Raw genomic sequence first — 41270 nt, forward strand, 5'->3', positions numbered from 1 at the left:
CTTCGTTCGGCGCTCTGGCACAAGGCCAAGGCGCAGTTGAAATCGAAGGCTTCGCAAAGAAAGAGCAATTCGACAGCGCTCGTGACTACAAGAACAACGGCAACCTGTTCGGCGGTTCCGTTGGCTACTTCCTGACCGACGACGTTGAACTGCGTCTGGCCTACGACGAAGTGCACAACGTGCGTTCCGACGACGGTCGTAACATCAAGGGCGCAAACACCGCCCTGGACGCTCTGTACCACTTCAACAACCCGGGCGACATGCTGCGTCCGTACGTATCGGCTGGCTTCTCCGACCAGAGCATCGGTCAGAACGGCACCGGCGGTCGTGACCGCTCCACCTTCGCCAACGTTGGCGGCGGCGCCAAGCTGTACTTCACTGACAACTTCTACGCCCGTGCCGGCGTTGAAGCTCAGTACAACATCGACAAAGGCGACACCGAGTGGGCTCCAAGCATCGGTATCGGTGTGAACTTCGGTGGCGGCTCCAAGCCAGCAGCCGCTCCGGTTCCAGCTCCTGCTGAAGTCTGCTCCGACAGCGACAACGACGGCGTTTGCGACAACGTCGACAAGTGCCCTGACACCCCAGCCAACGTAACCGTTGACGCTGATGGCTGCCCAGCTGTTGCTGAAGTGGTTCGTGTTGAGCTGGACGTGAAGTTCGACTTCGACAAGTCGGTCGTCAAGCCAAACAGCTACGGCGACATCAAGAACCTGGCTGACTTCATGAAGCAGTACCCTTCGACCACCACCACCGTTGAAGGTCACACTGACTCCGTAGGTCCTGACGCTTACAACCAGAAACTGTCCGAGCGTCGTGCAAACGCCGTTAAGCAAGTTCTGGTTAACCAGTACGGCGTTGGCGCTAACCGCGTTCAGTCCGTTGGCTACGGCGAATCCCGCCCAGTGGCTGACAACAAAACCGAAGCTGGCCGCGCCGTTAACCGTCGCGTAGAAGCTCAGGTTGAAGCTCAAGCTAAGTAATTAGCTCGCCGCTTTGAGAAAAGCCCGGCTTAGGCCGGGCTTTTCTTTGCCTGCGATTTGGTGAGGTCGGGCGCCTCAGGCGGACTGTTGCGCCGTCGCGGCCGGCGAACCGCGTTCCCACGCGAGTTGGGCCGAATGGCCGGCCACCGCGCCGATCACCAGGATCGCAGGGCTTTTCAGCCCAAACGCGCAGGCCTCATCCTCCATGGCCGCCAGATCGCTGCGGCATTCCCGTTGCTGGGGTAGGGAGGCGTTCTCGATCATGGCCACCGGCGTATCCGCCGCCATGCCGCCTGCCAGCAACTGCTCGCGGATTTCACCGAGCTTGGCCACCCCCATGTAAATCACCAATGTCGTCCCGCCCTGCGCCAGGGCCTGCCAGTTCAGTTGGCTGTCGTCCTGGGTGTGCGCTGTGACCAGCGTCACGCCCCGCGCCACGCCGCGCAAGGTCAGGGGTATGTCGCAGCGCGTCGCCCCGGCCAACCCGGCGGTGATGCCATTGACCAGTTCCACCTCGATGCCTCGCTCGCGCAGCCACTGCGCCTCTTCGCCGCCACGCCCGAATATGCACGGATCGCCGCCCTTGAGACGCACCGTGCATTTGCCTTGGCGGGCGTAGCGCAGCATCAGGCGGTGAATGAAGGCCTGGGGCGTGGAGCGGCAACCGCCGCGCTTGCCCACGGCGATGACCCGCGCAGCGGGGCAATGTTCCAGCACCGCCGGGTTGACCAGGTCGTCGATCAGCACCACCTGCGCCTCACGCAGGGCGCGGACGGCCTTGAGGGTCAACAGTTCCGGGTCACCGGGGCCGGCGCCCACCAGCCAGACTTTTGCGTTCATGGTGTTTTCCTCATCAGATGACCGCGACCGGCTGGCCGCGGGAGGCCAGCAGGCGCTTGATTTCAGGGACGCAGGAACCGCATTGCGTGCCGCAGCCCAGCTTGTCTTTCAACCCCGGCAGATCCAGCCCTTGATCGATGCCGGCGCACACCGCGCTGTGGCTGACGTTCCTGCAGTTGCACAGGGTCTTGTCTTGCCCGGCGAGGCCCGCAGCGCTGCCCGGCGGCGCGCTCATCGGCGCCAGCAGCCAACGGCGTAGCTGTTCGTCTGTCCGGCCTTCCAGCCAAAGGCCTTGCAGCCAATGCTGCGCGAGCGTCTCGCCGGCCAGTCGGATCGCGGTGATCCGCCCGTGTTCGATGCGCACCCGTTTGCCGATGGCGCGGCGCGGGTCGTCGTAGGCCAGCACGGGGCCATCGATCAGGGCCAGGCACTGGTCGATCTCACGCAGCAAAAGCGGATCCGGGGCGCAGGAGCTGGCGGCGCGGATCAGCAATGCCGGACGTTCACGTCCGATTAGGCTGAAACTTGCGTAGGAAAATGCCTCGCAGAGGGGGCGCAACGCCTCGAAATGCCGCTGCACATCGCCTTCGATCAGGGCAAACAGTTGCCATGGCAGTTCCACCGGCTCCAGGCGCACACCGCTGTGCTTGAGTTCCGGCTGCTTGGACAAGGGATCGAAGGCGGGCAGGGTCAGGCTGTTCACGCCGCCCTTGAGGAACCGGTCCCCCCAGTGCATCGGCAGAAAGGCCTGGCCGGGGCGCACGCTGTCGTCGCTCTCGACCGCGACGATCACCGCGCCCCGACGGCTTTTCAGGTTGACCAGGCTCCCCGGTTGCAGGCGATGCCGCCGCAGTTCATCCGGGTGCAGGCTCAGGACGGCCTCGCCGACATGCCCGAACAGCTGCGCGGCGGTGCCGGTGCGGCTCATGCCGTGCCATTGGTCACGCAGGCGCCCGGTGATCAGGGTCAGGGGGAAGCGTGCGTCGCGCTGTTCCTTGGCGGCGCGGTAGGGGTCGGCCACGAACTGCGCTCGACCGCTGGCGGTAGGAAAAATGCCGTCTTCGTACAGCCGGGGTGTGCCCTGGAGGGCGTTGGAAGGGAACGGCCATTGCTGCGGGCCGATCCGGTCGATCAGCGCGTGACTGATGCCGGACAGATCCAGGTCGCGGCCACGGGTCAGTTGCTTGTACTCGTCGAACAGCTGGGCCGGTTGCTCGAAGGCGAACAGGCTCGGTTGCCCCGGGCGCAGACGTTTCTCCAGGCGTTGTGCGAAATCCACGGTGATCGCCCAATCCGGGCGCGCTTCGCCGGGGGCGGAAATGGCTTTGCGCACGTGGGAAATACGCCGTTCGGAGTTGGTCACCGAACCTTCCTTTTCGCCCCAACTGGCCGCCGGCAGCAGCAGGTCGGCGAAGGCGGCGGTTTCCGTGGTGCGAAACGCTTCCTGCAACACCACGAACGGACAGGCCTCCAGTGCCGCCCTCACTGCTGTCTGGTCGGGCATCGATTGCGCCGGGTTGGTGCAGGCGATCCACAACGCCTTGATCTTGCCGCTGCGCACCTGCTCGAAGAGTTCGACGGCGCTGAGTCCGGGGGCGTCCGGCAGACGATCCACCCCCCAGTATTCGGCGACCTGGGCGCGGTGTTCCGCATTGGCCGCGTCCCGGTGGCCGGGCAGCAGGTTGGACAGGCTGCCGGTTTCCCGCCCGCCCATGGCATTCGGCTGACCGGTCAGGGAGAAAGGGCCTGCACCCGGACGGCCGATCTGCCCGGTGGCCAGGTGCAGGTTGATCAGTGCGCTGTTCTTGGCGCTGCCGGCGGTGGACTGGTTCAGGCCCATGCACCATAGCGACAGGAAGCTGGGCGACGTGCCGACCCATTCGGCGCATTGCTGCAGTTGCTCGACGCTGATGCCGCACAGTTGCGACACCATCGCCGGGGTGTAGTCGCGCACCAGGCTTTTCAGTTCGGCGAGGCCGTCGGTGTGGGCCTGGATGAATGCCCGGTCGATCCAGTCTTCCCACACCAGCAGGTGCAAAATCCCATGGAACAAGGCGACGTCGGTGCCCGGCAGGATCGCAAGATGCAAGTCGGCCAGGTCGCAGGTGTCGGTGCGCCGGGGGTCGATGACGATGACTTTCATCTGCGGACGGCGGGATTTGGCGTCTTCCAGGCGACGAAACAGCACTGGGTGGGCGTAGGCCATGTTACTGCCGACAATCATCACGCAGTCGCTCAGTTCCAGGTCCTCATAGCTGCATGGCGGGGCGTCTGCGCCGAGGCTGCGCTTGTAGCCCACCACCGCCGACGACATGCACAGGCGCGAGTTGCTGTCGATGTTGTTGGTGCCGACCAGCGCCCGCGCCAGTTTGTTGAACGCGTAGTAGTCCTCGGTGAGCAATTGCCCAGAGATGTAGAACGCCACGCTGTCCGGGCCGTGTTCGGCGATGGTGTCGGCGAACACGTTGGCGGCGTGTTCCAGCGCGGTGTCCCAGTCGCAGCGGCTGCGCGCCAGGCCTTTGCCCAGGCGCAGTTCCGGGTGCAGCGCCCGTGCCGCGAGGTCGCCGGTCAGGTGCAGGGTCGAGCCCTTGCTGCACAGCTTGCCGAAGTTGGCCGGATGCGCCGGATCGCCGCTGACGCCGAGGATCCGCTCGCCGTCATGCTCGATCAGCACGCCGCAGCCGACCCCGCAGTAGCAGCAGGTCGAGGCGGTCGTCTGGCGGTCCATCAGACGGCGTCCCGCAGGGCCAGCAGCACCCGGCCGTTCTCCACCCGGGCCGGATGGTGGTGGGCGCAGCCGATATCGGGGGCCAGGGCCTCGCCGGACTCCAGGTCGATCTGCCAGTTGTGCAGCGGGCAGGCCACGCGCTTGCCGTAGATCAGACCCTGGGACAGCGGCCCGCCCTTGTGCGGGCAGCGGTCGTCGAGGGCGAACACTTCGTCGTCGCTGGTGCGGAAGATCGCGATGTCGCCTTTGGGCCCGGCAATGATCCGCGATCCGAGGGCATTGATTTCTTCCAGGGCACAGATATCGAGCCAATTCATGCCGGCACCTCCAGGTTTTTCACGGGGATCACGTCGAATTCTTTCTTCAGCTGAGGCTGCGCCAGGCGTTCTTTCCACGGGTCCTGTTCGAACGACAGGGAGAATTGCAGGCGCTCGTTCAGCGCCTTGCGGCGCTCCGGATCCTCCAGCACGGCTTTCTTGATGTGCTCCATGCCGACCCGTTGCAGGTAATGCACGGTGCGTTCGAGGTAGAAGGCCTCTTCGCGGTACAGCTGCAGGAACGCGCCGTTGTATTCGCGCACTTCCTCGGCGGTCTTGAGCTTGACGAAGAACTCGGCGACTTCGGTCTTGATCCCGCCGTTGCCGCCGATGTACATCTCCCAGCCGGAATCGACGCCGATGATGCCTACGTCCTTGATCCCCGCTTCCGAACAGTTGCGCGGGCAGCCGGAGACCGCCAGCTTCACCTTGTGCGGCGACCACATGTTGAACAGGTCGTGTTCGAGGTCGATGCCCAGTTGCGTCGAATTCTGGGTGCCGAAGCGGCAGAACTCGCTGCCGACGCAGGTCTTCACGGTGCGGATGGACTTGCCGTAGGCGTGGCCGGACGGCATGTCGAGGTCTTTCCAGACGCCCGGCAGATCCTGTTTCCTGATCCCCAGCAGGTCGATGCGCTGGCCGCCGGTGACCTTGACCATCGGCACCTGGTACTTGTCGGCCACGTCGGCGATCCGGCGCAGCTCGGAGGGGTTGGTCACGCCGCCCCACATCCGCGGCACCACCGAGTAGGTGCCGTCCTTCTGGATGTTGGCGTGGGCCCGCTCGTTGATCAGGCGCGACTGCGGATCGTCCTTGGCTTCGCCGGGCCAGGTGGAGATCAGGTAATAGTTGAGGGCCGGGCGGCAGGTGGCGCAGCCGTTGGGGGTGCGCCAGTTGAGGTAGCTCATGGTGCCGGCGATGGTCAGCAGGTGCTCTTGGCGGATGGCCTGACGGATCTGGCCATGGTTGAGGTCGCTGCAGCCGCAGATGGCCTTTTCGCTTTTCGGCTTGACGTCCGCCGCGCCACCGACGGTGTTGATCAGGATCTGCTCGACCAGGCCGGCGCACGAGCCGCAGGAGCTGGCGGCCTTGGTGTGCTTCTTCACCTCGTCGACGCTGAACAGCCCGTGTTCCTGGATCGCCTTGACGATGGTGCCTTTGCACACGCCGTTGCAGCCGCAGACTTCGGCGTTGTCGGCCATGCTCATGGCCTTGTCCTGTCCTTGGTGTCCTACATCGCCGAGGGCGTTTTCGCCGAACATCAGGTGGTCGCGGATCTCGCCGATGGCATGGTTCTCACGAATCTGCCGGAAATACCAACCACCATCTGCCGTATCGCCGTACAGACAGGCCCCGACCAACACGTCATCCTTGATCACCAGTTTCTTGTACACCCCGCCGATCGGGTCGGAGAGGGTGATGGTCTCGGTGCCTTCGCCGCCCATGAAGTCGCCGGCGGAAAACAGGTCGATGCCGGTGACCTTCAGTTTGGTGGACGTGACCGAGCCCTGATAGCGGGCAAAACCCAGTTGCGCCAGGTGGTTGGCGCACACCTTGGCCTGTTCGAACAGCGGCGCGACCAGGCCGTAGGCGATGCCGCGGTGGCTGGCGCATTCGCCGATGGCGTAGATGCGCGGGTCGTAGGTCTGCAGGGTGTCGTTGACCAGGATGCCGCGGTTGCAGGGGATGCCGGCCTTTTCCGCCAGCTCGGTGTTGGGGCGGATACCGGCGGCCATCACCACCAGGTCGGCGGGGATGATGTCGCCGTTCTTGAACTGCACCGAGCCGACCCGGCCGTTGCCGGCGTCGTGCAGGGCCTGGGTCTGCTCGCACAGGCGAAAGTGCAGGCCGCGAGCCTCGAGGGCGGTTTGCAGGAGCTGGCCGCTGGTCTTGTCCAGTTGCCGTTCCAGCAGCCATTCGCCCAGGTGCACCACGGTGACGTGCATGCCGCGCAGCATCAGGCCGTTGGCGGCCTCCAGCCCCAGCAGGCCGCCGCCGATGACCACGGCGTGCTTGTGGGTCTTGGCGGTGTCGATCATCGCTTGGGTGTCGGCGATGTCGCGGTAGCCGATCACGCCCTGCAAGGTGTTGCCGGGGATCGGCAGGATGAACGGCGTCGAACCGGTGGCGATCAGCAGGCGGTCGTATTCGGCTTCGGTGCCGTCTTCGGCGATCACCCGGCGCTTGACCCGGTCGATCTCCACCACCTTGCGGTTGAGGAGCAGCTGGATTCCGTTTTCCAGGTACCAGTCCAGGTCGTTGAGCACGATCTCTTCGAAGGTCTGTTCGCCGGCCAGCACCGGCGACAGCAGGATGCGGTTGTAGTTGGTGTGCGGTTCGGCGCCGAAGACCGTGATGTCGTAGAGCTCGTCGCTCAGCTTGAGCAGTTCCTCCAGGGTGCGGACCCCGGCCATGCCATTGCCGATCATCACCAGTTTGAGTTTTTTCATCAGGTTCTCCGGGAGCGTGGGGCTTGCCTCTTGTGGGCAGTCAGGCCGTGCTCGACAAATGTTGCGCAAACAAAAAAGGCGTCCCGTCAGTGGCCTGACGAGGACGCCTTTGTCCTGATCCCGTTCGCTCGGGAAGCGCGGCCTTCGTCGTTGAAGGCTGCGCTTTATGTGTGTTGGAAGCGTTAATGCAGCGGTTGTGCCAAGTGGCCGCAAACGTTGGTTTTCAAGGGCTGAGCCGTGATCGGAGTGGCGGGAGGGCCGTGGTTTCGCACTGAATCGAAGCGGGTTGCCCGCAAATGGGGCGCCCCCCCCCCGCGAAAGGCGCGCCCCGGTGTCAGCCATGGAACAACAGAAACAGCAGCGCCAGGTTCCCCAGCAACCCCAAAAGCGCCAACGTCCGCCAGACCTTCAGCGGCTCCCGCTCCAGCAACGGCCGGGGCCGGACGCTCAGGCTGCGGCGTTCGCCGTGCTCCAGCACCAGCAACCATTCTTCGGCGGTCTCGTAGCGTTGCGCGGGATCGGCCTCCACCCCGCGCGCAAGGCACTGCGCCAGCCATTCCGGCACGTCCGGCCGGTAGCGGGCGGCGCTGACCGGCACGCCGAAGCGCGGGCGCTGGAACGCTTCGACCTCGCCAAAGGGGTAATGCCCGGTGAGCAGAAAGTACAGGGTCACGCCCACCGCATAGAGATCCTGCGCCGGTGCGGGCGCTTCCCCGCGAAAGGCCTCGGGGGCGATGTAGCTGGGCGTGCCCGGCAGGGTGGCGGCGTTGTCCTGGGACAGCCCCGGACAGTAGGCCAGGCCGAAATCCAGCAGGCGCAGCTCGCCGTCGTCACCCAGCAGCAGGTTCTCCGGCTTGATGTCGCGGTGCAGGATCTGCCGCCGGTGCAGCAGGCCCACCGCACGCAGCAGGCGCTCGGCCAGTTCGCGCCATTGCGCCAGCGGCAACGGGCCGCTCTGTTCGAACAACCGGGCGAGGGTCGTCCCGGCGTATTCGCGCATCGCGTAGTACAGATGCTGACGTTGCGTCGCCGCATGGACTTCAGGAAAGTGCCGCCCGGCGACCCGTTTCAGGAACCATTCCTCGGATAACAGGGCTTGGCCGGCGTGGGGATCGTCCTTCAGGTGCGCAGGCAACGTCTTCAGCAACCAGGCCTGACCCTGTGCGTCGAGCACGCGATACAGCATCGATTGCTGGCTGTGGCCGATGAGGCCTTGCACCTGCCAGCCTTCGAACGACTGTCCGGGTTTCAGCGGGGGCGGCAGCGGCCACTGCTGCAGATGGATCAGCGCATCGCCGATGTTCGCTTCGCCGGGCGCATCCACCCGCACCAGCAAGGCGCTGGCGTTGTCCTGGCTGCCGGCCAGGTGGGCGGCGTTGACCAGCGTGCGGGCGGCCACGGCCAGGTCCGGCTGGTCGCGCAGCACCGCCGCAATCGCCGTGTCGCCCAGCGTGGACCACACGCCGTCGCTGAGCAGCACGAAACACTCGCCGGCCCGCAGTTCGCCGTCGAGAAAGTCCAGCACCAGATGCTGATCCAGGCCCAGGGCGCGCTTGAGCACATGCTGCATGCCCGGCTGTTCCCAGACGTGGTCTTCGGTGATCCGTTGCAGGGTGTCGGCGTGCCAGCGGTACACCCGGCAATCGCCGACGTGGGCCAGGGTGAAGCGCTGGCCGCGCATGACCAGGGCGCTGACGGTTGTGAGCAGCGGCTGGCCGCCGCCGTTGGCCTGCAGCCAGCGGTTCTGCGCCAGCAGCAGGCGGTCCAGGGCCTGGGCCGCGCTCCAGGTCTCCGGGGTGGCGTAGTAGTCCAGCGCCAGCGCCTGCAAGGTCGAACGGGCGGCCAGGCCGCCGTCGGCGCACTGGCTGACGCCGTCGGCGATGGCGAACAGAAAGCCTTTGCTCGCCGCCAGCGCCGGGGCCGGAGTGACCAGGCGCAAGGCGTCCTGGTTCTCCGGGCGCGGGCCGGTGGCACTGGCTTCGGCGAAACTCAGTTGCAGCGCCATGGCCGGTTCAGACCCGCGCGGCGGTCACGGCGGCCGAGCCCCAGGTGGTTCTCCAGCGGCGCTTGACGCCGTGCAGGCCGAACCAGGCCAGCACGCCGAGGCTCGCGAACAGCCACAGCGCCAGTTGATAACTGCCGGTGCTCTGCTTGATGGCGCCCATGCCCGCCGCCAGGGCAAAACCGCCGATGCCGCCGGCCATGCCGATCAGGCCGGTCATCACGCCGATCTCCCGGCGAAAGCGCTGCGGCACCAGTTGGAACACCGCGCCGTTGCCCGCGCCCAGACCCAGCATGGTGCAGACGAACAGCGCCAGCGCTGCGTAGGAACTCGGCAGGTTGAAACCGACCACCGCGATGCAGATCGCCGCCACGGTGTACATCGCCAGCAAGGTGCGGATGCCGCCGAAGCGGTCGGCCAGCGCACCGCCCAACGGCCGCATCAGGCTGCCGCCGAACACGCAGGCGGCGGTGTAGTAGCCGGCGGTCACCGGGTTCAGGCCGTACTGATCGTTGAAGTAGCCGGGCAGGGCGCTGGCCAGGCCGATGAAGCCGCCGAACGTGACGCTGTAGAAAAACATGAACCACCAGCTGTCGCGGTCGCCCAGCGCCTTGAAGTAGTCGGCCATGGCCTTGGGCTTCGGCCGCTCAGGCGCGTTCTTCGCCAGCCAGGCGAACACCGCGACCGTCAGCAGCAGCGGGATCAGGGCGAAGCCGAACACGTTGCTCCAGCCGAACGAAGCGGCCAGCACCGGGGCGATCAGCGCCGCGAACACCGTGCCGGAGTTGCCGGCCCCGGCGATGCCCATCGCCTTGCCCTGGTGCTGCGGCGGATACCACTGCGAGGCCAGCGGCAGGGCCACGGCGAACGACGCGCCGGCCATGCCGAGGAACAGGCCCAGCAGCAGCGCCTGTTCATAGCTGTGGATGCCCAGTTTCCAGGCACCGAACAGCGCGCCGATCACGATTGCCTGGCCGATCAGCCCGGCGGTCTTGGGCGACAGCCGGTCGGCGAGCATGCCCATCAGAAAGCGCAGCACCGCGCCGGCCAGGATCGGCGTCGCCACCATGAGGCCGCGCTGCTGGGTGGTCAGGTGCAGGTCGGCGGCGATCTGCACCGCCAGCGGGCCGAGCAGGTACCAGACCATGAAGCTCAGGTCGAAATAGAGGAAGGCCGCGAACAGGGTCGGGGTATGGCCGGATTTCCAGAAGCTTGAATTCATCGCGCACCTCAGCTGTGAATGGCTCGGGAGCCGTCGTCCCGAGAAGGGGTCATGCCAGCCGGTGGCGCGCCGCCACGGCCGCACCACCGGCCCCGGTCTGTGGGGCCAAAACGCAAAGACGCCGCTATCCGGCACGCCGCAGGGGCGAGGCAGATGAGCGACGTCTTTGTCGTAGGGTGGGGCAACCGCCGTTGGTTACCTGTGCGGAGTGCTAGCGAGATCTGTGCCAACCACGCTGTGGCGAGGGAGCTTGCTCCCGCTCGGGTGCGCAGCGCCCGCCAGGTTGAAGGGGCCGCTGCGCAGTCCAGCGGGAGCAAGCTCCCTCGCCACAGGAGATAGCAAGGATGGGGTCAGCCCAGCAGCTCGCTCATGGCAATGATCTGCTCCGCCACCTGGATCAGTTTCTGCTGGCGGCTCATGGCCTGGCGGCGCATCAGGGTGTAGGCCTCTTCCTCGTTGCAGTCCTTCATTTTCATCAGCAGCCCCTTGGCCAGCTCGATGCGCTTGCGCTCGGCCAGTTGCTGGTCGCGGGCCTGTAGCTGGGCGCGCAGGGCCTGGTCGCTTTCGAAGCGGGCCATGGCCACATCGAGGATCGGCTGCAGCCGCTGTGCGTGAATGCCTTCGACGATGTAGGCGCTGACCCCGGACCGGATCGCCTGGCGCATCACGCCGGGGTCGTGCTCGTCGGTGAACATCACGATCGGCCGGGGCCGGTCGCGGGTGACCAGCACCACTTGTTCCATCACATCGCGGCCCGGTGACTCGGTATCGATCAGGATCACGTCGGGGCGCACCGTTTCGACGCGCGCAGGCAGGTCGATGGTCAGGCCGGACTCGTCGATGACATCGAAGCCGGCCTCGGTCAGCGCGGCCTTCAGGCGTCCGACTTTTTTTGCGGTGTCGTCGATCAGCAGAATGCGCAGCATGTTCGCGGTCTCCTGTCAGCGGCGGGCGAGCGACGGCGCGCTGTCGTTCAGGGCGTGCAGCCGGAAGCTGCGGGCATAGGCGGCCGGGTCGCTGCCGTCCCAGACCTTGCCGTCGATCAGTTGGCTGCTGCGCATGTCGGCGAAGCCTGCCGGCATGTCCACGGCAGCGGCGGCGTCGCGGTACAGCGCCAGTTGCTGCACCTGGCGGGCGACGCCGAGGTAGTCCGGGTCGTCGCGCAGCAGGCCCCAGCGGCGGAACTGGGTCATGAACCACATGCCGTCCGAGAGGTACGGCAGGTTGACGGCGCCGTCGCGGCAGAAGCTCAGGGCGTGCGGATCCTGCCAGCGGTGGCCGAGGCCGTCGGCGTAGTCGCCGAGAAAGCGCGGCTCGATGCACGACGCCGGGGCGTCCAGGTACTGCGGCGCGCTCAGCAGGTGCGCGGTGCTGCGCCGGTTTTCCGGGCTGGCCTCGATGAAGCGGCTGGCCTCCAGCACCGCCATCACCAGCGCCCGGGCGGTGTTGGGGTATTGCTCGACGAAGGCGCGGGTGCAGCCCAGCACTTTTTCCGGGTGGTCGGGCCACAGCGCTTGGGTGGTCGCCATCGTGAAGCCGAGGTCCTGCTGCACGGCGGCGGCGGCCCAGGGCTCGCCGGCACAGAAACCGTCGATGCGCCCGGCCTGCAGGTGGGCGACCATCTGCGGCGGTGGCACCACCACGCTGTCGACGTCCTGCAGCGGATGGATGCCCTGGCTCGCCAGCCAGTAATAGAGCCACAGGGCGTGGGTGCCGGTGGGGAAGGTCTGGGCGAAGGTGAGTTTTGCGCGTGATTGGTGCACATGGGCCGCCAGCGCTTCAGGACCGGTCACGCCCAGGCGTTGCAGGCCGTGGGACAGGTTCAGGCTCTGGCCGTTCTGGTTCAGCCCCATCAGCACCGCCATGTCGGTGGGCGCCACGCCGCCGATGCCCAGGTGCACGGCGTAGATCAGGCCGTACAGGCTGTGGGCGGCGTCCAGCTCACCGCTGACCAGCCTGTCGCGCAGGTTGGCCCAGGAACTCTGGCGCTTGAGGTTCAGGGTCAGGCCATAGGGCTGGGCGAAGCCCTGGGTGGCGGCGACCACCACCGAGGCGCAGTCGCTCAGGGCCATGAAACCGAGGTCGATCACGTTCTTTTCCGGAGCGTCGCTGCCGTTGACCCAGGCCAAGGGCCCGGCGGAGGGTTCATTCATCGCAAGCACCTGCCAAAGCGGCCTCAAAAAAAACGTCGTCCCCGGCCTTGACCGCGCAATGCCGGGTGACGACGCCCTTGTCCTTGCCCGGTGGCCACCATTGGCCGGCGGGCTGATGGGGAGAGGTGCAAGGCATATGCCAGCGCGGGCCGATTTGCGCGTGCGCCTCGCGCGCCAGGGTGATGCCCGGCTATAATCGCGGCCTCTTTTCGCCGCCCGAGTCATCGCCGACCATGTACACCCTGGCCCGTCAGCTGTTGTTCAAACTTTCCCCGGAAACCTCCCACGATCTGTCGCTGGACCTGATCGGTGCGGGCGGGCGTTTGGGCCTCAACGGCTTGCTGTGCAAGGCCCCGGCGCAGGTGCCGGTGACGGTCATGGGCCTGGATTTCCCGAACCCCGTGGGCCTGGCGGCCGGCCTGGACAAGAACGGCGCGGCCATCGACGGCTTCTCGCAGCTGGGCTTCGGCTTCGTCGAGATCGGCACCGTCACCCCGCGCGCGCAGCCGGGCAACCCCAAGCCGCGGCTGTTCCGCCTGCCGGAGGCCGAGGCGATCATCAACCGCATGGGCTTCAACAACCTCGGCGTGGACAACCTGCTGGCGCGGGTTGCGGCGGCCAAGTACAAGGGCGTGCTGGGCATCAACATCGGCAAGAACTTCGACACCCCGGTCGAGCGCGCGGTGGACGATTACCTGATTTGCCTGGACAAGGTCTACGCTCACGCCAGTTACGTCACGGTCAACGTCAGCTCGCCGAACACCCCGGGCCTGCGCAGCCTGCAGTTCGGCGATTCGCTCAAGCAACTGCTGGCGGACCTGGCGGCGCGCCGCGCCGAACTGGCCTTGCAACATGGCAAGCATGTGCCGCTGGCGATCAAGATCGCGCCGGACATGACCGACGAAGAGACCGCCCAGGTGGCGCAGGCGCTGATCGAGACCGGGATGGACGCGGTGATCGCCACCAACACCACCCTGGGCCGCCAGGGCGTCGAAGGCATGGAGCACGGCGACGAGGCGGGCGGCCTGTCCGGCGCGCCGGTCCGTGACAAGAGCACCCACACCGTGAAGGTGCTGGCCTCCGAGCTGGGCGGCCGTCTGCCGATCATCGCGGCCGGCGGCATCACCGAAGGCAAGCACGCGGCCGAGAAGATCACCGCGGGCGCGAGCCTGGTGCAGATCTATTCCGGCTTCATCTACAAGGGCCCGGCGCTGATCCGCGAGTCCGTGGACGCGATCGCCGCCCTGCGCTGAGACCTCAGGCGCCATCGCCGGCAGGGCTCTCTGGCAATGCCCTGTGGCGAGGGAGCTTGCTCCCGCTCGGCGGCGCAGCCGACGCCGGATTCCTAAGGGAAGGCGGGGCCGCTTCGCAGCCCGGCGGGAGCAAGCTCCCTCGCCACAGGCTGGATCGGCAGGCATAAAAAAGGGCTCCTCGAAGGAGCCCCTGGGCCGTAGCCCGCCGTCCGGGAAGGACGTGCGTGGTTAAATCGTTGCGAATTCAGATTGTCGTGTCGGAATAGGTGCCCTGTGTCAGCCGACGGCGTGAAGTTCGTTGAGTCTGTGGATTCCCGCAGTGCCGGTCATACCGTCCCAGTTGTCGCCGCGTCCTTCCCGCCAGCCGTTGATCCAGGCTTGGCGTACCGACGGTAGAGTAAATGGGCAAAGCTCACGGGATTTGCCACCAACGCCATATTGATATCCGCGCAAAAATGCTCTTTCCAACGGATCACGCTTAAGTCTTCTCATAGGGTGTTTCCCTCACTTGTTGACTGTTTTTGTCGCGTCGACCCCCAACGGGGTCAGGCAGAAAAACTCTGCCGTTGGCGGCTCGCTGCCGGCGTGGCGAGCCAAGGTGTTGACGCCGTTGCGACGTCAACCTGGAGTCAGTTCTAACCAATGAGTCACATCGAGGGAATGACCGTTTTGTCATAAGGACGTAACGAAAAGCGTGCTATGGCGATAAGTAACAGCGTATTTTTCCAATGTTTATTGGCCAAACCCCGGTATGATCGGCGCTGCGCTGAATGATGGGGTTAATCCTTTAGTGAGAATGACCCACGCTTGCAGTCGGGTACTATTCGACGAAGGGTTGCTTTGAGTCATTTTGTTGCATCAACTTTTTTATCTGTCCCGGCATCTAAGCTCTTTTGACCCGAGCAGCGGGGATGGAACGGCACACCTTCGTGCCACGCGGGCGCTCTTGCAGAAAAGCGCCTGATTGAAAACCGGGTCGGCAATGCGTTGCCGGCCCACACAGCCAAAGGCTCTGGAAATACCATGTCCGATCGTTTCGAACTCTTCCTCACCTGCCCCAAAGGCCTAGAAGGCCTGCTCATCGAGGAAGCCGTCGGGCTTGGCCTTGAAGAGGCCCGCGAACACACCTCCGCCGTGCGTGGCATGGCCAGCATGGAAACCGCCTACCGTCTGTGCCTCTGGTCGCGCCTGGCCAACCGGGTGCTGCTGGTGATCAAGCGCTTTTCGATGAAAAACGCCGATGACCTGTACGACGGCGTGCACGACATCGACTGGCAGGACCACATGCTCAGCGACGGCACCCTGGCCGTCGAGTTCAGCGGCCACGGTTCGGGCATCGACAACACCCATTTCGGCGCGCTGAAAGTCAAGGACGCCATCGTCGACAAGCTGCGCACGCCGCAGGGCGACCGTCCTTCCATCGACAAGCTGAACCCGGACCTGCGCATCCACCTGCGCCTGGACCGCGGCGAAGCGATCCTGTCCCTCGACCTCTCCGGCCACAGCCTGCACCAGCGCGGCTACCGTCTGCAGCAGGGCGCGGCGCCGCTCAAGGAAAACCTGGCGGCTGCGGTGCTGATCCGCGCCGGCTGGCCGCGCATCGCCGCCGAGGGCGGCGCGCTGGCCGACCCGATGTGCGGCGTCGGCACGTTCCTGGTCGAGGCGGGGATGATCGCCGCCGACATGGCGCCTAACCTGCGCCGCGAGCATTGGGGCTTCACCCATTGGCTGGGCCACGTGCCGGCGCTGTGGCGAAAGCTCCATGACGAAGCCCAGGAGCGCGCTGCGGCCGGCCTGGCCAAGCCGCCGCTGTGGATCCGCGGTTACGAGGCCGATCCGCGGCTGATCCAGCCGGGCCGCAACAACGTGGAGCGCGCCGGCCTGAGCGAGTGGATCAAGATCTACCAGGGCGAAGTGGCGACGTTCGAACCGCGTCCGGACCAGAACCAGAAGGGCCTGGTGATCTGCAACCCGCCCTACGGCGAGCGTCTGGGCGACGAAGCCAGCCTGCTGTACCTCTACCAGAACCTCGGCGAGCGCCTGCGCCAGGCCTGCCTGAACTGGGAGGCGGCGGTGTTCACCGGCGCGCCGGACCTGGGCAAGCGCATGGGCATCCGCAGCCACAAGCAGTATTCCTTCTGGAACGGCGCGCTGCCGTGCAAGCTGCTGCTGATCAAGGTGCTGCCGGATCAGTTCGTCACCGGCGAGCGCCGTACCCCGGAGCAGCGCCAGGCCGAGCGTGAGCAGGCGGCCTACGACCAGCTGCCGGACGCGCCGCAGGAACGCAAGTTCAACAAGAACGGCAACCCGATCAAGCCGGCGCCGGCCCCGGCGGTCGAGCAGCCGCGCCTGAGCGAAGGTGGGCAGATGTTCGCCAACCGCCTGCAGAAGAACCTCAAGGCGCTGGGCAAGTGGGTCAAGCGCGAGGGCATCGACTGCTACCGGGTCTACGATGCGGACATGCCGGAATACGCCATGGCCATCGACCTGTACCAGGACTGGGTGCACGTGCAGGAATACGCCGCGCCGAAGTCCGTCGATCCGGAAAAGGCCTCGGTGCGCATGTTCGACGCCCTGGCGGCCATTCCCCAGGCGCTGAACATCGACAAGAGCCGCGTGGTGGTCAAGCGCCGCGAGCGCCAGAGCGGCACCAAGCAGTACGAACGCCAGAGCGCCCAGGGCAAGTTCAACGAGGTCACCGAAGGCGGCGTGAAGCTGCTGGTCAACCTCACCGACTACCTCGACACCGGGCTGTTCCTCGACCACCGTCCGATCCGCATGCGCATTCAGAAGGAGGCCGCCGGCAAGCGGTTCCTCAACCTGTTCTGCTACACCGCGACCGCCAGCGTGCACGCAGCCAAGGGCGGGGCGCGCAGCACCACCAGCGTCGACCTGTCCAAGACCTACCTCGACTGGGCGCGGCGCAACCTGTCGCTCAACGGCTTCTCCGACAAGAACCGCCTGGAGCAGGGTGACGTGATGGCGTGGCTGGAGAACAGCCGGGACGAGTACGACCTGATCTTCATCGACCCGCCGACCTTCTCCAACTCCAAGCGCATGGAAGGGGTGTTCGACGTGCAGCGCGACCAGGTGCAACTGATCGACCTGGCCATGGCCCGCCTGGCCGCCGGCGGGGTGCTGTACTTCTCCAACAACTTCCGCAAGTTCCAGTTGGAGGACAACCTGGCCGAGCGTTATGCGGTCGAGGAGATCACCGCCAGCACCATCGATCCGGATTTCGCCCGCAACGGCAAAATCCACCGCGCCTGGAAAATCACGGCCCGTTGACGCCTGACCTGATTGGATCCACAGAGCCTTGATTTTTAAAGGCTCCTGGATCCGATCAGTGCTAGCCAAATTAGTGGCTAATAGCTATAACTCAACTCACGGCCAATGAGGGTTTCCAAGGAAACACTGGCGTAGTGAGTGGCCTCTATGTCGTTGCACCCCGTGCGCCCAAAGATCCTGGGTTTCATCAGCGAAGAAGTCTCGGCCTGGCTGGTCGCGCTGCTGGTTCTGCTCGCCGGTGCCATTCTCACGGGGCTGCTGGCCTGGGCCACCGTCAATCAGTTCCACAACCAGTTGCGCCAGCGTTTTCAGCTGCTGGCCAGCGAACGCTACAGCCGGATCGAAGAACGCTTTCAGGACCAGGAACAGCGCCTGGACGGCCTGCGCCGGTTCTTCACCAACTCCGATTCCGTGTCCCGCGCCGAATTCGACGGCTACGCCAAGCCGCTTCTGCTGCGCACCCAAGCCTATTCCTACGCGCCACGGGTGAGCCGTGCGCAACGTCCGGCGCTGGAGCAGGCGGTGCGCAACGAGGGCCTGTCCACGTTCACGTTCCGTGAGCTGAACGCCGACGGTCAGTTGCAGGTGGCCGGGGACCGCGACGTCTACGTGCCGGTGCTCTACACCCAGACCCAAAGCCGTCTGCCCACGCCGCTGGGCTACGACCTGCTGGCCCAGCCGCTGCGCCGCGCCACCCTGGAGCGCGCCGACCGCAGCGGGCGCATGGCGGTGTCGCAGCCGCTGCACCTGGTGGGCATCGAACCGGCCTATGCCCGGGGCGTGCTGCTGCTGGCGCCGGTCATCCGCGCGGGGGCGGCGGACCGCCAGCCGCAGGGGTACGTGATGGCGGTGATCAGCATGCGCCAGTTGCTGGCGGACGGCTTGCCCGCCGAAGACCATGACTTCCTGACGGTGCGCATCCTCGACCTGTCCACCGACGACCAGCATGAGGTGCTTTACGAGTCGTCCAACAAACCGGGGGACAGCGGACTGTCGTCCACCCGGTTGCTGCGTCTGGCCGACCACGACTATCAGGTGGACATCCAGCCCAGCGCAGCCTTCGTGCAGGCCAACCATTCCTCGGTGAGCAGCCAGATCGTCCTTGGGATCCTGCTGAGCGTGCTGTTGAGCGCCTTGCTGTACGTGCTGGTCAGCCAGCGCCAGCGCGCCCTGCGCATGGTCGAGCAGCGCACCCAGGAACTGCACGCCAGCGAACGGGAACTGCGCGGCACCCACGGTCAGTTGCGCGGCGTGCTCAACGCGGCGACCCAGGTGGCGATCATCGCCACCGACCTGCGCGGGGTGATCAACACCTTCAACCCCGGCGCCGAACAGATGCTCGGCTACCGCAGCAGCGAAGTCATCGGCCACATGACCCTGGAGAACCTGCACTTTCCCAGGGAGCTGAGCGCACGGGCGGCGGAACTGAGCGCCCGCTACGGCAAGACCATCCCGGCCTGCCAGGCGATGCTGGTGGAGGGCGGCGAGGTCGGCGGCCACGAGGCCCGGGAGTGGACGCTGGTGCGCAAGGACGGCAGCCATATCCCGGTGAACATGCTGGCCACACCGGTGCTCGACGAGCAGGGGCTGTGGGTCGGGCATCTGGCGATCTGCATCGACATCACCGAACGCAAGCGCGTGCACGAAGCCCTGGCCGCGCGGGACGTGCTGCTCAAGAAGCTCAGCGCCCACGTTCCCGGCGGCATCTATCAGTTCAAGATGGAGTTCGACGGCCGCTTCAGCGTGATCTACGCCAGCGACGGGATCCGCGAGATCTACGAGCTGGAGCCGGACGTGCTGCTGCTCAACGCCGAAGCGATCTTCACCCGCATCCACCCCCAGGACACCACGCGGGTGCGCTCATCGATCCGCGCCTCGGCCGACAACCTCAGCCCGTGGCGCGAGGAATACCGCGTGCAATTGCCCGAGCGCGGCCTGCGCTGGGTGCGCGGCGAAGCGACCCCTGAAGAGCTGCCGGGCGGCGGGGTGCTGTGGCATGGCTACATTTCCGACATTTCCGACCTCAAGCGGGTGGAAGAGGAACTGCGCGCCCTGTCGGTGACCGACGCCCTGACCGGTATCCACAACCGGCGCTACTTCCAGGAGCGGCTGACCACCGAGATGGCCCGGGTCGAGCGGGGCGGCGGGGAACTGTCGGTGATCATGCTCGACATCGACCATTTCAAGCGGATCAACGACCAGTACGGGCATGCGGTGGGCGATAGGGTCCTGCAGGCCGTGTGCGAGCGCATCGGCCATCGCCTGCGGCGCACCGACGTGTTTTGCCGACTGGGCGGCGAAGAGTTCATGGTGCTGTGCCCGGACATCGACGGCGACCACGCCTACATGCTGGCGGTGGAACTGTGGCAGGGCCTGCGCAGCGCGCCGGTGGACGTGGTGGGCACGGTGACCGCCAGTTTCGGCATCGCCAGCTGGCGGCCGGGAGAGGGCGCCGACGCCTTGCTGCTGCGGGCGGACTCCGGGGTGTATGCGGCGAAGCAGGGCGGCCGCGACCGGGTCGAGCGGCAGATGAACTGACGGCCCTGTGGCGCTCCCGCTCGGGTGCGCAGCGCCCGTCAGGCCGAAGGGGCCGCTGCGCAGCCCAGCGGGAGCAAGCTCCCTCGCCACAAGGTTTTTGCAGGGTTACAGGACTGACGCGGTCTGCGGCGCCTTCGGTTGGCGGTACAGGTCCAGCAGCACCTGGTCCAGCACCGACGAAGCGCCGAACGGGGCCTTGTCGTTGAGGATCGCCACCACCGCCCAGGTGTTGCCGTTGTTGTCGCGGCTGAAGCCGGCGATCGCCCGCACGGTGTTCAGGGTGCCGGTCTTGATGTGGGCCTCGCCGCGCATCGCGGTGTTCTTCAGGCGTTTGCGCATGGTGCCGTCGGTGCCGACGATCGGCATCGAGCTGATGTACTCGGCGGCATACGGGCTGTGCCATGCGGCCTGCAGCATGCTGGCCATCTCGCGGGCGCTGACGCGCTCGGCGCGGGACAGGCCGGAGCCGTTCTCCATCACCAGGTGCGGCGCGGTGATGCCTTTCTTCGCCAGCCACTGGCGCACCACCCGCTGGGCCGCCTTGGCGTCGTCGCCGTCGGCCTCGTTGCGAAAGCGCTGGCCCAGGCTCAGGAACAGCTGCTGGGCCATGGTGTTGTTGCTGTACTTGTTGATGTCGCGGATGACTTCCGCCAGGTCCGGCGAGAAGGCACGGGCCAGCACCTTGGCGTTGCCCGGCGTCGCGCCCTGGCGGTCCTTGCCCTGGATGCTGCCGCCCAGTTCCTTCCAGATCGCGCGCACGGCGCCGGCGGTGTAGGTGGCGTGGTCGAGCAGGGACAGGTAGGTCTGCGAGCTGCAGCCTTCGCCCAACTGGCCGCCGACGGTCACGGTCACGCTGCCGTCGGCCTGGGGCACCGGGTTGTAGCGCACGCCGCCGGTGCATTGCTTGGAATTGAGCGCCTTGACCTGGTTGTCGATGCGGATGGTCGCGATCGGCGGCTCCACGGACACCAGCACCCGGCCGTCGTCATTGCGGGCCACGAAGCGCAGGGCCTTGAGGTTGACCAGCAGCGAGTCCGGCTTGACCAGGAACGGTTTGTTCTCGTCGTTGCCGTCGTCGTTGAATTCCGGCAGCTGCGGCTGGACGAAGAAGTTGCGGTCCAGCACCAGGTCGCCGGTGACCTGGGTCACGCCGTTGGCGCGCAGGTCGCGCATCAGCAGCCAGAGCTTCTCCATGTTCAGCTTCGGATCGCCGCCGCCCTTGAGGTAGAGGTTGCCGTTGAGGATGCCGCCGCTCAGGTCGCCGTCGGTGTAGAACTCGGTTTTCCACTGGTGGTTGGGGCCGAGCATTTCCAGGGCCGCGTAGGTGGTCACCAGTTTCATGGTCGAGGCCGGGTTGACCGACACGTCGGCGTTGTACACGGTCGGGGTGCCGGGGCCTTCCAGCGGCACCATCACCAGCGACAGCGCGCTGGGCTGCAGCTTGCTGGCCTTGAGGGCCTTTTCGACGTTGGGGGTCAGGGTGGTGTTGATGGCGGCGGCGGAAACGGGCAGGGCCAGGGGCAGGAGAAGGCTGGCCAACAGCAGGGGGCGCAACGATTTGATCATGTGAAATAAAACCCTACAGCCGAGGGGAGAAAAGAAGAGGGCATGGATGAAAAGGCCCCCGATGGTCATGAAAGTGTCGGCATTATGCCCCAAGGTGTAACAGCTTGTGCCTTTCGCAGGCGGGCCATTTCATGATTTTTTTTACAGGTGGCCGCCTGCTCGCGCCAGAGAGTCGGGCAATCGGCGCCTTAAACTGCTAAAGTGCCGCCGGTATTTACTCAAGAGGATTGTTCCAATGGCGACTAACCGTTCCCGGCGTCTGCGCAAAAAACTGTGCGTCGATGAATTTCAAGAGCTGGGATGCGAGCTGAACCTGGAGTTCAAAGAAGACCTGTCCGAAGAGGCCATTGATGCGTTCCTCGACGCTTTCCTCAAGGAAGGCATGGAAGCCAACGGTCTGGGCTATGTCGGCGGCGACGACTACGGTCTGATCTGCTCGATCAAGCGCGGTTCGGTCAGCGAAGAGCAGCGCGCCAAGGTTGAAGCCTGGCTGAAGGCCCGCTCGGAACTGACCAGCGTCGAAGTCAGCCCGCTGCTGGACGTGTGGTACCCGGAAAAGCCGATCAATCAGGCTTGATTCCAAGAAAAACGGCGACCTGAGGGTCGCCGTTTTTTTATGCCTGGGTTTTTGTGCTCACGCCTTGCGCCCGTTGAGGATCAGCAGGGTCAGCACGCCGGCGACGATCCCCCAGAAGGCCGAACCGATGGAAAACAGCGTCAGCCCCGACGCGGTGACCATGAAGGTGATCAGCGCCGCTTCCCGTTCTTTGACCTCGCTCATGGCGATGCTCAGGCCGTTGATGATCGAGCCGAACAGCGCCAGCGCGGCGATCGACAGCACCAGTTCCTTGGGCAACGCAGCGAACAGCGCCGCGAGCGTGGCGCCGAACACCCCGGCGATGCCGTAGAACACCCCGCACCACACGGCGGCGGTGTAGCGCTTGTTGCGGTCTTCGTGGGCGTGCGGGCCGGTGCAGATCGCCGCGCTGATGGCCGCCAGGTTGATGCCGTGGGAGCCGAACGGCGCCAGCAGCAGCGATGCCACGCCGGTGGCGGTGATCAGCGGCGAGGCCGGCACGCTGTAGCCGTCGGCGCGCAGCACGGCGACGCCGGGCATGTTCTGCGAGGTCATGGCCACCACGAACAGCGGAATGCCGATGCTGATGGTCGCCGCGAGGGAGAAGTGCGGCGTGGTCCAGACCGGCGTCGCCACTTCCAGGCTGAAGCCGCTGAAGTCGAGCAGGCCCAGGATCCCCGACAGCGCGGTGCCGACCAGCAGCGCGGCCAGCACCGCATAGCGCGGCGACAGGCGCTTGACCGCCAGATAGGTGAAGAACATCCCCAGCACCAGCCCGGTGCGGTGCTGCGCGGCGACGAAGATTTCGCTGCCGATCTTGAACAGGATTCCGGCCAGCAGCGCCGCCGCCAGCGACGCCGGGATCTTTTTCACCAGCCGCTCGAAGCTGCCGGTCAGGCCGCAGACCGTCACCAGCACGGCGCAGGTGATGTACGCGCCGATGGCCTCGCCGTAGCTGACGCCGCCCAGGCTTGTGATCAGCAGCGCCGCGCCCGGCGTGGACCAGGCGATGGTGATCGGTGTGCGGTAGCGCAGGGACAGGCCGATGGAGCACACCGCCATGCCGATGGAAATCGCCCAGATCCACGAGGAGATCTGCCCGCTGGTCAGGCCCGCCGCTTGCCCGGCCTGGAACATCAGCACCAGCGAACTGGTGTAGCCGGTCATCATCGCGATGAAGCCGGCGACGATGGCCGAAGGGGAGGTGTCGGCCAGCGGGCGCAGCCGGGCGTGGGTGACGTCGTTCATGACGGCGGTGTTCCTTGTACTGATGAAGAGGCCCGCCATCGCCAGCAGGCTGGCTTGCCCAGGGGCGGGGACAGGGGCGGGCGGCGGATTCTGCGAACAAGCCTAAACTCAAACGTAACGATGCGTTGCAATACAGCCGAAGCCGCAAACAGCCGTACAGTCGTGTTGCCACCTTCCATTGTGTACAATCGCGCTGTTTTTTACGCGATACTTGCCAGCGACCCACTGCGCCGTATTACAGTTTCCGCTAATCCGCCGCCGTTCTCCCGACCCGAGTGCCCATGAACGATCAGTTGCAACCCCTCAAGAAACAACCGCGAGCAGGCAAAGCCGGCCGCAGCGGAACCCAGGACGACATCGTCTATGCGCATATCTTCGAGGCCATCCTCGAACAGCGCCTGGCGCCCGGCACCAAGTTGAGCGAAGAAGCGCTGGGGGAGATCTTCGGGGTCAGCCGCACCATCATCCGCCGCGCGCTGTCGCGCCTGGCCCATGAAGGCGTTGTGCTGTTGCGGCCGAACCGTGGCGCGGTGGTGGCGAGCCCGAGCGTCGAAGAGGCGCGGCAGGTGTTCCTGGCCCGCCGTCTGGTGGAGCGGGCGATCACCGAGCTCGCCGTGCAGCACGCGACCGCCGAACAGCTCGCCGAACTGCGCCAGATGGTCAACGACGAACGCGACAGTTTCTCCCGCGGCGACCGCGGCGCCGGCATCCGGCTGTCGGGCGAGTTCCACCTGAAACTGGCCGAAGCGGCGAAGAACGCGCCGTTGATCAGCTTCCAGCGCAGCCTGGTCTCGCAGACCTCGCTGATCATCGCCCAGTACGAAAGCGGCAACCGTTCCCACTGCTCCTACGACGAGCACACCCAGCTGATCGACGCCATCGAAAAGCGCGACGGCGAGCTGGCGGTGAACCTGATGATGCACCACATGGATCATATCGACAGCAAGCTCAACCTCGATGAGGAAAGCGCGTCGGACGACCTGCATGCGGTGTTCTCGCACCTGTTGCAGACCAAGAAGCCGGGGCGCCCTGCGGCCAAGCTCTGAGCCGGGAGCATCCTCAGCCCCTGCGGTGTCCTGACGGACGCCATCGCCGGCAGGCTGGCTCCCACGGTGTCTTGCGGCGGCAACAGATTCTGCATTCACCCCAGACCCTGTGGGAGCCAGCCTGCTGGCGATGGCGGCATGCACATACCCTGTGGGAGTTGGCTTGCCAACGATGAGGCCTGACAGGCAACAAAAATCCCCCGGACCGAAACGGCCCGGGGGATTTTTTATGCCCGAAAGAATCAGCGCTGATGCACCAGCGCGCCGGCGGCGTAGGTCTGCGCCACGGTGCGGTCATCCCCCAGGGTCATCAGCACGAACAGCGTCTCGGCGATGTTGTTCGCCTGCTTCAGGCGATAGCCCAGCAGCGGCGTGGCGTTGTAGTCCAGCACCAGGAAGTCGGCGTCGGAGCCCGGCTGCAGGTTGCCGATCTTGTCATCCAGGCGCAGCGCCCGGGCGCCGCCGAGGGTGGCCAGGTACAGCGACTTGAACGGGCTCAGGCGGGCGCCCTGCAGCTGCATCACCTTGTAGGCTTCGTTCAGGGTCTGCAGCAGCGAGAAACTGGTGCCGCCGCCCACGTCCGTGCCCAGGCCGACGTTGAGCTTGTGCTTCTCGGCCATCGGCAGGTTGAACAGGCCGCTGCCGAGGAAGAAGTTCGAGGTCGGGCAGAACGAGATCGCCGAACCGGTTTCCGCCAGCCGCGCGCATTCCTCGTCGCACAGGTGCACGCCGTGGGCGAACACCGAGCGTTCGCCGAGCAGCCGGTAGTGGTCGTAGACGTCCAGGTAGCCCTTGCGCTCCGGGAACAGTGCCTTGACCCACTCGATTTCCTTGAGGTTCTCGCTGATGTGGGTCTGCATGTACAGATCCGGGTACTCGGTGAGCAACTGGCCGGCGAGGGTGAGCTGCTCCGGGGTGCTGGTGGGGGCGAAGCGCGGGGTGACCGCGTAGTGCAGGCGGCCCTTGCCGTGCCAGCGCTCGATCAGCGCCTTGCTGTCCAGGTAGCTGGATTCGGCGGTGTCGGTCAGGTAGTCCGGCGCGTTGCGGTCCATCATCACCTTGCCGGCGATCATGCGCAGGTCGAGCTTCTCGGCGGCCTCGAAGAATGAGTTCACCGACTGCGGGTGCACGCTGCCGAACACCAGCGCGGTGGTGGTGCCGTTGCGCAGCAGTTCCTTGATGAAGATGTCGGCCACCTCGTCGGCGTGGGCCTTGTCGCCGAACTGGCTTTCGCACGGGAAGGTGTAGGTGTTCAGCCAGTCCAGCAACTGCTCGCCGTAGGCGCCGACCATGCCGGTCTGCGGCAGGTGGATGTGGGTGTCGATGAAGCCCGGGGTGATCAGCGCGTCCTGGTAGTGGGTGATCTCGATGTCCGCCGCCAGGGTCGGCAGCAGTTCGCTGGCGTGGCCCAGGGCGCTGATCTTGCCGTCGTCGACCACCAGCAGGCCGTCCTCGAAGTATTCGTAGGAGGCTTCGATGCCGACCTCGGCGGGGTCGGCGATGCTGTGCAGGATGGCGGCGCGGTAGGCTTTGCGGGTCGAAGGCATGACGGTTCTCAGTTTGAGGCTTTAAGGTGGGCGGCCTGGCTGCGGCGGGAAACCGGCAGCAGCTTGGCGATCGGTTCAGCGCCGGCGGTGTGCTGGCCGAAGTTGGCGTTGTAGGTGGCGATGATCTCGCCGGCGATGGAGATGGCGATTTCCGCAGGCAGCTTGCCTTTGACTTCGCCGATGCCCATCGGGCAGCGCATGCGTTGCACGACGCCGGCGTCGAAGCCGCGGTCACGCAGGCGGTGTTCGAACTTGGCGCGTTTGGTCTTCGAGCCGATCAGGCCGAAGTAGGCGAAATCGTTGCGCTTGAGGATCGCGGCGGTGAGCTCCAGGTCCAGCTGATGGTTGTGGGTCATGACGATGCAGTAGCTGCCGGCGGGCAGGTCGTCGATTTCGTCCACAGGCTCTTCGGCGACGATCTTGCGCACGCCGTGGGGGATCTGTGCGGGGAATTCCTCTTCCCGCGAATCGATCCAGCGCACCCGGCACGGCAGGCCGGCGAGCAGCGGCACCAGCGCCCGGCCGACATGGCCGGCGCCGAACACGGCGACCTGCGCCTGCACCTGGCCCATCGGCTCGAACAGCAGCACCGTGGCGCCGCCGCAGCACTGGCCGAGGCTGGCGCCGAGGCTGAAGCGCTCCAGGTGGGTGTCCTGCCGGCCGCTGGCGAGCATCTCGCGGGCGATCTGCATGGCCTTGTATTCCAGGTGTCCGCCGCCGATGGTGTCGAACGCCTGGCGGGCGCTGACGACCATTTTCGAGCCGGCGTTGCGCGGCGTCGAGCCGAGCTCTTCGATGATGGTCACCAGCACGCAGGGCTCGCCCTGGTTCTGCAGGTCGGCGAGGGCGTCGATCCAGTTGTACATGTTCACCTCGACATCGTCGTTGTCTGTTCGGGCCTTATCGCCAGCAGGCTGGCTCCCACACGGTGATCCGTGTCATGGCGACCCTGTGCGGTCACCGCAGATCCCTTGTGGGAGCCAGCCCTGCTGGCGATCGGGCTCACCCGGGGCTCAGAGCGGAGCCAGCTCGGTTTCGGCCTCGACCGCTTTCGCGACCTTCAGCCGGCGCATCTGCTCGCAGCCCCACAGCACCCGCTCCGGCGTCGCCGGGGCGTCGATCTTGGGCTGGTGCCTGTAGTCGCCGAGGCTCGCCACGGCGTCCTTGATCGCGCACCAGGCGGCGATGCCGAGCATGAACGGCGGCTCGCCCACGGCCTTGGAGTGGAACACGGTGTCTTCCGGGTTCTTGCGGTTCTCCACCAGCTTCACCCGCAGGTCCACCGGCATGTCCGCCACGGCCGGGATCTTGTAGCTGGCCGGGCCGTTGGTCATCAGCTTGCCCTTGTTGTTCCACACCAGCTCTTCGGTGGTCAGCCAGCCCATGCCCTGGACGAAGCCGCCCTCGACCTGGCCGATGTCGATGGCCGGGTTCAGCGAGGCGCCCACGTCGTGGAGGATGTCGGTGCGCAGCATCTTGTACTCGCCGGTCAGGGTGTCGACGATCACCTCGCAGCACGCCGCACCGAAGGCGAAGTAGTAGAACGGCCGGCCGCGGGCCTGGCTGCGGTCGTAGTAGATCTTCGGGGTCTTGTAGAACCCGGTGCTCGACAGCGACACCTGATTGAAATAAGCCTGCTGGATCAGCGCCTCGAAGGTCAGGATGTGGTCGCGGATGCGCACGTGGCCGTTGTGGAACACCACGTCCTCTTCGCTGACCTTGTACTGGCGGGCGGCGAACTCGACCAGGCGTTTCTTGATGGTTTCCGCTGCGTTCTGCGCGGCCTTGCCGTTGAGGTCGGCGCCGCTGGAGGCGGCGGTCGGCGAGGTGTTCGGCACCTTGTCGGTGTTGGTCGCGGTGATCTGCACCCGGTCGATCTCGACCTGGAACACTTCGGCCACCACCTGGGCGACCTTGGTGTTCAGGCCCTGGCCCATTTCCGTGCCGCCGTGGTTCAGGTGGATGCTGCCGTCGGTGTAGACGTGCACCAAGGCCCCGGCCTGGTTGAGGAAGCTGGCGGTGAAGGAAATGCCGAACTTCACCGGGGTCAGCGCCAGGCCCTTCTTCAGGATCGGGCTGTTGGCGTTGTAGCGGCGGATCGCTTCGCGGCGCTCGGCGTACTGGCTGCTTTCTTCCAGCTCGGCGGTCATTTCCTCGAGCATGTTGTGCTCGACCGTCTGGTAATAGTGGGTGACGTTGCGCTCGGTCTTGCCGTAGTAGTTGGCCTTGCGCACCGCCAGCGGATCGAGGTTCAGGTGGCGGGCGATGGCGTCCATCACCTCTTCGATGGCGACCATCCCCTGCGGGCCGCCGAAGCCGCGGTAGGCGGTGTTCGAGGCGGTGTTGGTCTTGCAGCGGTGACCGTTGATGGTCGCGTCGCCCAGGTAGTAGGAGTTGTCGGAGTGGAACATCGCCCGGTCGACGATGGACGCCGACAGGTCCGGCGAGCAGCCGCAGTTGCCGGCCAGCTCCATGGCGATGCCGTGCAGGCGCCCGGTGCTGTCGAAGCCGACGTCGTACTCGACGTAGAAGGGGTGACGCTTGCCGGTCATCAGCATGTCCTCGACCCGCGGCAGGCGCATCTTGGTCGGCTGGCCGGTGAGGTGCGCGATGACCGCGCACAGGCACGCGGGACTGGCGGCCTGGGTTTCCTTGCCGCCGAAGCCGCCGCCCATGCGGCGCATGTCGACCACCACCTTGTTCATCGACACGTCCAGCACTTCGGCCACCAGCTTCTGCACTTCGGTGGGGTTCTGCGTGGAGCAGTAGACGATCATGCCGCCGTCTTCGGTGGGCATCACCGAGGAAATCTGCGTCTCCAGGTAGAAGTGCTCCTGGCCGCCGATGTGCAGGGTGCCCTGGATGCGGTGTTCGGCGGTGGCCAGCGCATTGGCCGAGTCGCCGCGCTGGTGGGTGTGGCTGTCCAGGACGAAGTGGCGCTTGCGCAGGGCTTCGACCACGTCCAGCACCGGTTCCAGGTCTTCGTATTCGACGATCGCGGCCATGGCGGCCTTGCGTGCGGTCTCAAGGTCCCGGGCGGCGACGGCCAGCACCGGCTGACCGACGAACTGCACGTCATCGATGGCCAGCAGCGGGTCGCCGGGCAGCAGCGGGCCGATGTCCTTCAGGCCCGGCACGTCGGCGTGGGTGATGGCGATGCGCACGCCTTCGAAGGCGTAGCAAGGGCTGGTGTCGATGCGCAGGATCTTCGCGTGAGCGCGGTCCGACAGCCGTGCGTAGACGTGCAGCTGGTTGGGGAATTCCAGGCGGTCGTCGATGTACTGCGCTTCACCGGACACATGTTTGGCGGCGCTGTCGTGCTTGACGCTGCGGCCGACACCGGTGGTCAAGTCCTGGGCGAACAGTTGCGCCAGCTCGGCCTGGGACTTCTCTGCGGCGTGATGGTTAGACATAAGCGGTCACCCGGGTCTCGATGTGCGGTGTTTGCAGTTCGATGAAGTATTTGCGCAACAGGTTCTGCGCGCTGAGCAGGCGGTATTCCTTGCTGGCGCGGAAGTCCGAGAGCGGCGTGAAGTCATCGGCCAGGGCGGCGCAGGCGCGTTCGACCACGGCGTTGTTGAACGGCTGGCCCAAAAGGACGGCTTCGCAGTGGGCGGCGCGTTTGGGGATCGCGGCCATGCCGCCGAAGGCGACGCGGGCGTCGGCGATCACGCCGTTGTCGATGCGCAGGTTGAACGCGGCGCAGACGGCGGAGATGTCATCGTCCAGGCGCTTGGACACCTTGTAGGCGCGGAAGCGCTGCTCGGCGCTGGCGCGGGGCACGATGATCTTCTCGATGAATTCGCTTTCCTGGCGTGCGGTCACCCGGTAATCGATGAAGTAATCCTCCAGGGCCAGGGTGCGCCGGGTGTCGCCCTTGCACAGCACGATCTGCGCGCCGAGGGCGATCAGCAGGGGCGGGGAGTCGCCGATCGGCGAGGCGTTGCCGATGTTGCCGCCCAGGGTGCCCTGGTTGCGGATCTGCAGGGAGGCGAACCGGTGCAGCAGTTCGCCGAAGTCCGGGTATTCGGCGTTCAGGGCGTCGTAGCAGTCGGAGAGGGCGGCGGCCGCGCCGATCTCCAGGCGGTCGTCGAAGCGCTCGATGCGTTTCATTTCGGCGACGTTGCCCACGTAGATCATCACCGGCAGCGGCCGGTGGAACTGGGTGACCTCCAGCGCCAGGTCAGTGCCGCCGGCCAGCAGGCGGGCCTGTGGATAAGCGTCGTAGAGGTCGGCCAGGTCGGCCACGGTCAGCGGCACCAGGCAACGCTTGTCGCCGCTGTTGAGTTCGCCGATGTCGGTGGGGGCGATGGCCTTGAGGCGGGCGATGGTCTCGGCTTCGCGGGCGTCGAACTGATCCGCCTGCTTGCCGCAGCACGACTGCTCGGCGGCGGCCAGGATCGGCCGGTAGCCGGTGCAGCGGCAGAGGTTGCCGGCCAGCGCTTCTTGGGCCTTGTGGGTGTCCGGCGCGTCGCTGTTCTTTTGCAGGGCGAACAGCGACATCACGAAACCGGGGGTGCAGAAGCCGCACTGCGAGCCGTGGCACTCGACCATGGCTTTCTGCACGCTGTGCAGTTCGCCCTTGTGCTTGAGATCCTCGACGCTGATCAACTGCTTGCCGTGCAGGGACGAAACGAACGTCAGGCACGAGTTGAGGCTGCGGTAGCGGATGCGTTCGCGGCCATCGTCATCCGTCTGCAGTTCGCCGACCACCACGGTGCACGCGCCGCAGTCGCCGCTGGCGCAGCCTTCTTTGGTGCCGGTCTTGCCCACGTGTTCGCGCAGGTAGTTGAGCACCGTCAGGTTCGGGTCCAGGGCGTGCTCGCTTCGGAGTTCCTGGTTGAGTAAAAACTGGATCACGGATGGCCTCGCAGACTCATTATTGTTGTTGACCGATGGGAACCGAATTTAGCAGGTCTGACTTTTCGGTCAATGGTTTTCTGACTTAAAGGTCAGGAAAACCGCTTTTGTCGATCGACAACCTGTCTCTTCAGTATTGACCCTCGCCGGGCTACCCGCTTTTTTGCGGGATCCGTGCCAAAAACCGCCGAGTGGGCACTCCGCCACACCCCCTCAATTGCGCTACACTGCGCCGCTTGTGCAGATCGAAGAGTTTGAAGGACAACCATGACGTTCAAGGCGCCGGACAGCCTCGCCGAGCAAATCGCTCACCACCTCGCCGAACGGATCATCCGTGGCGAAATGAAGCCGGGGGAGCGCATCCAGGAACAGAAGGTCACGCAGGCGCTCAACGTCAGCCGCGGCTCGGTCCGCGAAGCCTTGCTGATCCTCGAACGCCGCCACCTGATCGCGATCCTGCCGCGCCGCGGCGCCCACGTGACGGAACTGACCGCGCACAAGGTGCGCAGCCTGTGCACGCTGATGAGCGAGCTGTACATCCTGCTCGGCAACTCGGTGGCCAACGGCTGGCAGGTGCAGGCCGACATGGCGCCGTTCGTGCAGATCCAGCAGCGCCTGGCCGCCAGTTACGCGCGCCAGGACATCCGCTCCTTCGTCGACGACAGCTTCAGCGTGATGCGCGCCGCGTATCCGTTCGCCGACAACCCGTACCTTCAGGAAACCGTCGAGAACCTGCAGCCGGCCATGAGCCGCGCCTATTTCCTGGCGCTGGAGCAGCGCAAGGCCGAGATGAGCGAGTTCCTCGAACTGTTCGAACGCCTGCTGGCCGCAGTGCTCGCCCGTGACCTGCCGCAGATCCGCACCGTGCTGACGGCCTACGCCCAGCGCAGCTGCGATCTGGTGGTGTCTGCCCTGACGGCGGCCTGACCTTGCGGCTCAAGTGCATCAAACTGGCGGGGTTCAAGTCCTTCGTCGATCCGACCACGGTCAACTTCCCGAGCAACATGGCGGCGGTGGTCGGGCCTAACGGCTGCGGCAAGTCGAACATCATCGACGCCGTGCGCTGGGTCATGGGCGAGAGCTCGGCCAAGAACCTGCGCGGCGAGTCGATGACCGACGTCATCTTCAACGGCTCGACCAGCCGCAAGCCGGTGAGCCAGGCCAGCATCGAACTGGTGTTCGACAACGCCGACGGCACGTTGGTCGGCGAGTACGCGGCCTATGCCGAGATCTCGATCCGCCGCAAGGTCACCCGCGACGGCCAGAACAGCTATTACCTCAACGGCGCCAAGTGCCGCCGCAAGGACATCACCGACATCTTCCTCGGCACCGGCCTGGGCCCGCGCAGCTACTCGATCATCGAGCAGGGGATGATCTCCAAGCTGATCGAGGCCAAGCCGGAGGACCTGCGCAACTTCATCGAAGAGGCGGCCGGGATCTCCAAGTACAAGGAGCGCCGGCGCGAGACGGAAAACCGCATCCGCCGCACCCACGAGAACCTCGCCCGCCTGACCGACCTGCGCGAAGAGCTCGAGCGCCAGCTCGAACGCCTGCACCGCCAGGCCCAGTCCGCCGAGAAGTATCAGGAATACAAGGCCGAAGAGCGTCAGCTCAAGGCGCAACTGTCGGCCCTGCGCTGGCAGGACCTGAACGATCAGGTCGGCCAGCGCGAATCGGTGATCGGCAGCCAGGAAGTCAGCTTCGAGGCGCTGGTCGCCGAGCAGCGCAACGCCGACGCGGCCATCGAGCGCCTGCGCGACGGTCACCATGACCTGTCCGAACGCTTCAATCTGGTGCAGGGGCGCTTCTATTCGGTCGGCGGCGACATCGCCCGGGTCGAACAGAGCATCCAGCACGGCCAGCAGCGCCTGCGCCAGTTGCAGGACGACCTGAAAGAGGCCGAGCGCGCCCGGCTCGAAACCGAATCGCACCTGGGCCACGACCGCACGCTGCTGCTGACCCTGGGCGAAGAGCTGGACATGCTCACCCCCGAGCAGGAAGTCACCAGCGCCGCCGCCGAGGAGTCCGCCGCCGCCCTGGAAGAAGCCGAGCTGACCATGCACGGCTGGCAGGAACAGTGGGACACCTTCAACCTGGCTTCCGCCGAGCCCCGGCGTCAGGCCGAGGTGCAGCAGTCGCGGATCCAGCAGCTCGAAACCAGCCTGGAGCGCCTGGCCGACCGCCAGAAGCGCCTGGGCGAGGAGCGGGCGCTGTTGGCGGCCGATCCGGAAGACGCGGCGATCATGGAACTGAGCGAGCAGCTCGCCGAATCCGAAGCGACCCTTGAGGATCTGCAGACCAGCGAAGAAGCGCAGGTCGAGAAGCTCGAACAACTGCGCCAGGAACTGCAGCAGGCATTGACCGCCCAGCAGCAGGCCCAGGGCGATCTGCAGCGGCTCAACGGCCGTCTGGCGTCGCTTGAGGCCTTGCAGCAGGCGGCGCTCGATCCGGGCACCGGCACTGCCGAATGGCTGCGCGAGCACAACCTGGCCGAGCGTCCGCGCCTGGCCGAGGGCCTGAAGGTCGAGGCCGGCTGGGAACTGGCGGTGGAAACCGTGCTCGGCGCCGACCTGCAAGCGGTGCTGGTGGATGATTTCGCCGGTTTGGACCTGTCCGGGTTCGAGCAGGGCGACCTGCGCTTGCTCAGCCCCGCCGGCGATGGCGTGCGGGCGGCCGGCAGCCTGCTGGACAAGGTCGAGGCGCAGATCGATCTGTCGCCGTGGCTCGGCCAGGTCAAACCGGTCGACAGCCTGGAGCAGGCCTTGGCCCTGCGCGCGCAATTGAGCGCCGGGCAAAGCCTGATCAGCCGCGACGGCTATTGGGTCGGCCAGCACTTCCTGCGGGTGCGCCGCGCCAGCGAGGCCGAAAGCGGCGTGCTGGCCCGGGGGCAGGAAATCGACAACCTGCAGCTCGAACGCGAAGAGCGCGAAGCCACCGTCGAGGCCATGGAAACCCGCTTGCAGAACCTGCGTGCGCAGCAGCGCCAGCAGGAGAACGGCCGCGAGCACCTGCGCAGGCTGCTGCAGGACGAGGCCCGTCAGCAAGGGGAACTCAAGGCCCAGCTGTCCGCCGGCAAGGCCAAGATCGAGCAGTTGACCCTGCGTCGCACCCGTCTGGACGAAGAGTTGATCGAACTCGACGAGCAGCGGGCGATGGAGCACGAACACATCGGCGAATCGCGGATGCAGCTGCAGGACGCCCTCGACGCCATGGCCCAGGACACCGAACAGCGCGAGCTGCTGCTGGCCCAGCGCGACAGCCTGCGCGAGCGCCTCGATCGGGTGCGCCAGGAAGCCCGCCAGCACAAGGATCACGCCCATCAGTTGGCGGTGCGCCTCGGTTCGTTGCGCGCGCAGCATGATTCCACCCGGCAGGCGCTGGAGCGTCTGCAGATGCAGGCCGAGCGGCTCACGGAAAAGCGTGAGCAACTGAACCTGAACCTGGAGGAGGGCGAGGCGCCGCTGGAAGAGCTGCGCCTCAAGCTGGAAGAGTTGCTCGAAAAGCGCATGAGCGTCGACGAAGAGCTCAAGACCGCGCAGATCGCCCTGGAAGACGCCGATCGCGAACTGCGCGACGCGGAAAAGCGCCGCACCCAGGCCGAACAGCAATCGCACCTGATCCGTGGCCAGCTCGAACAGCAGCGCATGGAATGGCAAGCCCTGACCGTGCGCCGCACGGCCCTGCAGGACCAATTGCTGGCCGACGGCTACGACCTCCACGGCGTGCTCAATACCCTGAGCGCCGAAGCCAACGAGAAAGAGGCCGAAGAGGAACTGGAACGCATCGCCGCGCGCATTCAGCGCCTGGGCGCGATCAACCTCGCGGCGATCGACGAATATCAGCAACAATCCGAGCGTAAACGTTATCTGGATGCCCAGGACGCCGATCTGGTGGAAGCGCTGGAGACCCTGGAGAACGTCATCCGCAAGATCGACAAGGAGACCCGCAACCGTTTCAAGGATACCTTTGATCAGATCAATGGCGGTTTGCAGGCCCTTTTCCCGAAAGTTTTCGGTGGCGGCAGCGCGTATTTGGAACTGACGGGCGAAGATCTACTCGATACAGGGGTGACGATCATGGCGCGGCCGCCAGGGAAGAAGAACAGCACCATCCATTTGCTCTCCGGCGGGGAAAAGGCCCTGACCGCGTTGGCACTGGTCTTTGCGATCTTCAAGTTGAATCCGGCGCCGTTCTGCATGCTCGATGAAGTTGACGCGCCACTGGATGACGCTAACGTTGGACGCTACGCACGGTTGGTCAAAGAGATGTCGCAGACGGTGCAGTTCATCTATATCACCCACAACAAGATCGCCATGGAAATGGCCGATCAGTTGATGGGGGTGACGATGCACGAGCCCGGTTGCTCGAGGTTGGTGGCGGTGGATGTCGAGGAGGCGATGGCGATGGTGGATGCCTGAGCCAGGGTGTCGTCGGAGGAGTGTTTTCGGTCTGTAGGACTTCATAACCGGTTCCGACTTGCTGGCCAATCGACATAAACGCGCAAGCCAATGTGACAGACGGTGTAAAGTTGCCTTTGGTCGTGCTAGTTTAATGTCAATTTTTCGTATACGTGGGTAAAACGCCTGTCAGAACATAGAGTTGGCGCCACGTTTTAAAGCGGTTTGCACAATGTAAACCCCTTATTTTTCAGCATTTTTCATAGAGGCACGGGATTACATGGAAATCGGTCTGAGCGAGTGGCTGATCGTCATCGGCATCATTGTGATAGCCGGTATTCTTTTCGATGGCTGGCGCCGCATGCGCGGCGGCAAGGGAAAACTGAAATTCCGTCTTGACCGCAGTCTGTCCAACCTGCCGGACGAGGACAGCAACGCCGAGTTGCTGGGCCCGGCCCGCGTGCTGGAGACCCACAAGGAACCGCAGCTGGACGAGCATGACCTGCCGTCGGTGAGCATGCCCGCCCGTGAACCGCGCGAACCGCGTGAGTCCGGCTCCAAGCGCGGCAAGCGCGGCGGCAACAGCCCGGCCCAGGGCGACCTGGATCTGGACGTGGACGCCGGCCCGAGCTTCAGCAGCCGTGACGATGACTTCATCGCCGACACCAAGCCGTCGCCGGCGGTGGGCGACAAGGATCAGCCGCAGGCCGAGGAAGTGCTGGTGATCAGCGTGATCTGCCGCGACCCGGCCGGCTTCAAAGGCCCGGCGCTGCTGCAGAACATCCTGGAAAGCGGCCTGCGTTTCGGCGAGATGGACATCTTCCACCGCCACGAAAGCATGGCCGGCAACGGCGAGGTGCTGTTCTCCATGGCCAACGCGGTCAAGCCGGGCATCTTCGATCTGGACGACATCGACCATTTCAGCACCCCGGCCGTGAGCTTCTTCCTCGGCCTGCCGGGCCCGCGTCATCCGAAGCAGGCTTTCGACGTGATGGTGGCCGCCGCCCGCAAGCTGTCCCAGGAACTGAACGGCGAGCTGAAAGACGACCAGCGCAGCGTCCTGACCGCGCAGACCATCGAGCACTACCGTCAGCGCATCGTCGAGTTCGAACGCCGCGCCCTGACCCAGAAGCGTTGATCCAAAAGGTTGCCCCGCGATGCGCCGGGCAATCGGCAAAACAGATTGAGCAGCCTCGGCTGCTCTTTTGCTTTATGAGAGAACACCCATGACTGCCGTCGAAACCCGCATTCTAGAGCTGCGCGCCGAGCTCGATCAGCACAACTACCGTTACCACGTCCTCGACGAGCCGAGCATTCCGGACGCCGAGTACGACCGGCTGTTCCATGAGCTCAAGGCCCTGGAAGCGGCCCATCCGGAACTGGTCACCCAAGACTCGCCGACCCAGCGCGTCGGCAGCGTGGCGCTGACGGCATTCACCCAGGTGCGCCATGAAGTGCCGATGCTCAGCCTCGGCAACGCCTTCGAAGAGACCGACATGCGCGAGTTCGACCGGCGGGTGAGCGAAGGCCTGGACCTGCCGGCCGGCGACCTGTTCGGCGGCGGGGCGGCGGTGGAGTACAGCTGCGAGCCCAAGCTCGATGGCCTGGCCGTCAGCCTGCTGTACCAGGACGGCCTGCTGGTGCGCGGCGCGACCCGCGGCGACGGCACCACCGGCGAAGACATCAGCGTCAACGTGCGCACCGTGCGCAACATCCCGCTGAAGCTGCACGGCAGCGGCTGGCCGGCGACCCTGGAGGTGCGCGGCGAAGTGTTCATGTCCAAGGCCGGTTTCGAGCGCCTCAACGAGTCGCAGCTGGAGACCGGCGGCAAGACCTTCGCCAACCCGCGCAACGCCGCCGCCGGCAGCCTGCGCCAGCTCGATTCGAAGATCACCGCCAACCGTCCGCTGGAATTCTGCTGCTACGGCATCGGCCAGGTGTCCCACGACATCGCCGACACCCACATCGGCAACCTCAAGCAGCTCCAGGCCTGGGGCATGCCGATCAGCCACGAGCTGAAACTGGCCAAGGGCATCGACGAGTGCCTGGACTACTACCGCGACATCGGCGAGCGGCGCAACGGGCTGGCCTACGAGATCGACGGCGTGGTGTTCAAGGTCAACAGCATCGCCGACCAGCGCGAGCTGGGCTTCCGCGCACGGGAGCCGCGCTGGGCCATCGCCCACAAGTTCCCGGCCATGGAGGAGCTCACCGAGCTGCTCGACGTGGAATTCCAGGTCGGCCGCACCGGCGCCGTCACGCCCGTGGCGCGCCTCAAGCCGGTCAAGGTGGCCGGCGTCACCGTGGCCAACGCCACGCTGCACAACATGGACGAAGTGGCGCGCCTGGGCCTGATGATCGGCGACACCGTGATCATCCGCCGCGCCGGCGACGTGATCCCGCAGGTGGTGCAGGTCGTCGCCGAGCGCCGTCCTGACGATGCGCGGCCGGTGCAGATCCCCGAGAGCTGCCCGGTCTGCGGTTCCCATGTCGAGCGTACGCAGCTGGTCAAGCGCAGCAAGGGCCGCGAAACCGTCAGCGAAGGCGCGGTGTACCGGTGCGTCGGCCGTCTGGCCTGCGGGGCGCAGCTCAAGCAGGCGATCATTCACTTCGTGTCCCGTCGGGCCATGGACATCGAAGGGCTGGGCGACAAGAGCGTCGAGCAGTTGGTGGACGAAGGGCTGGTGAGTTCGCCGGCCGATCTGTACGCGCTCAAGTTCGACGACATCGTCGATCTGGAAGGCTTCGCCGAGGTGTCGAGCAACAAGCTGCTGGCCGCCATCGAAGACAGCAAGAAACCGGGGTTGGCGCGCTTCATCTATGCGCTCGGCATCCCGGACGTCGGCGAGGAAACGGCCAAGGTGCTGGCGCGTTCGCTGGGTTCCCTTGAGCGTGTGCAGCAGGCCTTGCCGCAGGTGCTGACCTACCTGCCGGACATCGGCCTGGAGGTGGCGCACGAAATCCACAGCTTCTTCGAAGACGACCACAACCGTCAGGTGATCGGCGAGTTGCTGGGGCATGGCCTGCAGATTCAGGATCAGGGTGAGCTGGGGGCGGAGTTCGCCGCCAGCACCACGCTGGGCGGCTTGCTCGACAAGCTGCACATTCCGTCGGTCGGCCCGGGCGGCGCGCAGAAGCTGGCGGACAAGTTCGGTTCGCTCGAAGGGGTGATGAACGCCGACTGGCTGGACATGCGCCAGGCGTTGCCGGAGAAGCAGGCCAATTCGGTCCGCGAGTTTTTCGCCTTGCCGGAGCACCGCCGGTTGGCCGAGTCCGCCGAGCGGCAATTGCGCGATTTCGGCATGCACTGGCAGAGCGAAAAGAAAGTCGTCGAAGGCCTGCCGCTGGCCGGTCAGACCTGGGTGCTGACCGGCACGCTGGAGCTGATGAGCCGCGACATCGCCAAGGAAAAGCTTGAAAGCCTAGGCGCCAAGGTGGCTGGCTCCGTGTCGGCCAAGACCCATTGCGTGGTCGCCGGCCCCGGCGCCGGCTCGAAACTGGCCAAGGCCAATGAGCTGGGGCTCAAGGTGTTGGACGAAGAGGCGTTCGTGGCGTTCCTGAAGGGGCACGGCATCGCTGTCTGACGGTAACTGCCTTTGTGGCGAGGGAGCTTGCTCCCGCTCGGCGGCGCAGCCGTCGCAATCCTGCGCACGCAAGCGAGCGGGAGCAAGCTCCCTCACCACAATGCCGCACCGATGATCTAGGCTTGGCTGGCGCAATCCTTTGGAAGAGATCGCCATGTACCGCTTCTTCGAGCAGCTCGGTTCCCGCCTCATCGCGCCGTTCGCGGGCGAGCCTTCACGCAGCAGCAAAGTCTGGCCGTGCCGTTGCGGCCAGTCGCTGTTTTTCCGCAACAGCCAGTGCCTTGCGTGCGGCGCGGTGCTCGGCTACCAGCCGGACCGGGCGCTGCTGACCTCGCTGCAGCCGGGGCCGGAGCAGGGCACCTGGACGCTGGACGCCGACCCGGACGCCGGCCTGTTCCGCCGCTGCGCCAACCTCGACACGCCCGCCGCCTGCAATTGGCTGCTGCCGGCCATCGGCGATGACACCCTGTGCGCCGCATGCCGGCTCAACCGCACCGTTCCGGACTTGTCCGATGCGCAGAACCCCGAGCGCTGGCGCAAGGTGGAGATCGCCAAGCGGCGGCTGGTGGCGCAACTGATCAGCCTCGGCCTGCCGGTGATCCCCAAGACCGTGGATGAAGACGCCGGCCTGGCCTTCGACTTCATCGGCACCGACCGCGAGGGCAACGCGCCCGTGACCGGCCACGCCAACGGCCTGATCACCCTCGACATCAAGGAAGCCGACGATGCCCACCGCGAGCAGGTGCGGGCGGCGATGCACGAGCCCTACCGCACGCTGCTCGGGCATTTTCGCCACGAGGTCGGGCACTACTACTGGGATCGCCTGATCTTCAACGGGCCCTGGCTCGGGGCGTTCCGCAGCCTGTTCGGCGACGAGCGCGCCAGTTACGCCGAAGCGCTGGAGCGGCACTATCGGGAAGGCGCCCCGGCGGACTGGCAGCAAAGCCACGTCAGCGCCTACGCCACCATGCACCCGTGGGAAGACTGGGCGGAAACCTGGGCGCACTACCTGCACATGATGGATGCCGTGGACACGGCGCTGGGCTTCGGCATGAGCGCGCGGGAGGTGGAACTGGACTATCCGCCGTTCCCGGCCAGCGCGCTGTATGACCCGGAGCATCCCGAAGGGCCGGCGTTCCTCTCGTTCGTCAACGCCTGGATCGAGCTGGCGGGGATGCTCAACGAACTGTCGCGCAGCATGGGCCAGCCGGATTTCTATCCCTTCGCGCTGCCGTCGGCGGTCATCGCCAAGCTGCATTTCATCCACCTGGTGATCCAGCAGGCCGGCGGCAGGGCGGACGAAGTGCTACAGGCGCAATAGCAAGTGCTTGAACCTCTTCATGTTTTTAATCTGCAACCAGCGGTTGTAACTTCGCCTCAGATAGGTACAATGGCGCGGCTCGCCGACAGGTGAGCGTCGTTATGGTGACCCCATCGGTCCCCCCGCAACGATCAGCCGTGAACCCGGTCAGGCCTGGAAGGGAGCAGCCGCAGCGGTGACATTGTGTGCCGGGGTGTGGCTGGTGGGGTCGCCACCTTAACGAACATCGAACGAATCAACCAGAACTGCATGGGTTTCGCCCACTGCGGTTTTTTTGTGCCTGCGATTTGCCGGCCGGTCCGCCGACCCCGTGCGGGAGCGAGCCTGCTCGCGATGACGGCAGCGCCCCGGCATCGATGCGACCGACAGTCCGCCTTCCGCAGCAGGCTCGCTCTCGCAAGGTCATCGGTTGCTTTCGGGCGTCCCGGTATACAGCCGGATGATGTCATCGATCTCCCCCGACATTTTCATCCGCAGCAGTGTGCGCAGAATCTTCTGCACCGGCACGTCCGGGTCGTTGCGCACGTAGCAGCCCACATTCTGCTCCTGCAGCACCGCCACCCCTTGCAGTTGCTGCCCCGGCAGCAGGCGCTGGTTGAACCAGTCCAGCGTCCACTGATTGCTCACGGCGTAGCGGTAGCGCCCGGCGATGAGTTTCTCCAGCACCTGTTCCTGGTTGCGGGCGTCTTCGCGCTGCAGGCGGCCGCTGTCGAACAGCGGTTGCAGGGTGGGGTAGGTGTAGCCCAGCACCGTGCCGATGGGCTGGTGCGCCAGGCTGGCCGGGTCGATGCCGGCGGGCGGGCCCTGAAGGCTGATCAGCAGGTCGCGCTGGAACAGCAGCGGCACGCTCCAGAGGTAGTCGCCGGACTGGTTGGGCAGCCAGGATTGCGCGGCATAGCAGCGCACGTCGACCTCGCCGTGCTCCATGGCGTTCTGCACCCGGGTGCGGGGCAGCACGTGGAACTGCGCCGGCACGCCCACCTGGGTCGCGAGGCTGAGCATCATGTCGTACAGGATGCCCTGGGTCGGGCGGCCGCGTTCGAGCTGCACCATCGGCATCGCCCAGCTGTCGGCGACGACGAAGCGCAGCGGCGCATCCGACGCCGTCACGTTCAGGCTGATCCCCAGCATTGCCCCCACGGCCCACCGCATAAACGCTCCGGTCATTCCCGATCCCGAACCGATAAACGCCTCTGACCATGCAGCTTAGCCAGATTAGGCGAGGACACCGGATGCAATTTTGCCCTTGCTCCGCTAGCATTAGCCGCTTCTGCTTCCTTTGCCGCGACGGTTTTCGATGAGTTATCAGGTTCTTGCACGTAAATGGCGTCCGCGCTCGTTCCGCGATAT

The 41270-nt window shown here is 65.6% G+C and carries 28 protein-coding genes and 1 other RNA gene; 13 read left to right on the forward strand and 16 right to left on the reverse strand.

Annotated features, from left to right (window positions below; genetic code table 11):
* The coding region (locus tag ACIP0B_RS12955) for an OmpA family protein (protein ID WP_400832358.1) at positions 1 to 983 on the forward strand (983 nt) is incomplete at its 5' end.
* Positions 984 to 1058: 75 nt separating this feature from the next.
* On the opposite strand, the gene cobA is transcribed toward ACIP0B_RS12955, so the two are convergent.
* The 8 genes from cobA to ACIP0B_RS12995 all read right to left on the reverse strand — a co-directional run bounded on the left by cobA (position 1059) and on the right by ACIP0B_RS12995 (position 12695).
* Positions 1059 to 1823: a uroporphyrinogen-III C-methyltransferase gene (gene cobA, locus ACIP0B_RS12960; RefSeq protein WP_400832360.1), complete on the reverse strand. Its 765-nt coding sequence runs from the start codon at positions 1821 to 1823 to the stop codon at positions 1059 to 1061.
* Between the two features lie 13 nt (positions 1824 to 1836).
* On the reverse strand, positions 1837 to 4551 hold the full coding sequence (locus ACIP0B_RS12965; protein WP_400832362.1) for a molybdopterin-dependent oxidoreductase: 2715 nt from the start codon (positions 4549 to 4551) through the stop codon (positions 1837 to 1839).
* On the reverse strand, positions 4551 to 4868 hold the full coding sequence (gene nirD, locus ACIP0B_RS12970; RefSeq protein WP_400832364.1) for a nitrite reductase small subunit NirD: 318 nt from the start codon (positions 4866 to 4868) through the stop codon (positions 4551 to 4553). Before nirD ends, ACIP0B_RS12965 begins: the two co-directional genes overlap by 1 nt.
* Entirely contained in the window at positions 4865 to 7318 is a 2454-nt protein-coding gene (gene nirB / locus ACIP0B_RS12975; protein ID WP_400832366.1) for a nitrite reductase large subunit NirB, read from the reverse strand. The genes nirD and nirB overlap by 4 nt, the downstream gene beginning before the upstream one ends.
* A 334-nt stretch (positions 7319 to 7652) precedes the next feature.
* Positions 7653 to 9323: a protein kinase gene (locus tag ACIP0B_RS12980; protein WP_400832368.1), complete on the reverse strand. Its 1671-nt coding sequence runs from the start codon at positions 9321 to 9323 to the stop codon at positions 7653 to 7655.
* A 7-nt stretch (positions 9324 to 9330) separates the two neighbouring features.
* On the reverse strand, positions 9331 to 10542 hold the full coding sequence (locus ACIP0B_RS12985) for a nitrate/nitrite transporter (protein ID WP_400832371.1): 1212 nt from the start codon (positions 10540 to 10542) through the stop codon (positions 9331 to 9333).
* 350 nt (positions 10543 to 10892) lie between these two features.
* Positions 10893 to 11468 (reverse strand): ANTAR domain-containing response regulator, encoded by a 576-nt coding sequence (locus tag ACIP0B_RS12990; RefSeq protein WP_400832374.1) that lies wholly within the window; start codon positions 11466 to 11468, stop codon positions 10893 to 10895.
* Positions 11469 to 11483: 15 nt separating this feature from the next.
* Positions 11484 to 12695, reverse strand: a complete 1212-nt coding sequence (locus ACIP0B_RS12995; protein ID WP_400832376.1) for a CmpA/NrtA family ABC transporter substrate-binding protein — start codon at positions 12693 to 12695, stop codon at positions 11484 to 11486.
* Positions 12696 to 12928: 233 nt separating this feature from the next.
* On the opposite strand from ACIP0B_RS12995, the gene ACIP0B_RS13000 reads away from it, so the two are divergent.
* Complete coding sequence (locus ACIP0B_RS13000; protein WP_400832378.1) at positions 12929 to 13948, forward strand: quinone-dependent dihydroorotate dehydrogenase; 1020 nt, start codon at positions 12929 to 12931, stop codon at positions 13946 to 13948.
* A 276-nt stretch (positions 13949 to 14224) separates the two neighbouring features.
* Here the strand turns inward: ACIP0B_RS13000 and rmf are convergent, their stop codons facing one another.
* Complete coding sequence (gene rmf, locus ACIP0B_RS13005) at positions 14225 to 14440, reverse strand: ribosome modulation factor (RefSeq protein WP_003223300.1); 216 nt, start codon at positions 14438 to 14440, stop codon at positions 14225 to 14227.
* A gap of 531 nt (positions 14441 to 14971) precedes the next feature.
* On the opposite strand from rmf, the gene rlmKL reads away from it, so the two are divergent.
* Both rlmKL and ACIP0B_RS13015 read left to right on the forward strand, forming a co-directional pair.
* Positions 14972 to 17236 (forward strand): bifunctional 23S rRNA (guanine(2069)-N(7))-methyltransferase RlmK/23S rRNA (guanine(2445)-N(2))-methyltransferase RlmL, encoded by a 2265-nt coding sequence (gene rlmKL / locus ACIP0B_RS13010; RefSeq protein ID WP_400832380.1) that lies wholly within the window; start codon positions 14972 to 14974, stop codon positions 17234 to 17236.
* Between the two features lie 147 nt (positions 17237 to 17383).
* Complete coding sequence (locus ACIP0B_RS13015) at positions 17384 to 19774, forward strand: diguanylate cyclase (RefSeq protein WP_400832383.1); 2391 nt, start codon at positions 17384 to 17386, stop codon at positions 19772 to 19774.
* A gap of 105 nt (positions 19775 to 19879) precedes the next feature.
* Here the strand turns inward: ACIP0B_RS13015 and dacB are convergent, their stop codons facing one another.
* Positions 19880 to 21340 carry a D-alanyl-D-alanine carboxypeptidase/D-alanyl-D-alanine-endopeptidase gene (gene dacB / locus ACIP0B_RS13020; RefSeq protein WP_400832385.1) on the reverse strand — a complete coding sequence of 487 codons (1461 nt, stop codon included), beginning with the start codon at positions 21338 to 21340 and terminating at the stop codon, positions 19880 to 19882.
* 235 nt (positions 21341 to 21575) lie between these two features.
* On the opposite strand from dacB, the gene ACIP0B_RS13025 reads away from it, so the two are divergent.
* A complete protein-coding gene (locus tag ACIP0B_RS13025) occupies positions 21576 to 21917 on the forward strand; it encodes a YggL family protein (RefSeq protein ID WP_085577587.1) in 342 nt (113 codons plus the stop codon).
* A 57-nt stretch (positions 21918 to 21974) separates the two neighbouring features.
* On the opposite strand, the gene ACIP0B_RS13030 is transcribed toward ACIP0B_RS13025, so the two are convergent.
* A complete protein-coding gene (locus ACIP0B_RS13030) occupies positions 21975 to 23165 on the reverse strand; it encodes a benzoate/H(+) symporter BenE family transporter (RefSeq protein ID WP_400832387.1) in 1191 nt (396 codons plus the stop codon).
* A gap of 281 nt (positions 23166 to 23446) precedes the next feature.
* Between ACIP0B_RS13030 and ACIP0B_RS13035 the strand changes: the two genes are divergently transcribed.
* Positions 23447 to 24211 carry a GntR family transcriptional regulator gene (locus tag ACIP0B_RS13035; protein WP_400832389.1) on the forward strand — a complete coding sequence of 255 codons (765 nt, stop codon included), beginning with the start codon at positions 23447 to 23449 and terminating at the stop codon, positions 24209 to 24211.
* Positions 24212 to 24453: 242 nt separating this feature from the next.
* Here the strand turns inward: ACIP0B_RS13035 and guaD are convergent, their stop codons facing one another.
* The 4 genes from guaD to xdhA form a co-directional block, all read right to left on the reverse strand.
* Complete coding sequence (gene guaD, locus ACIP0B_RS13040; RefSeq protein WP_400832391.1) at positions 24454 to 25758, reverse strand: guanine deaminase; 1305 nt, start codon at positions 25756 to 25758, stop codon at positions 24454 to 24456.
* An 8-nt stretch (positions 25759 to 25766) separates the two neighbouring features.
* Positions 25767 to 26624, reverse strand: coding sequence for a xanthine dehydrogenase accessory protein XdhC (xdhC, locus tag ACIP0B_RS13045; protein WP_400832393.1), 858 nt, complete (start codon positions 26622 to 26624; stop codon positions 25767 to 25769).
* Positions 26625 to 26771: 147 nt separating this feature from the next.
* Positions 26772 to 29171: a xanthine dehydrogenase molybdopterin binding subunit gene (gene xdhB, locus ACIP0B_RS13050; RefSeq protein ID WP_400832396.1), complete on the reverse strand. Its 2400-nt coding sequence runs from the start codon at positions 29169 to 29171 to the stop codon at positions 26772 to 26774.
* Entirely contained in the window at positions 29164 to 30618 is a 1455-nt protein-coding gene (xdhA, locus tag ACIP0B_RS13055; protein WP_400832398.1) for a xanthine dehydrogenase small subunit, read from the reverse strand. Before xdhA ends, xdhB begins: the two co-directional genes overlap by 8 nt.
* A gap of 267 nt (positions 30619 to 30885) precedes the next feature.
* On the opposite strand from xdhA, the gene ACIP0B_RS13060 reads away from it, so the two are divergent.
* The 6 genes from ACIP0B_RS13060 (at position 30886) to ffs (ending at position 40128) form a co-directional block, all read left to right on the forward strand.
* Positions 30886 to 31545 (forward strand): GntR family transcriptional regulator, encoded by a 660-nt coding sequence (locus tag ACIP0B_RS13060; protein WP_400832401.1) that lies wholly within the window; start codon positions 30886 to 30888, stop codon positions 31543 to 31545.
* A 2-nt stretch (positions 31546 to 31547) separates the two neighbouring features.
* On the forward strand, positions 31548 to 35036 hold the full coding sequence (smc, locus tag ACIP0B_RS13065) for a chromosome segregation protein SMC (protein ID WP_400832403.1): 3489 nt from the start codon (positions 31548 to 31550) through the stop codon (positions 35034 to 35036).
* A 259-nt stretch (positions 35037 to 35295) separates the two neighbouring features.
* On the forward strand, positions 35296 to 36153 hold the full coding sequence (zipA, locus tag ACIP0B_RS13070; protein WP_400832405.1) for a cell division protein ZipA: 858 nt from the start codon (positions 35296 to 35298) through the stop codon (positions 36151 to 36153).
* A gap of 88 nt (positions 36154 to 36241) precedes the next feature.
* Positions 36242 to 38599, forward strand: a complete 2358-nt coding sequence (gene ligA, locus ACIP0B_RS13075) for an NAD-dependent DNA ligase LigA (protein WP_400832406.1) — start codon at positions 36242 to 36244, stop codon at positions 38597 to 38599.
* Positions 38600 to 38753: 154 nt separating this feature from the next.
* Positions 38754 to 39920, forward strand: a complete 1167-nt coding sequence (locus ACIP0B_RS13080; protein WP_400832408.1) for a putative zinc-binding metallopeptidase — start codon at positions 38754 to 38756, stop codon at positions 39918 to 39920.
* A gap of 111 nt (positions 39921 to 40031) precedes the next feature.
* Positions 40032 to 40128: signal recognition particle sRNA small type (ffs, locus tag ACIP0B_RS13085), an RNA gene on the forward strand.
* A 194-nt stretch (positions 40129 to 40322) separates the two neighbouring features.
* On the opposite strand, the gene ACIP0B_RS13090 is transcribed toward ffs, so the two are convergent.
* On the reverse strand, positions 40323 to 41072 hold the full coding sequence (locus ACIP0B_RS13090; RefSeq protein WP_400832411.1) for a substrate-binding periplasmic protein: 750 nt from the start codon (positions 41070 to 41072) through the stop codon (positions 40323 to 40325).
* A gap of 127 nt (positions 41073 to 41199) precedes the next feature.
* On the opposite strand from ACIP0B_RS13090, the gene ACIP0B_RS13095 reads away from it, so the two are divergent.
* A partial coding sequence (locus ACIP0B_RS13095; RefSeq protein WP_400832435.1) for a hypothetical protein occupies positions 41200 to 41270 on the forward strand: 71 nt, incomplete at its 3' end.

The organism is Pseudomonas sp. NPDC089534 (assembly GCF_044749305.1).
In the GTDB taxonomy this organism is placed as follows: domain Bacteria; phylum Pseudomonadota; class Gammaproteobacteria; order Pseudomonadales; family Pseudomonadaceae; genus Aquipseudomonas; species Aquipseudomonas ekonensis.

Bases quoted from the DNA above. Each gene is read 5' to 3' on its own strand.
- dacB (WP_400832385.1), bottom strand. From the start codon at position 21,340: ATGATCAAATCGTTGCGCCCCCTGCTGTTGGCCAGCCTTCTCCTGCCC.
- rlmKL (WP_400832380.1), top strand. From the start codon at position 14,972: ATGTCCGATCGTTTCGAACTCTTCCTCACCTGCCCCAAAGGCCTAGAA.
- rmf (WP_003223300.1), bottom strand. From the start codon at position 14,440: ATGAGAAGACTTAAGCGTGATCCGTTGGAAAGAGCATTTTTGCGCGGA.
- ACIP0B_RS12985 (WP_400832371.1), bottom strand. From the start codon at position 10,542: ATGAATTCAAGCTTCTGGAAATCCGGCCATACCCCGACCCTGTTCGCG.
- ACIP0B_RS12980 (WP_400832368.1), bottom strand. From the start codon at position 9,323: ATGGCGCTGCAACTGAGTTTCGCCGAAGCCAGTGCCACCGGCCCGCGC.
- ACIP0B_RS13000 (WP_400832378.1), top strand. From the start codon at position 12,929: ATGTACACCCTGGCCCGTCAGCTGTTGTTCAAACTTTCCCCGGAAACC.
- cobA (WP_400832360.1), bottom strand. From the start codon at position 1,823: ATGAACGCAAAAGTCTGGCTGGTGGGCGCCGGCCCCGGTGACCCGGAA.
- ACIP0B_RS12990 (WP_400832374.1), bottom strand. From the start codon at position 11,468: ATGCTGCGCATTCTGCTGATCGACGACACCGCAAAAAAAGTCGGACGC.
- ligA (WP_400832406.1), top strand. From the start codon at position 36,242: ATGACTGCCGTCGAAACCCGCATTCTAGAGCTGCGCGCCGAGCTCGAT.
- xdhB (WP_400832396.1), bottom strand. From the start codon at position 29,171: ATGTCTAACCATCACGCCGCAGAGAAGTCCCAGGCCGAGCTGGCGCAA.
- ACIP0B_RS13035 (WP_400832389.1), top strand. From the start codon at position 23,447: ATGAACGATCAGTTGCAACCCCTCAAGAAACAACCGCGAGCAGGCAAA.
- ACIP0B_RS13060 (WP_400832401.1), top strand. From the start codon at position 30,886: ATGACGTTCAAGGCGCCGGACAGCCTCGCCGAGCAAATCGCTCACCAC.
- ACIP0B_RS12965 (WP_400832362.1), bottom strand. From the start codon at position 4,551: ATGGACCGCCAGACGACCGCCTCGACCTGCTGCTACTGCGGGGTCGGC.
- ACIP0B_RS13025 (WP_085577587.1), top strand. From the start codon at position 21,576: ATGGCGACTAACCGTTCCCGGCGTCTGCGCAAAAAACTGTGCGTCGAT.
- nirB (WP_400832366.1), bottom strand. From the start codon at position 7,318: ATGAAAAAACTCAAACTGGTGATGATCGGCAATGGCATGGCCGGGGTC.
- ACIP0B_RS13080 (WP_400832408.1), top strand. From the start codon at position 38,754: ATGTACCGCTTCTTCGAGCAGCTCGGTTCCCGCCTCATCGCGCCGTTC.
- zipA (WP_400832405.1), top strand. From the start codon at position 35,296: ATGGAAATCGGTCTGAGCGAGTGGCTGATCGTCATCGGCATCATTGTG.
- ACIP0B_RS13015 (WP_400832383.1), top strand. From the start codon at position 17,384: ATGTCGTTGCACCCCGTGCGCCCAAAGATCCTGGGTTTCATCAGCGAA.
- ACIP0B_RS13090 (WP_400832411.1), bottom strand. From the start codon at position 41,072: ATGCGGTGGGCCGTGGGGGCAATGCTGGGGATCAGCCTGAACGTGACG.
- xdhC (WP_400832393.1), bottom strand. From the start codon at position 26,624: ATGTACAACTGGATCGACGCCCTCGCCGACCTGCAGAACCAGGGCGAG.
- ACIP0B_RS12995 (WP_400832376.1), bottom strand. From the start codon at position 12,695: ATGAATGAACCCTCCGCCGGGCCCTTGGCCTGGGTCAACGGCAGCGAC.
- guaD (WP_400832391.1), bottom strand. From the start codon at position 25,758: ATGCCTTCGACCCGCAAAGCCTACCGCGCCGCCATCCTGCACAGCATC.
- nirD (WP_400832364.1), bottom strand. From the start codon at position 4,868: ATGAATTGGCTCGATATCTGTGCCCTGGAAGAAATCAATGCCCTCGGA.
- ACIP0B_RS13030 (WP_400832387.1), bottom strand. From the start codon at position 23,165: ATGAACGACGTCACCCACGCCCGGCTGCGCCCGCTGGCCGACACCTCC.